At 71.4% G+C, this 57,671-nt stretch carries 48 protein-coding genes, 2 tRNA genes and 1 pseudogene (2 of these 51 only partly in view); 34 read left to right on the top strand and 17 right to left on the bottom strand.

What is annotated here, in order from left to right; translation table 11 throughout:
- Positions 1–1,006 carry the 3' portion of a M23 family metallopeptidase gene (locus HLB15_RS24660; RefSeq protein WP_171102604.1) on the top strand. 287 nt of this gene lie to the left of the window's left edge, so only the last 1,006 of its 1,293 coding nucleotides appear in the window; its start codon lies beyond the left edge, outside the window; it ends in the stop codon at positions 1,004–1,006.
- Positions 1,007–1,173: 167 nt separating this feature from the next.
- Positions 1,174–2,712: an MDR family MFS transporter gene (locus HLB15_RS00535; protein WP_171102602.1), complete on the top strand. Its 1,539-nt coding sequence runs from the start codon at positions 1,174–1,176 to the stop codon at positions 2,710–2,712.
- A 130-nt stretch (positions 2,713–2,842) separates the two neighbouring features.
- Here the strand turns inward: HLB15_RS00535 and HLB15_RS00530 are convergent, their stop codons facing one another.
- Positions 2,843–4,114 (bottom strand): SMI1/KNR4 family protein, encoded by a 1,272-nt coding sequence (locus HLB15_RS00530; RefSeq protein ID WP_171102600.1) that lies wholly within the window; start codon positions 4,112–4,114, stop codon positions 2,843–2,845.
- A gap of 61 nt (positions 4,115–4,175) precedes the next feature.
- Between HLB15_RS00530 and HLB15_RS00525 the strand changes: the two genes are divergently transcribed.
- The gene (locus HLB15_RS00525; protein WP_171102598.1) at positions 4,176–5,150 is read left to right on the top strand and encodes a ribose-phosphate diphosphokinase; all 975 of its coding nucleotides are present in this window, start codon (positions 4,176–4,178) and stop codon (positions 5,148–5,150) included.
- Here HLB15_RS00525 and HLB15_RS00520 read toward each other — a convergent pair.
- Complete coding sequence (locus tag HLB15_RS00520) at positions 5,147–6,586, bottom strand: CCA tRNA nucleotidyltransferase (RefSeq protein WP_171102596.1); 1,440 nt, start codon at positions 6,584–6,586, stop codon at positions 5,147–5,149. The genes HLB15_RS00525 and HLB15_RS00520 overlap by 4 nt on opposite strands.
- A 97-nt stretch (positions 6,587–6,683) precedes the next feature.
- Here HLB15_RS00520 and HLB15_RS00515 point away from each other — a divergent pair, with 97 nt between their 5' ends.
- From HLB15_RS00515 to HLB15_RS00480, 8 genes are all read left to right on the top strand, one after another.
- Positions 6,684–7,310, top strand: a complete 627-nt coding sequence (locus HLB15_RS00515; RefSeq protein WP_171102594.1) for an NUDIX hydrolase — start codon at positions 6,684–6,686, stop codon at positions 7,308–7,310.
- Positions 7,307–9,559 carry a DUF6049 family protein gene (locus tag HLB15_RS00510; protein WP_171102593.1) on the top strand — a complete coding sequence of 751 codons (2,253 nt, stop codon included), beginning with the start codon at positions 7,307–7,309 and terminating at the stop codon, positions 9,557–9,559. Before HLB15_RS00515 ends, HLB15_RS00510 begins: the two co-directional genes overlap by 4 nt.
- A gap of 124 nt (positions 9,560–9,683) precedes the next feature.
- Positions 9,684–11,396 carry a murein biosynthesis integral membrane protein MurJ gene (murJ, locus tag HLB15_RS00505; RefSeq protein WP_229784926.1) on the top strand — a complete coding sequence of 571 codons (1,713 nt, stop codon included), beginning with the start codon at positions 9,684–9,686 and terminating at the stop codon, positions 11,394–11,396.
- A gap of 130 nt (positions 11,397–11,526) precedes the next feature.
- Positions 11,527–13,407, top strand: a complete 1,881-nt coding sequence (locus tag HLB15_RS00500; RefSeq protein ID WP_171102591.1) for a protein kinase family protein — start codon at positions 11,527–11,529, stop codon at positions 13,405–13,407.
- Between the two features lie 219 nt (positions 13,408–13,626).
- Positions 13,627–14,622, top strand: coding sequence for a thioredoxin-disulfide reductase (gene trxB, locus HLB15_RS00495; RefSeq protein ID WP_229784925.1), 996 nt, complete (start codon positions 13,627–13,629; stop codon positions 14,620–14,622).
- 13 nt (positions 14,623–14,635) lie between these two features.
- The gene (gene trxA / locus HLB15_RS00490) at positions 14,636–14,962 is read left to right on the top strand and encodes a thioredoxin (protein ID WP_171102587.1); all 327 of its coding nucleotides are present in this window, start codon (positions 14,636–14,638) and stop codon (positions 14,960–14,962) included.
- 177 nt (positions 14,963–15,139) lie between these two features.
- Complete coding sequence (locus tag HLB15_RS00485; RefSeq protein WP_171102646.1) at positions 15,140–16,441, top strand: aminotransferase-like domain-containing protein; 1,302 nt, start codon at positions 15,140–15,142, stop codon at positions 16,439–16,441.
- A 102-nt stretch (positions 16,442–16,543) separates the two neighbouring features.
- Entirely contained in the window at positions 16,544–17,557 is a 1,014-nt protein-coding gene (locus HLB15_RS00480) for a D-alanine--D-alanine ligase family protein (RefSeq protein WP_171102585.1), read from the top strand.
- A gap of 97 nt (positions 17,558–17,654) precedes the next feature.
- On the opposite strand, the gene HLB15_RS00475 is transcribed toward HLB15_RS00480, so the two are convergent.
- A complete protein-coding gene (locus tag HLB15_RS00475) occupies positions 17,655–18,914 on the bottom strand; it encodes a ParB/RepB/Spo0J family partition protein (RefSeq protein ID WP_171102583.1) in 1,260 nt (419 codons plus the stop codon).
- Positions 18,915–19,011: 97 nt separating this feature from the next.
- On the bottom strand, positions 19,012–21,465 hold the full coding sequence (locus HLB15_RS24655) for an AAA family ATPase (protein ID WP_308424907.1): 2,454 nt from the start codon (positions 21,463–21,465) through the stop codon (positions 19,012–19,014).
- Positions 21,466–21,737: 272 nt separating this feature from the next.
- Between HLB15_RS24655 and HLB15_RS00465 the strand changes: the two genes are divergently transcribed.
- A complete protein-coding gene (locus HLB15_RS00465) occupies positions 21,738–22,235 on the top strand; it encodes a hypothetical protein (RefSeq protein ID WP_212759321.1) in 498 nt (165 codons plus the stop codon).
- A gap of 60 nt (positions 22,236–22,295) precedes the next feature.
- Here the strand turns inward: HLB15_RS00465 and rsmG are convergent, their stop codons facing one another.
- From rsmG to rpmH, 6 genes are all read right to left on the bottom strand, one after another.
- Positions 22,296–22,979, bottom strand: a complete 684-nt coding sequence (gene rsmG / locus HLB15_RS00460; RefSeq protein WP_171102581.1) for a 16S rRNA (guanine(527)-N(7))-methyltransferase RsmG — start codon at positions 22,977–22,979, stop codon at positions 22,296–22,298.
- A 94-nt stretch (positions 22,980–23,073) separates the two neighbouring features.
- A complete protein-coding gene (locus HLB15_RS00455) occupies positions 23,074–23,622 on the bottom strand; it encodes a Jag family protein (RefSeq protein ID WP_171102579.1) in 549 nt (182 codons plus the stop codon).
- Between the two features lie 12 nt (positions 23,623–23,634).
- Positions 23,635–24,807 carry a membrane protein insertase YidC gene (gene yidC, locus HLB15_RS00450; protein WP_171102577.1) on the bottom strand — a complete coding sequence of 391 codons (1,173 nt, stop codon included), beginning with the start codon at positions 24,805–24,807 and terminating at the stop codon, positions 23,635–23,637.
- Positions 24,808–24,884: 77 nt separating this feature from the next.
- Entirely contained in the window at positions 24,885–25,193 is a 309-nt protein-coding gene (gene yidD, locus HLB15_RS00445; RefSeq protein ID WP_171102575.1) for a membrane protein insertion efficiency factor YidD, read from the bottom strand.
- Positions 25,190–25,567 carry a ribonuclease P protein component gene (rnpA, locus tag HLB15_RS00440; protein WP_171102573.1) on the bottom strand — a complete coding sequence of 126 codons (378 nt, stop codon included), beginning with the start codon at positions 25,565–25,567 and terminating at the stop codon, positions 25,190–25,192. Before rnpA ends, yidD begins: the two co-directional genes overlap by 4 nt.
- A gap of 3 nt (positions 25,568–25,570) precedes the next feature.
- Positions 25,571–25,708: a 50S ribosomal protein L34 gene (gene rpmH, locus HLB15_RS00435; protein ID WP_010849920.1), complete on the bottom strand. Its 138-nt coding sequence runs from the start codon at positions 25,706–25,708 to the stop codon at positions 25,571–25,573.
- A 440-nt stretch (positions 25,709–26,148) separates the two neighbouring features.
- On the opposite strand from rpmH, the gene dnaA reads away from it, so the two are divergent.
- The 5 genes from dnaA (at position 26,149) to HLB15_RS00410 (ending at position 32,219) form a co-directional block, all read left to right on the top strand.
- The gene (gene dnaA, locus HLB15_RS00430; RefSeq protein WP_171102571.1) at positions 26,149–27,585 is read left to right on the top strand and encodes a chromosomal replication initiator protein DnaA; all 1,437 of its coding nucleotides are present in this window, start codon (positions 26,149–26,151) and stop codon (positions 27,583–27,585) included.
- A 657-nt stretch (positions 27,586–28,242) separates the two neighbouring features.
- The gene (gene dnaN / locus HLB15_RS00425; RefSeq protein WP_171102569.1) at positions 28,243–29,376 is read left to right on the top strand and encodes a DNA polymerase III subunit beta; all 1,134 of its coding nucleotides are present in this window, start codon (positions 28,243–28,245) and stop codon (positions 29,374–29,376) included.
- A 144-nt stretch (positions 29,377–29,520) separates the two neighbouring features.
- A complete protein-coding gene (gnd, locus tag HLB15_RS00420) occupies positions 29,521–30,417 on the top strand; it encodes a phosphogluconate dehydrogenase (NAD(+)-dependent, decarboxylating) (protein ID WP_171102567.1) in 897 nt (298 codons plus the stop codon).
- 28 nt (positions 30,418–30,445) lie between these two features.
- The gene (gene recF / locus HLB15_RS00415) at positions 30,446–31,684 is read left to right on the top strand and encodes a DNA replication/repair protein RecF (protein WP_171102640.1); all 1,239 of its coding nucleotides are present in this window, start codon (positions 30,446–30,448) and stop codon (positions 31,682–31,684) included.
- Positions 31,677–32,219, top strand: coding sequence for a DciA family protein (locus tag HLB15_RS00410; RefSeq protein ID WP_229784924.1), 543 nt, complete (start codon positions 31,677–31,679; stop codon positions 32,217–32,219). Before recF ends, HLB15_RS00410 begins: the two co-directional genes overlap by 8 nt.
- Before the next feature lie 119 nt (positions 32,220–32,338).
- Here HLB15_RS00410 and HLB15_RS00405 read toward each other — a convergent pair whose 3' ends face one another.
- Positions 32,339–32,962, bottom strand: coding sequence for a hypothetical protein (locus tag HLB15_RS00405; RefSeq protein ID WP_171102565.1), 624 nt, complete (start codon positions 32,960–32,962; stop codon positions 32,339–32,341).
- Between the two features lie 557 nt (positions 32,963–33,519).
- Here HLB15_RS00405 and gyrB point away from each other — a divergent pair.
- The 11 genes and pseudogenes from gyrB to HLB15_RS00350 all read left to right on the top strand — a co-directional run bounded on the left by gyrB (position 33,520) and on the right by HLB15_RS00350 (position 45,193).
- A complete protein-coding gene (gene gyrB / locus HLB15_RS00400) occupies positions 33,520–35,586 on the top strand; it encodes a DNA topoisomerase (ATP-hydrolyzing) subunit B (RefSeq protein WP_171102563.1) in 2,067 nt (688 codons plus the stop codon).
- 88 nt (positions 35,587–35,674) lie between these two features.
- Positions 35,675–38,335 (top strand): DNA gyrase subunit A, encoded by a 2,661-nt coding sequence (gyrA, locus tag HLB15_RS00395; protein ID WP_171102561.1) that lies wholly within the window; start codon positions 35,675–35,677, stop codon positions 38,333–38,335.
- On the top strand, positions 38,335–39,579 hold the full coding sequence (locus tag HLB15_RS24420; RefSeq protein ID WP_268240986.1) for a DUF3566 domain-containing protein: 1,245 nt from the start codon (positions 38,335–38,337) through the stop codon (positions 39,577–39,579). The genes gyrA and HLB15_RS24420 overlap by 1 nt, the downstream gene beginning before the upstream one ends.
- A 151-nt stretch (positions 39,580–39,730) precedes the next feature.
- Positions 39,731–39,804 (top strand) — tRNA-Ile (locus HLB15_RS00385).
- A 35-nt stretch (positions 39,805–39,839) separates the two neighbouring features.
- Entirely contained in the window at positions 39,840–39,959 is a 120-nt protein-coding gene (locus HLB15_RS23690) for a DLW-39 family protein (RefSeq protein ID WP_229784923.1), read from the top strand.
- Positions 39,960–39,971: 12 nt separating this feature from the next.
- Positions 39,972–40,044, top strand: a tRNA-Ala gene (locus tag HLB15_RS00380).
- A 171-nt stretch (positions 40,045–40,215) separates the two neighbouring features.
- A complete protein-coding gene (locus HLB15_RS00375) occupies positions 40,216–40,668 on the top strand; it encodes a hypothetical protein (RefSeq protein WP_171102559.1) in 453 nt (150 codons plus the stop codon).
- Between the two features lie 166 nt (positions 40,669–40,834).
- Positions 40,835–41,371 carry a CLIPPER-2 domain-containing protein gene (locus HLB15_RS00370; protein ID WP_171102557.1) on the top strand — a complete coding sequence of 179 codons (537 nt, stop codon included), beginning with the start codon at positions 40,835–40,837 and terminating at the stop codon, positions 41,369–41,371.
- Positions 41,368–42,036, top strand: a pseudogene (locus HLB15_RS25025) (CLIPPER-2 domain-containing protein); the annotation flags it as partial. The gene HLB15_RS00370 and the pseudogene HLB15_RS25025, both read left to right, overlap by 4 nt.
- A 40-nt stretch (positions 42,037–42,076) precedes the next feature.
- Positions 42,077–43,771, top strand: coding sequence for a CLIPPER-2 domain-containing protein (locus HLB15_RS00355; protein ID WP_229784922.1), 1,695 nt, complete (start codon positions 42,077–42,079; stop codon positions 43,769–43,771).
- 258 nt (positions 43,772–44,029) lie between these two features.
- Positions 44,030–45,193: a beta-1,3-glucanase family protein gene (locus HLB15_RS00350; RefSeq protein WP_171102553.1), complete on the top strand. Its 1,164-nt coding sequence runs from the start codon at positions 44,030–44,032 to the stop codon at positions 45,191–45,193.
- A gap of 79 nt (positions 45,194–45,272) precedes the next feature.
- On the opposite strand, the gene HLB15_RS00345 is transcribed toward HLB15_RS00350, so the two are convergent.
- Complete coding sequence (locus HLB15_RS00345) at positions 45,273–46,337, bottom strand: hypothetical protein (RefSeq protein ID WP_171102552.1); 1,065 nt, start codon at positions 46,335–46,337, stop codon at positions 45,273–45,275.
- A gap of 123 nt (positions 46,338–46,460) precedes the next feature.
- Between HLB15_RS00345 and HLB15_RS00340 the strand changes: the two genes are divergently transcribed.
- The gene (locus HLB15_RS00340) at positions 46,461–47,000 is read left to right on the top strand and encodes a peptidylprolyl isomerase (protein WP_171102550.1); all 540 of its coding nucleotides are present in this window, start codon (positions 46,461–46,463) and stop codon (positions 46,998–47,000) included.
- A gap of 81 nt (positions 47,001–47,081) precedes the next feature.
- Positions 47,082–47,969, top strand: coding sequence for a rhomboid family intramembrane serine protease (locus HLB15_RS00335; RefSeq protein ID WP_171102548.1), 888 nt, complete (start codon positions 47,082–47,084; stop codon positions 47,967–47,969).
- Positions 47,970–48,059: 90 nt separating this feature from the next.
- Here the strand turns inward: HLB15_RS00335 and HLB15_RS00330 are convergent, their stop codons facing one another.
- Positions 48,060–48,332: a cell division protein CrgA gene (locus tag HLB15_RS00330; RefSeq protein ID WP_229784921.1), complete on the bottom strand. Its 273-nt coding sequence runs from the start codon at positions 48,330–48,332 to the stop codon at positions 48,060–48,062.
- A gap of 144 nt (positions 48,333–48,476) precedes the next feature.
- Here HLB15_RS00330 and HLB15_RS00325 point away from each other — a divergent pair, with 144 nt between their 5' ends.
- From HLB15_RS00325 to HLB15_RS00310, 4 genes are read left to right on the top strand one after another with little or no spacing between them, the layout of a single operon-like run.
- Complete coding sequence (locus HLB15_RS00325) at positions 48,477–49,289, top strand: DUF881 domain-containing protein (RefSeq protein ID WP_229784920.1); 813 nt, start codon at positions 48,477–48,479, stop codon at positions 49,287–49,289.
- The gene (locus tag HLB15_RS00320) at positions 49,286–50,116 is read left to right on the top strand and encodes a class E sortase (protein ID WP_171102544.1); all 831 of its coding nucleotides are present in this window, start codon (positions 49,286–49,288) and stop codon (positions 50,114–50,116) included. The genes HLB15_RS00325 and HLB15_RS00320 overlap by 4 nt, the downstream gene beginning before the upstream one ends.
- Positions 50,116–50,274 carry a hypothetical protein gene (locus HLB15_RS00315; RefSeq protein ID WP_171102542.1) on the top strand — a complete coding sequence of 53 codons (159 nt, stop codon included), beginning with the start codon at positions 50,116–50,118 and terminating at the stop codon, positions 50,272–50,274. The genes HLB15_RS00320 and HLB15_RS00315 overlap by 1 nt, the downstream gene beginning before the upstream one ends.
- 9 nt (positions 50,275–50,283) lie before the next feature.
- Positions 50,284–50,943 carry an aminodeoxychorismate/anthranilate synthase component II gene (locus HLB15_RS00310; protein ID WP_171102541.1) on the top strand — a complete coding sequence of 220 codons (660 nt, stop codon included), beginning with the start codon at positions 50,284–50,286 and terminating at the stop codon, positions 50,941–50,943.
- A 43-nt stretch (positions 50,944–50,986) separates the two neighbouring features.
- Here the strand turns inward: HLB15_RS00310 and pknB are convergent, their stop codons facing one another.
- The 4 genes in view from pknB to HLB15_RS00290 are tightly spaced (each overlapping or abutting the next) and all read right to left on the bottom strand, a layout consistent with a single transcriptional unit that may run on beyond the window.
- Complete coding sequence (pknB, locus tag HLB15_RS00305) at positions 50,987–53,029, bottom strand: Stk1 family PASTA domain-containing Ser/Thr kinase (protein WP_171102540.1); 2,043 nt, start codon at positions 53,027–53,029, stop codon at positions 50,987–50,989.
- On the bottom strand, positions 53,030–54,829 hold the full coding sequence (locus HLB15_RS00300) for a serine/threonine-protein kinase (RefSeq protein ID WP_171102539.1): 1,800 nt from the start codon (positions 54,827–54,829) through the stop codon (positions 53,030–53,032). It abuts the gene before it with no gap.
- Positions 54,826–56,355, bottom strand: coding sequence for a peptidoglycan D,D-transpeptidase FtsI family protein (locus HLB15_RS00295; protein ID WP_171102538.1), 1,530 nt, complete (start codon positions 56,353–56,355; stop codon positions 54,826–54,828). Before HLB15_RS00295 ends, HLB15_RS00300 begins: the two co-directional genes overlap by 4 nt.
- Positions 56,352–57,671 carry the 3' portion of an FtsW/RodA/SpoVE family cell cycle protein gene (locus HLB15_RS00290; protein WP_171102537.1) on the bottom strand. The gene runs 168 nt beyond the window's last position, so only the last 1,320 of its 1,488 coding nucleotides appear in the window; its start codon lies off the right edge, out of view; it ends in the stop codon at positions 56,352–56,354. Before HLB15_RS00290 ends, HLB15_RS00295 begins: the two co-directional genes overlap by 4 nt.

Genomic DNA, 57,671 nt, shown 5'->3' with positions numbered 1-57,671 from the left:
GCTGCAGAACGCCTCGGTCATCCTGCAGGTCGGCCAGGAGCGCGGGGTCCCGGGCCGCGCACAGGCGATCGCCGTGATGACCGCGCTGGGCGAGTCCGGCCTGCGCAACCTCGCCTACGGCGACGACCGGTTCGGCGTACGCAACCCGGACGGCACGCTGACCTCGTCGATCGGCATGTTCCAGGAGCAGAAGTGGTACGGCACGGTCGAGGAGCGGCTCGACCCCGTCCAGTCGTCGGGCCGGTTCTACGACCGGCTGCTCGCCGTGACGGGCTGGGAGACGCTCGAGCCGACCATCGCGGCGCACAAGGCGCAGCGCAACGCCGACCCGTACCACTACCAGAAGTACTGGGACCAGGCGCTGCGCGTGATGCAGCTCGTGAGCGGGGCCGACGAGCAGGACCTGGAGGCGCTCTCCCGGTCCGTGCAGGGCGCCGCCGCGGGCGCACCCTGCCTGTCCGGGTCGATCAGCCAGGCCGCCGTCGGCGCGGGCGGCTGGGCGAACCCGGCCGTCGGCACCAAGGCGTCGGGCTACGGACCGCGGAACACCGGCATCGCCGGAGCCTCGACGTACCACCTCGGGCAGGACATCGCCGCGTCGTGCGGCACGCCGGTGTTCGCCGCGGCGGCGGGCCGCGTCGTCATCTCGGGCGCCACAGGCTGGGGCACCGGCAACACGATCCGCGTCGAGCACGGCTCGGGCCTCGACTCGACCTACGGGCACCTGCTCACGGGGACCAACCTCGTCCGGGTGGGCGACGTGGTGCGCGCAGGGCAGCAGATCGCGTCCATGGGCGGCGACTCGCGCATCGACCCGGCGGGCGCCGGCACGTCGTCGGGCTGCCACCTGCACTACGAGGTGCGGATGAACGGCCAGGCCGTCGACCCCGAGCCGTTCATGGCCCAGCAGGGCGTGACGCTCGGCGTGGCCGCGCCGGTCACCGAGTCGGTGGCGCCGCAGGACGCGACGGAGCCTGCCGGACCCGCGGACGCCGCGGGGCGCTGACCCCGCGCGCACCGATGACTTCTGCCCGCCGCGGGCGTCCAAGAAAACAGGTCGCGATCGTCACCGGGAATAACGGACGATGATCCGACGTCGTAGTGACGTAGGTCGCGTGCAAGGACGCTCTCGATCTCGGCCCGCGCGCACCATACCGAGAGGGCATCCACCCCATGAGCACCGACACCATCGACACGTCCGACCACCCGATCGAACCACCGACCGCCCCGGCTGCCGGCAGCGTGCCCGTGGCTGCGGCCGTGGCCGTCCCCGACGAGCCTCCCACCAGGCTGCCCGCCGGAGCCTTCCGCGCCATCGCCCTCCTCATGGCGAGCGCGTTCACGGTCATCCTCAACGAGACCACCATGTCGGTGGCACTGCCGCCGATCATGGACGAGCTGGGCGTGACCCCGACGACCGGGCAGTGGCTGACCACGGCGTTCATGCTCACGATGGCGGTCGTCATCCCGGCGACCGGCTACCTCATCAACCGGCTCGGCACGCGCGGTGCCTACCTCCTGGCCATGTCGCTGTTCACCGCGGGCACGGCGCTCGCGATGATCGCTCCGGGCTTCGGCGTCCTCGTCACGGGCCGCGTCGTCCAGGCCACCGGCACCGCGATCATGATGCCGCTGCTCATGACGACGATCATGACGATCGTGCCGCCGCACATGCGGGGACGGGTCATGGGCAACGTCGGCCTCGTCATCGCCGCGGCGCCCGCCCTGGGCCCGACGCTGTCGGGCGCGGTGCTGGAGCCGCTCGGCTGGCGCGGGGTGTTCGGCGTCGTGCTGCCGATCTCGGTGCTCGCTCTGGTGGCGGGCGTCCTGTGGATCCGGGACGTCTCGGAGAAGGACTCCCAGCACCTCGACCCGCTGTCGCTGGTGCTCACCGTGGTCGCCTTCGGCGGTCTCGTCTGGGGCCTCTCGGGCCTGGGCGAGGGTGCGCACGCCGCGGCGGGCACGCTGAACCCGGCGCTGCCGCTGACCGCGGGCGTCGTGTTCCTCGGCCTGTTCGTGTGGCGGCAGCTCGTGCGCCAGCGCACCGACTCGGCGCTGCTCGACCTGCGCACGTTCCTCGAGCGCAACTTCCGCGTCGCGATCGCGATCATGACCGTCTCGATGCTCGCCATGTTCGGCACCCTGATCGTCCTGCCGCTCGTGCTGCAGGACGCCATGGGTCTCACGCCGCTGCAGTCCGGCCTCACGGTGCTGCCGGGCGGGCTCGCGATGGGCCTCCTGGGCCCCGTCGTGGGCCGCTGGTACGACCGGGTCGGGCCGCGCCCGCTCCTCGTGCCCGGCACGGCGCTCGTGACCGTCGGCATCGGGATGCTCGCGTTCCTGCACCCCGGCACGTCGGTGCTCTACGTGCTGGGCGCGCACATCCTGCTGAGCCTCGGGCTCTCCGCGGTGTTCACGCCGCTGTTCAGCTCGGCGCTCGGCGTGCTCCGGCCGCACCAGTACTCGCACGGCTCCGCCACGATCAACACGGTGCAGCAGGTCGCCGGTGCCGCGGGCACCGCACTGTTCATCGCGATCATGACGCTCCGCTCGGAGAGCCTGGTCGACGACGGCGCCTCGGCCGCCGACGCGATGACCACGGGTGCGGGGCTCGCCTTCGCGGTCGGTGCGGGTGTCATGGCCGTGACCATCGGCCTGGCCACGCTGATCCGCCGCCCCGAGACGGACGGCGAGTTCCACGGCGGCCACTGAGGTGGGCGCCGAGCGCTGATCCCGGTCGGCCGCGCGGTGCGGCCACGGGTCCTCGGTCCCCTGTCACGAGATCGTCCGGTCGTCGGACCGGTCTCGTGACAGGGGACCGTTCTCGTTCCCACCCCGGTCGCTACCTCCCGAAGAGGCGCGCCAGCAGGCCCGTGGCCTCGCCCCGCCGCCCGCCGGCGGCCGGCGTCAGCCGGGTGACCTCGATCGTCGGCAGACCGCGCAGCTCGAGCAGGCGGTCGGCCACGGGCAGGACGTCCGCGAGCGCCGGCGGGTGCTCCCGGTCCGGGACGAGCCCCGCGGCCTTCAGGGTGTCGGGGACGGTGCCCGCGTCGAGGCGCTCGGTCCAGGCAGCGGGGTCGAGTGCGAGGAACTCCGGCTGCTGCGGCGGGACGTCGCCCGGGGCGTCGGCGGGCGGGGCGTCGGCCGTCCGCGCCGGGGCGGGGACCCGGTCGACCAGGAGGGCCGCGAGGCTCTCGGCGCGGAACCGCGCCCCGGCGTGCTCCTCGTGGTCCAGGAACACGACCTGCCCGAGGTGCCCGGCAGGCCCGGGCGCCAGGTCCACCGCCCAGACGTTGCCCGCGCCGTCGGTGCCCACGGGGAACCACAGCGGCGAGCCGACCGCGGGCTGCACCCGGCCCTCGGGGTCCTGGGGTGCCCGGGTCTCCGCGTCCGCCGACCAGGTGCCGAAGCGTCGGGCGGGCAGGAACGCCTCGCGCAGGAAGCTGCCGCTCAGGGGGACGATCTCGAATCCACCGAAGCGGTCGTCGTCACCGAGCCGCAGGGCGCCCGAGGCGGCGACGGAGTACAGCGCGCGCACCTCGTGGGGCAGCTGGGCTCCACCGGGGAGCTGGGCTCGCGCGGCCTCGACCTCGTCGGGCGTCGCGCCCCCAGCCTCCGGCAGGTGCTCGCGCACCACGCGCGCGACCGCCTCCGGGTCGGCCGACGGAGCGGGCGTGGCGTCGGGTCGCGGGGCGAGCGTCGCCCGGTGCGGAGCAGGGAGCGCTCCGGGCTCCAGGACGATCTCGAGGACGGGCAGCCCCGGCCCGGGGACGACAGCGGGCGGGAGGGTGATCAGCTCGACGGCGTCGTCCGCGCCGTCCGCGGTCGCGGTCACGTGGACGAGCTGCTCGCTGTCGGGCAGCTGTGCCGCGACGGCCCGGAGCGCGTCCTCGAGACCGGCCCGCGGTCCGGGCCCGCCCGTGCGCGCGGCCTCGAGCGCGAGCGCGCGGTGGTGCTCGCGCCGGGCGGCGGCGTCGCCGTCGTCGGTGTAGGTCCCCTGCCAGGCGCCCTTGCCCACGGTGCCGACGAACGCGTGCGTCCGCGTGCCCGGCGGGGCGGACCGGCGCAGCGCGTCGACGAACGGGGCCCAGGTCTTCCACGCGGTGACGGTCATGGCGCACATGATGCCGCCTTCAGCCTAGGCGGGCCCGCCCGACGTTCCGTAGACTCCAGGCATGGCCGGGGTGCGGGTCTTCGCAGGTACCGGAGGTCAGCGGTTCGCTCACGCGATGTGCGCCGATCTCGACGTCCCCTTGAGCCCAATCAGGATCCAGCGCTTCGCCAACGACTGCCTCCAGGTGCAGCTCCTCGAGAACTGCCGCGAGCGCGACGTCTACCTCGTGCAGTCGGTGGTCCGCCCGGCGCAGGAGAGCCTCATGGAGCTCCTGCTGATGGTCGACGCGGCCAAGGGGGCGTCCGCCGCGCGCGTCACCGCCGTCATGCCGCACTTCGCCTACGCACGGTCGGACAAGAAGGACGCGCCGCGCATCTCGCTCGGGGGCCGCCTGGTCGCGGACCTCCTGGAGACAGCCGGCGTCGACCGCATCCTCACGATGACGCTGCACGCGCCGCAGGTGCACGCGTTCTTCCGGGTGCCGACGGACCAGCTCAACGCGCTGCGCGAGCTCGCCGCGTACTTCCTGCCGAGCGACCTGTCGAAGGCCACGGTGGTCTCCCCCGACCTGGGCAACGCGAAGAGCGCGTCGGCGTTCGCCAAGATGCTCGGCGTGCCCGTCGCGGCGGCCGCGAAGGAGCGGTTCGACGGCGACCGGGTCGAGATCACGTCCCTCATCGGCGACGTCACGGGCCGCGACATCATCGTGCTGGACGACGAGATCGCCAACGGCTCGACGGTCCTCGCCGTGCTCGACCTGCTGCGGGAGCACGGCGCCCGCAGCGTGCGGATCGCGTGCACCCACGGCATCTTCGCGAACGACGCCGTGCACCGCATCGCCGCCGACCCGGACGTCGTCGAGATCGTCACCACCGACACGGTGCCCACGGCGGGCCTGCTGTCGCACGACAAGCTGACGGTGATCAGCGTGGCGCCGGCGTTCGCGGAGGCGGTGCGACGCATCCACAGCGGCGAGTCCGTGAGCGCGCTGTTCGACCCGGCGTTCGACCCGGCGTCGGACCCGTCACGGGTCTAGCCGCGCTCGGCCCACCACGTCTTCAGCTCCTCGACGGCGGCCTCCTCGCCCAGCGGGCCGCGCTCCATGCGCAGGGCCAGCAGGTGCTTGTAGGCCGCGCCCACGTCACGCGACGGCGGGATGCCGAGGATCTCCATGATCTGCGTGCCGTCGAGGTCGGGGCGGATCGCGTCGATCTCCTCCTGCTGGCGCAGCGCGTCGATGCGGTTCTCGAGGTCGGTGTACGCGTCTGACAGGCGCTTGGCCTTGCGCTTGTTCCGGGTGGTGGAGTCGGCACGGGTGAGCCGGTGCAGGCGCTCGAGCAGCGGCCCGGCGTCCGTGACGTAGCGGCGCACGGCCGAGTCGGTCCACGCGCCGTCGCCGTACCCGTGGAAGCGCAGGTGCAGCTCGACGAGCCGCGCGACGTCCTTGACCACCTGCTTCTCGTACTTCAGCGCACGCAGGCGCTTGGCCGCGAGCTTGGCGCCGACCACCTCGTGGTGGTGGAAGCTCACTCCCCCGCCCTCCTCGAACCGGCGGGTCGCGGGCTTGCCGATGTCGTGCAGCAGGGAGGCCAGGCGGAGCACCAGATCGGGCGCCGGCACGGGGCCGTCCGGACCGGTCTCCTGCGCGATGGCCTGCTCGAGCACCGTGAGCGAGTGCTGGTAGACGTCCTTGTGCCGGTGGTGCTCGTCGATCTCGAGCTGGAGGGCGGGCAGCTCGGGCAGCACCTGCTCGGCGAGGCCGGTGTCGACGAGCACCTCGAGGCCCGCGCGCGGGTTGCCGCTGAGCAGGAGCTTGGTGAGCTCGGCCTGCACGCGCTCGGCCGAGACGATCTCGATCCGCTCGGCCATCGCGACCAGCGCGGCGAGCGTGCCCGGTTCCACGTGGAACGAGAGCTGCGCGGCGAACCGGGCGGCGCGCATCATGCGCAGCGGGTCGTCGTCGAACGAGCGCTCGGGCGCGATGGGCGTGCGCAGCACACCGTTCGCCAGGTCGCGCAGCCCGTCGAAGGGGTCGACGAACGTCAGGTCCGGGACGCGCACCGCCATGGCGTTCACCGTGAAGTCGCGGCGCGACAGGTCCCCGTCGAGCGTGTCGCCGAACTCCACCAGCGGCTTGCGCGACGCCGGGTCGTACCTGTCGGTGCGGTACGTCGTGACCTCGACGACGACGTCGCCCCGTCGCGCGCCGATGGTGCCGAACTCCTTGCCGATGTCCCAGTGGGCGTCACCCCAGCGCGCGAGGAGGCGCTGCGTCTGGTCGGGCGTCGCCGACGTCGCGAAGTCCAGGTCGTTGCTCGTGCGGCCGAGGAACGCGTCCCGCACCGGGCCGCCGACGAGCGAGAGCTCGTGGCCCGCTGCCCGGAACTGCTCGCCCAGCTCGAGCGCGGCGGGTGCCATCTCGGTCAGCACGCCCAGCGCGCGCCGCAACAGGTCCTGCTCAGGGGTAGACACAGCGCATGATTCTCCCAGACCCGGAGCGGGCCCACCCACCGCGCCCGGGAAGCCCCGCCTGACCTGAGCAACGGCCATCGGTCGGTAGTGTTGGGGCATGTCCACCCCTGTTCCGGCGAGCGACCGTCCTGACGGTCGTCCGGAGGTGCCCACGCCGCCCGGCGGGGCCCCGCTGCGGGTGAATCCTGCCCGGCGCGCCGCCGCGCCGGCTCATCTGCCCGTGGTGGACGAGACCTCGGCGGGCGGCCTCGTGCTGCGCCCCGAGCCCGAGGGCCCCGGCGCGTTCAGCGCGGCCGTGCTGCTGCGCCGCAACCGCACCGGCCGGCTCGAGTGGTGCCTGCCCAAGGGCCACCTCGAGGGACGCGAGACGCCGCAGGAGGCGGCCGTCCGCGAGATCCACGAGGAGACCGGCATCCGCGGGTCCATCCAGGCCGAGCTGGGCGTCATCGACTACTGGTTCACCGGTGAGGACCGGCGGGTGCACAAGGTGGTGCACCATTACCTCTTGCGCGCGGAGGGCGGCCGCCTGACCGTGGAGGACGATCCTGACGGCGAAGCCGAGGACGCCCTCTGGGTCAGGGTCGACGAGCTCTCCGAACGCCTGTCGTACCCGAACGAGCAGCGGCTGGCCGCCGTCGCCCTGGACCTCCTCGCGTCGTCGAGCGGGCTCCGGGACGCGCTGCGCGCCGACGCCTTCCCCACGGAGCGCCCCGACCTGCCATGACGCAGCACCCCGACATCCCCAGCAGTCCCGCTCCCCGCCGGGCGGCTCGCCGCGCCCGCTCCGCCGGTGCCGCCCTCCTCGCGGTGGTCGCGCTCGTCGGGTCGGCGGTCCTGCCCGCCGCCGCGGCGCCGACGGCGGACCGCACCCCCGCGAGCGCGCCGTCGGCCGGTGCGCTCCGGGCAGCCGCCGCCGACGGAACGGTCGACGTGTCCGTCACGGAGATCTCCCACCCGGTCGCCCGTCCGGGCGACGAGGTGACGGTCCGGGCGAGCGTCACGAACGGGACGGACGAGGTGCTCGACGGCGCGCAGGCGAGGCTCAGCGTGGACTACCTCGCGCTCACGTCCCGCGTGCAGATCGCCGCGTGGAGCGAGTCCGGGCTGGACGACCCCGTCTACGGCGACGGCGACAGCACCGACGTCCCGCGCCTCGAGCCGGGTGAGTCCGCCACGGTCTCGTTCACCTACGACCCGGCCGCCGCGGCGCCGCAGGGGTTCGGCGCGCGACGGCTCGCCGTGACGGTCGACGGCGCGGCGGGCCGGCTCGGCGTCGCCCGCTCGTTCCTCGTGTACGACGCCGACGCCGCGGAGCGCGTGCCGCTCAAGCTCAGCGTGCTGGCCGCGGTGACGAGCCCGCCGACCGACCCGTCGGACCCGACGGGCGCGGCCCTCGAGCTCGCGCAGCAGACCGCTGACGGTCAGCGCCTCGACGGCGTGCTGGAGGTCGCCGAGAAGAGCCCCGTGTCGCTCGCCGTCGACCCGGATCTCATGGGCTCCGCCGCGGAGTCCGACGACCCCGAGCTGCAGGAGTGGTACGAGCGGATGCTCGCCGCCGCGGGCACGACGACCACGTTCACGCTGCCCGACCACGACCCGGACCTCGCGGCGCTCGCGCACGGGGGCCGGGTGGCCACCGGCTCGCACAGCTTCCTGCGCGCGCCGCGCGCAGGCGGCTGGAGCGTCCCCGACACGTGGCGCACCGACCTGGCGTGGCCCGCCGACGGCGTGGTGCCCGACCTGGAGACGTTCGCCCTGGCCACGAAGGTCGGCCGCAGCAACGTCGTGGTCGGCGCAGGCGGGCTGGCCTACGACGGGTCCGGCACCGTGACGGGCCGGGCGAACGTGCGGACGCCGTCGGGCCTGGCGCGCGCCGTGGTGACGGACGAGACGCTCACGCAGGCCTTCCTCTCGGCGACCGACCTCGCTCCGACGGCCGCGACGACGGCGGCCCAGGTGTCGCAGGAGGGTGGACCGGGCGCCGAGGCGGGTTCCGGCACGACGGCGACGACGGCGGCCGAGGGCGCGCAGCGCCTGCTCGCCGAGACGGCCGCGATCGTCAGCCAGGCGCCGTTCGACCCGCCGTCCCTGTCGATCGTGGCGCCCCGGAGCTGGACCCCGGACGCGGACGCGGCGAACGCGATCCTCGACACGCTCGGCCAGGTGGACTGGATCTCCCCCACTACGCTCGACGCCCTGCTGGCGCAGGACCCGCCCGCCGTCGGGCGGACGCCGCTGCCCGAGCACGCCCCGGCGAAGGCCGAGCTGTCCCCGCAGAGCGTCAACGAGCTGGAGCGTGCCCGCGACGCCGTCGTGACGTTCTCGTCCGTCGCCGGCGCGCAGGACGACCTCGTCTGGCAGCCGGGCGTGGCCCGGCTGATCGCACCGCTCGCCGTCGCGCGCCGCGCCGACCCGGGCCTGCGCGAGCAGGTCCGGCGGCAGGTGCTCGACGAGTCGAACGCCGTGGTGCGGGGTTCCCTCACCGTGGTGCCCCGCCAGGACATCAACTTCATCACCGACGTCGGGAACATCCCGGTGCGGGTGCGCAACGGGCTCGACGTCGACGCGACCGTCACCGTGGTGCTGCGCCCCGACCACCCGCGGCTCACCATCGACGAGCGGGCGACCGAGACCGTCCCGGCGGGCCAGGAGCTGGACGTGCAGGTGCCCGTGCGCGCGATCGGGTCGGGCGACGTCGAGGTCACCGCCCAGGTGCTCACGCCGACGGGTGCACGCATCAACGACGACTCGAGCTTCCAGGTGCGGGTGCGGGCGGGCTGGGAGGAGGTCGGCACGTGGATCGCCGCCGGGCTCGTCGCCCTCCTGTTCCTCGCGGGCATCTGGCGCACCGTCCGCCGCGGGCGCTCGCCGAACCGGGCGACCCGCGAGGACGTGGAGGAGGCGCTCGGTGGCGTCCCCGCGGCCGAGCCGACCTCCACGGCCACCTCGACGACCGCGCCGACCACGTCATGAGCGCACGTGCGTGCTCTCGCCCGCTGCCGGGCGGAGTAGTGTTTCGGCCGCCGCACCCGTCGGCCGAGACACCGCAGGGCACACCCCAGACCCCGGGAGCAGTCGCTTGACCCAGGAGAACACCGTGACCGCAGCAGCCGACCCCGCGCCGGAACCCGAGCAGGGCCCGGCGGCGTCGGCCACCCCGGCGCGCAGCCTCGGCCGCAACTCGATCGTCATGGCGGCGGGAACTGCCGCGTCCCGCCTCGGTGGGCTCGTGCGCAACATGATGCTGGTCGCGGCCATCGGGTCGGTCGGCAGCGTCGCCGTCACCTTCGACGTCGCGAACAAGCTGCCGAACGTGATGTTCGCGATCCTCGCGGGCGGCGCGCTCAACGCCGTCCTCGTGCCGCAGATCGTCAAGGCGTTCCGCGCGCACAACGCGCAGGAGCGGATCGACAAGCTCCTCACCGTGTCGGCGCTCGGCATCCTCGTGCTCACGACCGTACTGACCGCCGCGGCGTCGTGGGTCGTCCTGGCGTACACGCACGGCCTGAGCGCCGAGGAGCTCGCGCTGGGGACGATCTTCGCCTACTGGTGCATCCCCCAGCTCTTCTTCTACGGCCTCTACACGCTGCTCGGGCAGGTGCTGAACGCGCGCGAGCAGTTCGGGCCGTTCATGTGGGCGCCCGTGGCCAACAACGTCGTGTCCGTCATCGGCTTCGGCGTCTTCCTGCTCGTCTTCGGCGGCGCGCCCGACCTCGGCATCAACGACCTAGACGGGTGGGACACGCCGCGCACCGTGGTGCTCGCCGGGACGGCGACCCTCGGCATCGTCGCGCAGGCGCTCGTGCTGCTCGTCCCGCTGCTGCGCTCCGGCTTCCGTTGGCACCTGCGCCTGGGGCTGCGCGGCATCGGGCTGCGCTCCGCGGGCTCCGTGGCGATCTGGTCGCTCGCCGCCGTGGTGCTCGAGCAGGCGGGCATCCTCTACCTGACCCGCGTCGCGTCGGCGGCCGGCGCCCTGAGCTCGGACGAGCACGCCATCGCGGGCAACGGGTCGTACACCCAGGCGCTCCTCATCTACCTGCTGCCGCACTCGCTCGTGACCGTGTCGATCGCGACCGCGCTGTTCACCGGGATCAGCAAGGCGGCGCAGGACGGCGACACCGCGCGCGTCCGCGGCGACCTCTCCCTCGGCCTGCGCACCATCGGGGTCTTCACCGTGTTCGCGACGGCCGCGCTCACGGTGCTGGCGGCCCCCGCGACGGCGTTCATCGTGCCGACGGCGGGCCGCGAGGGCACCGCGCTCATCGCGCCCGTGCTGGTGGCGCTCTCCTTCGGCCTGGTCCCGCTGGGCGGCATGGCCCTCATGAAGTGGGTCTACTACGCCTACGAGGACGGCCGGTCCGTCTTCTGGATCACGGTGCCCGCGACGACGTCGCTCGTCCTCGGGCTCGTGGCGGCGCAGCGCTGGCTGCCGGTCGAGACATGGGTGATCGCGGCAGGCGCGAGCTACGCGCTCTCGAACTGGATCACCGTGCTGCTCCGCACGCGCGGCCTGCGCACCAAGCTCGACGGCCGGCTCGACGGCGGCCGCATCCTCGCCCTGCACCTCAAGACGCTCCTCGCCGCGGTCGTGTCCGGCGGCGCCGGTTGGGCCGTCTACCAGCTCGTCGGCGGGTTCGATGCCCTGGTGTTCGGCCGGGGCTGGGTGCTCACCATGGTCAGCGGCCTCTGGGTCTCGGCGCTCTGCGGCGTCGTGATGGTGCTCGTCTACGTGGGCCTGCTCCGCCTGCTGCGCGTCCAGGAGCTCGACGGGCTGCTGCGACCGCTGGTGGCCCGGGTGCGGCGCCGCTGACGACACCGGCCGCCGTCGCGTCCCGGGAGAACTCCCCGGTCCGTGGCGGGTTCCGCGTAGCATGGCGACGGTGTGCGGCGTCCCGGGGCCGCACGTGCCGGTTGTCCCCCGAGCGAGCGAGGAGGTCCGCGTGAGCACCGTCGAGCCAGGCAGCGTGCTGGTCGAGAGGTATCGGCTCGACCGGCCGGCCACGACCGACCTCGCCGCGGCCACCGCCTGGGTGGCCCGTGACCTCATCCTGGACCGGGAGGTCCGCGTCACGCTCGTGACCGGCCCCTACGCGGGCGACGCCCTCGACTCGGCGCGGCGTGCCGCGCTCGTCACCGACCCCCGGCTCGTCCGGGTGCTCGACGCGGGCACGGACCCCGAGGAACGGCGGTACGTCGTGACGGAGCCGTACACGGGCACCACGCTCACCGAGATCGTCTCGAGCGGGCTGGTGGACGAGCAGCAGGCGCGCGCCGTCGTCGGCGAGGCGGCGTCCGCGCTCGCCGTCGCGCACGCGCGCGGCGTCCCCCACACCGCGCTGCGCCCGGAGGCCGTCCGCGTCGACGGTCACCAGGTCCGCGTCACCGGTCTGGGTCTCGACGGCGGCCTGGCGTCGGGCGACACGCTCAACGGTCGGCCCGCGCAGCTCGACGCCCAGGGCCTCGTCGCCCTCCTCTACTACGCGATGACGGCCCGCTGGCCGGGCCTCGACCTCGAGGCGGGCTGGATCGCGAAGGACACCCTGATCCCGCTGCCCGCGCAGCTCGACGCATCCGGCGCCGTGGCGCCGCTGTCCACGCTGGTTCCCCATGTGGACCCCGACATCGACGGCCTCGTGGCCCGGACGTTCGACGCGTCCGGCGGCTCCGGCGGTCCGATGAACCCCGACGACGTGACCACGGCCCTGGCGCCGTGGGGAGAGGTTTCCGTAGTGGCATCGCTGCCTGGATTCGTTCAGCCCGAGCCGGAGGGTCCGCGACGCCAGTCCATCGCCGACGCCTTCGGCGGCGAGGGGACACCGCCCGTCCGTCGCCCGGTCTCCGGCCGGATCGCACGGTCGGACGAGACGGTGGCGGACGTGGGCGCCATGCCCGCCGGCTACCCCGAGCCGCAGAACGACTACACCTACGAACCGCAGGCGTACGGCCAGCAGCACGCACCCGTGCCGCCCCCGCCCGACGCCACGCAGGCGTACGACCAGCTCGGCCGGCCCGTGGCCCCCGGGCAGCCGGGGTACGACCAGGCCGGGTACGCGGCGCCCGGCGCACCGCAGCAGCAGTACCCGCCGCAGTTCGCCCCTGCCGGGTACCCGCCGGAAGGCGGTGGCTACGAGGGCTACTACGAGCAGCAGCCGTCCGGCGGCTTCGCCACCCAGCCGGCCCCCAAGCGCGGCGGCGTGAACCCCACGCCCATCGTGCTCGGACTCGTGGGCGTCGCGGTGGTCGCGGGCCTCATCTGGGCGGTCAACGCGGTGCTCGCACCCGGCGAGGAGGTCATCGCCGACGCCTCGCCGACGCCGGCGGTGTCCACGCCGGCCGGTGGCGGCGAGACCGAGGGGGGCGAGGCGAGCACCGAGCCCTCGGCCCCGACCGAGACCGACGCCCGCCCCGTCATCGACTCGGCGGCGCTCCTGGGCACCCTCGACTGGGAGGGTCAGACGCTCGACCACCCCGAGGCCGTCGAGCGCGCGTACGACGCCGACCCGCAGTCGTTCTACTACACGACGACCTACCAGCGGGCCGCCTTCGGCAACTTCAAGGAGTACCTGGGTATGGAACTCAAGCTCCGGGAGCCCGCCTCCGTGACGAAGATCGAGCTGCTGACCAACACGCCCGGCGGCAAGGTGCAGATCCTGCGCGGCGGCGAGGGCGGTGAGGTGATCGCGGAGGGCTCCTTCGACAACACCACGACGTTCGACCTGGCCGAGCCTGTCGTCAGCGACTCGTTCACCATCTGGGTCACCGAGCTGCCGCAGGTCTCCGACGGGTTCCGGCTGGAGCTCAACGAGGTCGTGCTGAGCTGACCGCGCCCGCCGTCGTCGGCGGACCACGGACCGGGACGGCCCCGGGCGGACTCCCCCTCCTCGGGGGAGACTGTCCGGGGCCGTCCGCGTGTCCGCACGCGGGGGCCCTTCTATCCATCGAAATCTGTCGATATCGTGGCGAGACTCACGTCCGCGACGCCGCCGCGCGCGACGTCGGCTGGAACACTGGGGAGCGCTCACGTGTTGACGCGTGTGCCCATGGAACTCGAGGAGACCACCTTGACCGATCAGACCACCGCACCGGCCACCGCGACCACGGAGGCACCTGTGCACGACGTCGTCATCGTGGGGTCCGGCCCCGCGGGGTACACCGCGGCGATCTACGCGGCGCGTGCCGGCTTCGCGCCTGTCGTCGTCGCCGGTTCGGTCACCGCGGGCGGCGCCCTGATGAACACCACCGAGGTGGAGAACTTCCCCGGCTTCCCGTCCGGCATCCAGGGTCCCGACCTCATGGAGGCCATGCGCGAGCAGGCCGAGAAGTTCGGCGCCCAGGTGGTCTGGGACGACGCCGAGCAGGTCGAGCTCACCAGTGACGTCAAGACCATCGTGACCGGCGGCGGCGAGACCTACCGCGCCCGCACGGTCATCCTCTCCACCGGCTCCGCGTACCGCGAGCTGGGCCTGCCCGACGAGAAGCGCCTCTCCGGCCGCGGCGTCTCGTGGTGCGCCACGTGCGACGGGTTCTTCTTCCGCGACCAGGAGATCGCCGTCGTCGGCGGCGGCGACTCCGCCATGGAGGAGGCGACGTTCCTCACCCGGTTCGCCTCGAAGGTGACCGTGGTGCACCGCCGCGACTCGCTGCGCGCCTCGAAGATCATGGCCGAGCGCGCCACCGCGGACCCGAAGATCGAGTTCGCGTGGAACAGCGAGATCGCGGGCATCAGCGGTGACGACAAAGTCGCGGGCGTGAGCCTGCGCGACACCGTCACCGGCGAGGTGCGCGACCTGGACGCGACGGGCCTGTTCGTCGCGATCGGCCACGAGCCGCGCACCGACCTGGTCAAGGGCCAGGTCGATCTGGACGACAACGGCTACATCCTCGTCGAGGGCCGCAGCACGCGCACCAACCTCCCCGGCGTCTTCGCGTGCGGCGACGCCGTGGACCACACCTACCGCCAGGCGATCACCGCGGCCGGCTCGGGCTGCTCGGCCGCGCTCGACGCCCAGGCCTACCTCGACTCGCTGAACGACTGACAAGGAGATACGGATGAGCACCATCAAGGTCACCGACGACACCTTCAAGGCGGAGGTCCTCGACTCCGACATCCCGGTCTTCGTCGACTTCTGGGCCACCTGGTGCGGTCCGTGCCGCATGGTCGCACCCATCCTCGAGGAGCTGTCCGAGGAGTACGACGGCAAGATCAAGATCGTCAAGGTCGACACGGACGAGAACCGGCAGACCGCCGCGGAGTACGGCATCGTGTCGATCCCGACGCTCAACGTCTACAAGAACGGCGAGGTCGTGAAGTCGATCATCGGTGCCCGCCCCAAGCGCGCGCTCACCGAGGAGATCGACGAGGTCCTGGCGGGCTGACCGCCCCCTCCCGCCGAGGTAGTCACGTGGCGAGGTAGTCACCCGGCGTCGGCTGGGTGACTACCTCGCTGCATGTCTACCTCGCCACGTGACTACCTCGGCGGGGGTTCACCGTTTCGCCACGAACGGCCCTGGGTCTCCCGACCGCCGCGTGCCAGACTGGCAGACGTGAACGAGATGCCAGAGACCGCCGGAAATCGCCTCGACCCGTGGTTCGGATCGTACGCGGCGCGAGCGCACGGGATGCGCGCGTCGGAGATCCGAGCGCTCTTCGCGGTCGCGAACCGGCCGGAGGTCGTCTCGCTCGCCGGTGGCATGCCCTACCTCGAGGGACTGCCGCTCGAGGTCATCGCCGAGACCATGCAGCGGCTCATCGCCACCAAGGGCACGACGGCCCTGCAGTACGGCTCCGGGCAGGGCGAGGAGTCGCTGCGCGAGCACATCACCCAGGTCGTCGCTCTGGAGGGCGTGACGGCCCACCCGGATGACGTCGTGGTCACGACCGGCTCGCAGTCCGCGCTCGACCTTGTGACCCGCATCTTCGTCGACCCGGGCGACGTGGTGCTGACCGAGGCGCCGTCCTACGTGGGCGCGCTCGGCGTCTTCCGCTCCTACCAGGCCGACGTCGTCCAGGTGCCGCTCGACGCCGACGGGCTCGTCCCCGCCGAGCTCGAGGCGACCCTGACCCGTCTGACCGCGGAGGGCCGGCGGGTGAAGTTCCTGTACACCGTGCCCACCTTCCAGAACCCCGCCGGCGTCACCCTGACCACCGAGCGGCGCCCGCAGGTCCTGGAGATCTGCCGCCGGCACGGCGTCCTCGTCGTCGAGGACAACCCGTACGGCCTGCTCGGGTTCGACGACGAGCCGCTGCCCGCCCTGCGCTCGTACGACCCCGAAGGCGTGCTCTACCTCGGGTCGTTCTCCAAGACGTTCGCGCCCGGGTACCGCGTCGGCTTCGTCATCGCCCCGCACGCGGTGCGCGACAAGCTCGTGCTGGCGAGCGAGTCGGCGGTGCTCTCGCCCGCGAACGCGTCCCAGCTCGCCGTCGCGACCTACCTCGAGACGTGCGACTGGAAGGCGCAGATCAAGGACTACCGGGAGATGTACCGGGACCGGCGTGACGCGCTCGTCGCCGCGCTCGCCGAGCACCTCCCGGCCGCCACCTGGAACGTGCCGCGCGGCGGGTTCTTCGTCTGGGTGCGTCTTCCCGACGGCCTCGACGCGCGCGCGATGCTGCCGCGCGCGGTCACCGCGCGCGTCGCCTACGTGCCCGGCACGGCGTTCTACTACGACGGCAGCGGTGCCGACCACATGCGGCTGTCGTTCTGCTTCCCGACGCCGGAGCGCATCCGCGAGGGTGTGCGGCGGCTCGCCGGCGTGGTGAACAGCGAGGCCGAGCTGGTGCAGATCTTCGGGACGTCCGCGCAGCCCGACCCGGACGCCGAGGATGTCGAGGGCCCGGCGCCTGACCTCGCCTGATGCGCCTGGCTTGACGCACACGCCGGACGCCCGAGCCACCAGAACGGCCCGGGCGTCTGGCACGATGACTGCTTCCCGTTGTCCCCGACCGAGTGAGCTTCGATGACCCGTGCAACCCCCGTCCCCGGCGCGTCGGCGCCCGTCACCCGCTCCGGCGCCGACGGCCTCGGCCGCAGCCCGCTCGTCGTGGTTCTTGCGGGCGGCCTCTCGCACGAGCGCGACGTGTCGATCCGCTCGGGCCGGCGCGTCGCCGAGGCCCTGCGCTCGACCGGTCTGGACGTGGTGGTGCACGACGTCGACGCCGATCTCCTCGCCTTCCTGCGCACCACACGGCCCGACGTCGTCTGGCCGTTGCTGCACGGCGCCTCGGGCGAGGACGGCTCGGTGCGCGACGTGCTCGACATGGCGGGCGTGCCCTACGTCGGCACGGGACCACGCGCGAGCCGGACCGTCTGGAACAAGCCGATCGCGAAGGCTGCACTGCTCGAGGCTGGACTCGCGACGCCGGACTACGTCACGCTCCCCCAGAGCCTGTTCCGGGACCTCGGTGCGCAGCCGGTGCTCGACACGATCGTCGCGCACCTCGGGCTGCCGCTCGTGGTGAAGCCGACCGAGGGCGGCTCGGCGCTCGGCGTGAGCGTGGTGTCCCGTGCGGAGGACCTGCCACGCGCGATGGTCGGGTGCTTCGCGTACGGAGAGACGGCGCTCATCGAACGAGCGGTGGACGGCGTCGAGCTGGCGGTGAGCGTGATCGACGGGCCGGACGGCCCGGAGGCGCTGCCCGCCGTGGAGATCGTCGCCGAGAACGGCTACGACTACGGCGCGCGCTACGTGCCGGGCGAGACGGAGTTCTTCACCCCGGCCCGCCTGACGGCAGAGCAGGCGGCCCACGTCGCGGACGTCGCGGTGCGCGCACACGCGGCCCTGCGGTTGCGGCACCTCTCGCGCACCGACCTCATCCTGGACGCGGACGGGACGGCGTACGTCCTCGAGGTGAACGTCGCGCCGGGGATGACGGAGATGTCGCTGCTCCCCCAGGCCGTGGTCGCGAGCGGGCGCGACCTGCCGGGCCTGTACCGGTCTCTCGTGGAAACGGCGGTGCACGCTGTGCGCTGAGCGCCGGTGACGCCACGCACGGCCGAGGGCCGGCATCCTCTCCGGGATGCCGGCCCTCGTCGTCTGTTCTCTTCGTGCCCGACCGGGCACGTGGTGCTCAGTCCGCCGACGACGACTTGAGGAGCCCCTGCTCTTCGGGCGCCATGACCTGCAGGATTCGGTTGAGATCCTCGACGGACGCGAACTCCACCGTCATCCGACCCTTGGTCTTGCCGAGCGACACCTTGACCCGGGTCTCGAACCGGTCGGAGAGCCGCGTGGCCAGCTCGTCGACCGCCTCGCTCCGGGTGCCGGCACGCGGCGACTTCCGTGGCTTCGTGGAGCCGCCCTCCGACTCGGTGAGCATCACGATCTCCTCGGTGGCGCGCACCGAGAGCCCCTCGGAGACGATGCGCTGCGCGAGCCGCTCGATCTCCGCACCATCGCTCAGACCGAGCAGGGCGCGAGCGTGACCTGCCGAGAGCACGCCCGCAGCGACGCGGCGCTGTACCAGCGGAGGCAGGCGCAGGAGCCGCAGCGTGTTCGAGATCTGGGGCCGGCTGCGCGCGATGCGCGTCGCGAGCTCCTCGTGCGTGCAACCGAAGTCGTCGAGGAGCTGTCGGTAGGCGGCCGCCTCCTCGAGGGGGTTCAGGTCGGAGCGGTGCAGGTTCTCCAGCAGCGCGTCACGCAGCATGTCACCGTCATCGGTGTCCCGGACGATCGCCGGGATCGTCTCGAGCTCGGCCGCCTGCGTCGCGCGCCAGCGCCGCTCGCCCATGATGAGCTCGTACTCGCCCGGAGCGTCCTTGTCCGGACGCACGACGATCGGCTGCAGCACACCGATCTCCTTGATGGAGTCGATGAGCTCGTCGAGATCCCCCTCGTCGAACACCGTGCGCGGCTGCCAGGTGTTCGGGCGGATCGCCGAGACCGGGAGCTCAGCGAAGCGGGCACCAGGGACGGGAACCAGGTCGTCGGCCGTTTCACGTGAAACGGAAGCAGGGTCCTCCTGGTCGCGACCGAAGAATGCGTTGTCGAGCGCCGAGGCGCCCCCCTCCGCCGCGTCGTTCGCGACAGACAGGCGACCGCTCGCGATCGCCGAGTCCCACTTCACCGTGCTCGGCCGCGGACCAGAGCTCTTCGCCGGCTTCCGCTCCGCCGGGGCGTCCGACGGCGTCGTCGCGGTGTCGGTGTCGGCAGCCTGCCGCTCCGGGTCCGCCGGACGTTCCTCGACCACGGTCGCGACCGTGCCGCCCAGACCGGTGCTCGCGTCGTCGGGCTCACCGCGCCCCGCCCCGGGCGCCTGCTCGTCCAGCTCAGGACCCGTCGGGATCAGGGCACCCAGGCCCCGCCCGAGCCCGCGTCGCTTCGCACTCATCGTGTCTCCTCGTCGGTTCCGGTCCGGCGCCGCGCACGGACAGGGGTGGTCTCCATCGTCACGGTGCGCCGCGCGCCCCGTTCGTCACTGCCGAGCATCAGTCCTGCGCTCCGACGGTCTCCGCCTTCATCGCGCGTCGAGGGCTCGATCCTCCCTGACCCCGCTCAGCCAGCTCGCGAGACGCCTGGAGGTACGCCAGCGCTCCGGTCGACGTCGCATCGTAGGTCATGACCGTCTGGCCGTAGCTCGGTGCCTCGGAGATGCGCACCGACCGCGGGATGGTCGTCTTGAAGGTCTCCGCCGGGAAGTGCGAGCGCACCTCGCCGGCGACCTGCTGTGCGAGGTTGGTGCGCCCGTCGTACATCGTCAGGAGGATCGACGAGACGCGCAGCTCCGGGTTGAGGTGGGAGCGGATCAGGTCGATCGTCTTGAGCAGCTGGCTCAGACCCTCGAGTGCGTAATACTCGCACTGGATCGGGATGAACACCTCGCGGCCCGCGACGAACGCGTTCACGGTGAGCAGACCCAGGCTCGGCGGGCAGTCGATGAGTACGTAGTCGATCCGCTCCTCGCCAGCGGCCACACGGTCGGCGAGATACTTGTCGATCGCCTTGCGGAGCCGGGTTTCACGTGAAACGAGCGAGACGAGCTCGATCTCCGAGCCCGAGAGGTCGATCGTCGCCGGGACGCCCCACAGGTTGGGGATGTCGGGGCACGCCTGAACGGTACTGGCCAGGGACTCGCCTTCGACGAGGATCTCGTAGACGGACGGCGTCCCGGCGCGGTGCTCGATGCCGAGAGCCGTGGAGGCGTTCCCCTGCGGGTCGTTGTCGATCACCAGGACGTTGAGGCCGGACTGCGCCAGGCCGGCCGCGATGTTGACCGTGGTCGTCGTCTTACCGACGCCGCCCTTCTGGTTGGCCACGGTGATGATGCGAGTCTTCGGCGGTCGCGGGAACTTGCGACCCTGAAGCTCGATGCGTCGGCGAGCGTCCATGGCGAGCTCGGCGGCGACAGGAGTCGTGTCGTCAACGGCAGGGACGGTGGCGATGAGGGCGGACCTCCGCTCGTCATCGCTACCGTGCGGGCCGCCTGTGGGCTGCTGCGTGCCGTGGGCCGTCGGCGCAGGCCCGGACGTTTCACGTGAAACACCGGGAGCGGAGAGGCTCTGCACAGGAATCGGATCCGTCACGCGGACACTGTAATCGCTGGCCACACCATCTGGCTCGGCCTCCGCCGCGGTTTCAGTGTCGGAATGTGTGAATTCCCCGTCCACGTACGCCACCACCTCGTCGTCATCCATCTCGTCCGCCGTCGCCACCGGCCCGAGAACGGCGGGTGCGGCGTTCACCGCGGCGTCGAGCGCCTCGCTCGCGCGCCGGATCGCGTCCTCCGGGACCGGCCTGTTCGACGGCGCCTCCATGAGGTCCGGGTCGTCCGGGTCGACCGCCATCGTCGGCCACGCCTCGTCCGTGGCGTCCGGTGTGGGCGTCTCCTCCGGCGCGGAGGTCGCAGTGGTGGGCATCGCATCGCTCTCTGTCGTCTCTGCCGCCGTTGTCTCGACGACCGTGTCTGCACGGGGGCTCGCGGAGCCTTCCCCGCCCGCGAGCTCATCCACGTCGGTCGCGCCCTCTTCCGTGCCGGCGATTCCGCTGGTCGCACCGGTGCCCTGCGGGCCGATCGGTTCGCGAGGTTCCTCTGATCCTTCGCCAGGCCGAGCCCCGTCGGGGCGACCACCGTCGGCACCCGCGTGCTCCAGCGCGCTCCTGGTCTCGGCGTCGCCGCCCTCGGTGTCCTGTTCGCCGCCTGCGTCCGAGTCCGACGGCCGCGTCACCGCGTCGATCAGCTCGCTGAGCACCGCCGCGCTCTTGCCGTCGGCGCCGTCCTGACCCCAGACAGCGTCCCGAGGCGCACCCGGCGCCGGGGGCTGCTGCGGCGGCGCCATGTCCGCCGACGACACCACACCTTCTTCTGCCAGGACAGACCCCGGTGCACCCACCTGCTCGGCATCCCTCAGGGTCCCCGGCGCGCTCGACCCGTCCTCGCCACCCGTCCCAGTGACACGGACCGGCGCCTCGACGACATCGGCATCCTTCAAAGGCTCGGTCGTCGCCGCGTCCTCGTCCTCTGCCTCCCGGGGGTCGGGGGCGGAGTCGGCGGACTCCTGCGCTGCCTCGTGCCGCTGAGGATCGTCACCGCCCGGACCGCCTGAGAGCAGCTCCACGTCGAAGGACGTGATGCCGCCCTCCCCCTCCCTGGATCCGTCGGCCGCGGAAGAAGGCCGCACCTCGGTCAGGACGCCCCTTTCCGAAGCGGTCGTTCCGTGACCCACGGCCACGTCCGCCGAGACAGCCGGCGGCGCCACGCTCGACGTCGCGACTGCGGAACCGACCGTCACTTCCGACTCAGACGACGGACCGGACCGCGCGTCGGGCGCGAGCTCGCTCGCGGCGGGCGCGGGTAGGGACGAATCGGTCGTCGCTACCGGCGCAGTGGCGGCCGCTGCGGCCGCCGCGGCCTTTCGCTTGGACTTTCGTCTGAAGAAGCACACGCGTGCAACGCTACGGTCGCCGCCCTGCTCAGGCGTGTCGAAACGCCGACCCAAGGGCGATCAGTTCCGGCCGGGGGCGACTTCCGCCGGGTGCCGGCAGGCGCTGCCCCGTTTCACGTGAAACGAGCGCACCCCGGCCGAGGTCCGCGATCTCGACCCCTGGCTCGTTTCACGTGAAACGAGTGGCGGTATGACAGACCGGTATGACCTGCCGAGCACCTTTCACCCCTATCCTCGGTAGGCCCGTGTCCGCCCGATCCGCAGGAGGCGCCTTGTTCCGACACATCACCCGAGCGGTCTCACTTCTCACGGCGTTCACCGCTGCACTGGTGCTCGGTATCGCCGCACCAGCCAACGCCGCGACATTCCTCACGCATGCCCAAGCGACCAGCCAGCTCAGCGCCGCCGGCATCTCGTGGACCTCGAGCGGAGGGTGCAGCGACCGCAATGTCGCGACGTGCACCTCCTTCGACCAGGTCCGGCAGACCACGATCGACGGCATCAAGACACTCCGCAGTGCCACCGGGTGCGCCATCACGATCACCGGCGGCACGGAGACCGGCCATTCGAGCGGCACGTACTCGCACTGGAACGGCTACAAGCTCGACATCCGGCACAGCACGTGCCTCGACAGCTACATCACCTCGACGTTCACGTACGTCGGCTACATCTCAGGATGGGGCCACCAGTACCGGTCCGCGTCAGGCAACCTGTACACCGACGAGGGCAACCACTGGGACATCCTCTACTACAACTGCGGCGGCTGCTGAGGCCGACATGAAACGGGGCGGTCACCGCGTGGTGGCCGCCCCGTTTCACGTGAAACCGCACTACTTCGTCCGTCGCGCCCGGAGGATCGTCGTCGCCTCGACGCCGTCCACCGTCCGCCCCTCGAGAATCTCGGGGTCGGTCGCGCCGTACCGGCGGAGCACCTTCCGGGCCGGGTCGACCTCCTGCGCCACGTTCCGGCCCTTGAGGATCACCATCTCGCCGCCGACCCGTACCAGGGGAAGGCTCATCCTCGCGAGCTTCGACAGCGCAGCGACCGCGCGTGACGTGACGGCGTCGACCTCGAAGGCCTCGTGGTACTCCTCCGCGCGTCCCCGCTTGATCTCCGTGTTCGTCAGACCGAGCTCCGAGACGACCTCGCCGAGCCAGGTCGTCCGACGCTCCATCGGCTCGACCAGCAGCACCTCGAGATCCGGGCGCATCGCCGCGATCACGATGCCCGGGAGGCCGGCCCCGGAGCCGATGTCCGCAACGGCTCCGGACGTGGGCAGGTACGGCACCACAGCCGCAGAGTTGAGGATGTGCCGCTCCCAGATGCGCGTCACCTCCCTGGGACCGATCAGCCCTCGCAGCTCACCCTGCTCACGGAGCAGCTCGGCGTACCGCACCACCTGCTCGTACGAGTCGCCGAAGTACGTGCGCACCGCCTCGCTCGTCCCGAGCGTCTCGCTGTCGGGCGCCTCGTCAGCAGGGGTCTCCGCCCGTCCCGTGTCCGGACCGTTCACGTCCAGTCCTCTCCCTCGTCATCCGTCGAAGCCAAGCACACGAAAGGCCGGCGCGCGTCCCGCGACGCGCACCGGCCCTCGTCGTCCCGTCAGGTCAGTCAGCCGTCGCCGGCTCCTGTGCCGGCTGGACCACGACGTACCGCTCCGGCTCGACGCCCCGGGAGTCGCTCACCAGACCGGCAGCGGCGACAGCGTCGTGCACCACCTTGCGCTCGAAGGCGTTGAGCGGCTCGAGCTCGACCTCCTCGCCCGAGGCCCGCACCCGCTCGACGGCCTCGGTGGCGAGTCGCGTGAGCTCCACGCGGCGCCCCGCGCGGTAGCCGGCGATGTCCAGCATCAGCCGGCTTCGCTCCCCCGTCCGCGTCTGCACGGCCAGCCGGGTCAGCTCCTGCATCGCGTCGAGCACCTCGCCGTCCCGGCCCACGAGGTGGGCGAGCGACTCCGCGTCGTCCGCCACGATCTCGACGGCCGCCCGGTCGTGCTTGATGTCGAGGTCGATGTCGCCGTCCAGGTCGGCGATGTCGAGGAGCTCCTCGAGGTAGTCCGCCGCGACCTCGCCCTCCTCCTCGAGGCGCTTGATCCGGTCCGAGTCGACCGCGGGCGCCGCGGGGTCCGGCGCGGTCGTGCCTGTGCTCGCGTTCATCGCGTCCGCCTCCTACTTCTTCTGCTTGCTCTTGCCGGACGACGCCGAGGTCGTCCCGGGCGTACCCGATGCCTTGGGCTTCGAGCCGGGCTGCCGGCTCGGCGCGCTGCCCGACGGGGACGGCTTGCCGGACGGCTTGGTGCCGGGAGTGCCCTGCTGCGTGCTCGTGCCCTCGGGCTTGTCCACCGGCTCCGGCGCCGACTGCGCCACCGCGGGACGGGCGGGAGCGGCCGACCCCTTCTGCCGGTTCTTGCGCTTCGGCTGGACCCGCTGGCCGCTGCTCTTCGGCTGCTCGACCACGGGCGTCGCGTCCTCGATGACCTCGCCGCGCTTCTCGGCGCGCTTCGCCGCCTTGGCCGCCTGCCGCTCCTTGAGCTGCTTCTCGGCGAGCGATCCCGGCGTCGGCATCCGCTTGATCGTGTAGTACTGCTGACCCATCGACCACAGGTTGGTCACCGTCCAGTAGATGAGGACACCCACCGGGAAGTTGACGCCCGAGATCGCGAACACGATCGGCAGCATGTACAGCATCAGCTTCTGCGTCTGCGCCATCGGGCCCTCGAGGGCCGACGGCGGCATGTTCTTCATCGTCAGCTGGCGCTGCGTGGTGAACGTGGTGACGCTCATCGCGACGATCAGCGCGATCACCACGATGCGGGACACCATGGAGTCGGTCTGCAGGAACACGTCGCTCAGCTGGGCGCCGAACAGGGTGGACGACTCGATGTCGCCGGCGACGTCACGCGTGATGGGGCCGATCGGGTCGGCATTGCCCTCCGAGATCGCCTTGAGGCTGTTCAGCACGCGGAACAGCGCGAAGAAGATCGGCGACTGGAGCAGGATCGGCATGCAGGACGCGAACGGGTTCGTCCCGTGCTTGCGGTAGAGCTCCATCGTCTCCCGCGTCATGTTCTCGCGGGAGGCCGGGTCGGTCTTGCCCTTGTACTTCTTCTGGATCGCCTGCAGCTCGGGCTGGATCATCTGCATCCCGCGCGAGGCCTTGATCTGCTTGAAGAACAGCGGGATGAGCGCGATACGGATGACGATCACCAGGGCGACGATCGACAGGACCCACGCGGTGCCGGGACCTGAGGCGAGGCCCAGGCTGGTGAAGAGCCAGTGCGATCCGTAGATGATCCAGGAGACCACCCATTCGATCGGCCAGAGGAATGCGAAGAAGTCCATCGGTCAGAAAGCTCCAGAGTCGGTGACGCGAAGTCTGCGGGGTGCGGTGTCGTGTCGGCGACGCGCGCCGGGGCAGATCAGCCCTCGGCGTGGGTGTGCGCGCCGCGCACGGGCGGCACGTCGTCGACGCCGCCGAGACTCCACGGGTTGCACCGCAGCAGGCGCCACAGCGCGAGTCCCAGCCCACGCAGCGCACCGTGGCGCCGGAGGGCGATCACGGCGTACTGCGAGCAGGACGGGTAGTACTTACAGCTCGGGGGGCTCATCGGGCTGATGAACGCCTGGTAGAACCGGACCATCCCGACCAGAAAGGTCACCGGGAGCCGACCGATCAGCGAGGGCTCTCGCGGCGGTGCCTCACCCTCGGGCACGGGGACGGTGGTCATCTCGCCGCGTCTCCTGTCGCACGCGCGACAGCGCGCCGCAGGCACGAGTCGAGGTCACGGTCGAGGTCGCCGTAGCTCGCCCCCGCCGACGGCGGCAGCGCGCGCACGACGGCGCGTGCGGAGTCCGGGAGCATGCCGAGACGCCCCGCGGCGGCGGCACGGAGCCGACGCTTCACGAGGTTGCGCTGCACGGAGTTGCCCACAGCCTTGGAAACGACAAAACCGACCTGTGGAGTTCCCGCTCCGGCGTCCGAGACGTTCTCGTCCGGAACCAGGAGGTGAACCACCACGGTCGATCGACCTGCACGCGTGCCGCGACGCACCGTCCGCTCGAAGTCGACGGAACGGCGCAGACGGTGCGCCGCGGGCAACATGGCTCAGGCAGAGAGCTCGGCGCGACCCTTGCGACGGCGGGCCGCGAGGATCGCGCGGCCGGCGCGGGTGCGCATGCGCAGCCGGAAGCCGTGGGTCTTGGCACGACGCCGGTTGTTCGGCTGGAAGGTCCGCTTGCTCACGAGGTACTCCAAGAACGTCGGGGGAGGCACACCGTCTGTCCTCGACGATGCAGTGAAAGGTGGCCGCTCTGTACGACGATCGGCCTCGCCGACCCGGGGCCCGGCCCACTGGTCGCGGCCGACGTCAGAACGTGGCGCGCGTCCCCTGCGTGGGCGCGCAGAAGTACCTGGAACGGCTGTCTGACGTTACGCCGCCGAGGCCCTCCTGGTCAAACCAGAACGGCAGGATCCCGCGTGTCGTGCGCGCCACACCGGCGGCTTCGGCAGGCCCGTCCGAGCCCGTGGAAACATGACGCGGCGCAGGCGCCTGTACCACTGATTCCGGGGTGATCCGCGCAATCCACAACCTGTGGACAACTGTGTGGACGGTGCTTCATCATGGCAGACTCCAAGACACCCCCAGCGCGCGCTCCACCCACGCACGAGACGAAGGAAAGCCAGTGGCCAACCCGGACGAGAACATCGGCGACGTCTGGGCACAGACCCTGACGGCGCTCGAGGCCCGGCCCGACATGAGCCCACGGCAGCTCGCCTTCATCCGCCTGGCCAAGCCGATGGCCGTCCTGGACGACATGGTCTTCATCGCCGTCCCGCACGAGCAGACCCGGACCTATTTGGAGACCGCCGTCCGGGACGACCTGGTCTCCGCGATGTCGTCGGTGCTCGGGCGTGATGTCCGCTTCGGGATCACCGTAGACCCTGAGCTGAGCAGCAGCACGTTGGCAGGTCCGTCGCAGATCTCCGGGCCCGCGACCCTCTCCCTGGAGCAGGAGCCCCCGGAGCCGGAGCAGGCACAGATGCCCGTCGCTCCGCAGCCGGCCCCGAAGCCGTCCGCCGAACCGACCCGGCTGAACCCCAAGTACATCTTCGAGACGTTCGTCATCGGCTCGTCCAACCGCTTCGCCCACGCGGCCGCCGTCGCGGTGGCCGAGGCGCCGGCCAAGGCGTACAATCCGCTGTTCATCTACGGCGACTCGGGACTGGGCAAGACCCACCTGCTGCACGCCATCGGGCACTACGTCCACAACCTGTACCCCCACATCCGCGTGCGGTACGTGAACTCCGAGGAGTTCACCAACGACTTCATCAACAGCATCGGCGAGGGCAAGGCCGGCGCGTTCCAGCGCCGCTACCGCGACGTCGACGTCCTCCTCATCGACGACATCCAGTTCCTGCAGGGCAAGGAGCAGACGATGGAGGAGTTCTTCCACACCTTCAACGCGCTGCACAACGCGAACAAGCAGGTCGTCATCACGTCCGACGTCCCGCCCAAGCAGCTCAACGGTTTCGAGGACCGGCTGCGGTCGCGCTTCGAGTGGGGACTGATCACCGACGTCCAGCCACCCGACCTCGAGACGCGCATCGCCATCATGCGGAAGAAGGCGGCCAGCGAGCACCTCGACGTGCCGGCGGACGTCCTCTCCTACATCGGCTCACGCATCTCGACCAACATCCGCGAGCTCGAGGGTGCGCTCATCCGGGTGACGGCGTTCGCGAACCTCAACCGGCAGCAGGTCGATCTGGCACTCGCCGAGATAGTCCTCAAGGACCTCATCACCGACGACGACGACACGGCGGAGATCACCCCCGCGGTCGTGATCGCCCAGACCGCCGCGTACTTCGGCCTCACCATCGAGGACCTGTGCGGCTCGTCACGGTCACGTGTGCTCGTCACCGCGCGTCAGATCGCCATGTACCTCTGCCGGGAGCTGACCGACCTCTCGCTGCCGAAGATCGGCCAACAGTTCGGCGGCCGCGACCACACCACGGTGATGCACGCGAACAAGAAGATCGCCGGCCAGATGGCCGAGCGACGCTCGACCTACAACCAGGTCACCGAGCTCACGAGCCGGATCAAGCAGCAGCAGCGCGGCTGACCCCTCACCCGCGCACCGCGCCCGCGCACGGCCGCCGGCCCGGCAAAATCACCCGAATCACCTGTATCCACAGTTCATCAACAGCCCTGTGCACAGCCGCGACGCGCACAGGGCTGTTGCGTATCCGCACCTCCACAACGCTTTCCACATGCGGGTCCCCGGAACCAGGCGGTTCACCCCCGCCTGTCCCCAGCCATGTGGACACACTCTGTGCAGAAACTAGGGCGACAGCCGACGAGGGCGTTCCTGGCCTGGGGACGAGCCTGTGGACGGGTGTGGATGACGGCCCAATTTCTGTGGGCGACGACACCCAGATCGGTGGACGGCCTGTGGGTACAGAATCGCTCTCCACAGGGGCCCCTAGTTACTGCACAGCTGCGCCCACAACTCCTCCACAGGAGAAAACAGCCTCTGACCTGCGAAAAGACCGGATATCCCCAGTTTCCACAACACCTACTACTACGACGACATCTATCTCTCAGAGGGAAGTCGAGCGCCTTCATCAGGCGGTGCGACGCGCTGCTTCAACCCGGTTCGAACACTAGTACGAGTGCCTCGGAGTTGTCCATCCACACCCCCTGCTCTCGAGTGCCACCAGGCCCCCGACTCGCGTAGGGTTTCTCTCGACAACCCAGGAACAAGAGGAGATGCAACGGCATGAAGTTCAGGGTCGAGCGCGACGTCCTCGCCGATGCCGTCACATGGACCGCTCGCACGCTCCCCACGCGTCCGCCGGCTCCCGTCCTCGCAGGCGTCCGGATCGAGGCCGACGCCCAGGGTGTGATCAACCTCGCGAGCTTCGACTACGAGACCTCGGCGCGGTCCGAGATCCCCGCAGAGGTCGCCGAGCCTGGCACGGTGCTCGTCTCGGGCCGCCTGCTGGCCGAGATCTCCCGCGCGCTGCCCAACAAGCCGGTCGACGTGGTGCTCGAGGGCAGCAAGGTCGTCGTCACGTGCGGCGCCAGCCGGTTCACGCTCCTCACCATGCCTGTGGACGAGTACCCCGCACTGCCCGGTCTCCCCGAGGTGAGCGGCACGGTCTCCGGGGACGCCTTCACGCACGCCGTCGCGCAGGTGACCGTCGCGGCCAGCCGTGACGACACCCTGCCGCTCCTCACCGGCGTCCGGGTCGAGATCGAGGGCGAGCGCATCACGCTCCTGTCCACCGACCGCTACCGCCTCGCACTGCGCGAGCTCACCTGGACCCCGGCCACGCCGGGCTACTCCGCCGTGGCCCTCATCCGCGCGCGCACGCTCAACGACGTGGCCAAGTCGCTGGGGTCGGGCGGCGGTCTCGTGAACGTCGGGTTGTCCACAGGCCAGGGCCTCGACCTTGTGGGTTTCGAGGCAGGCGGACGCCAGACCACGTCGCAGCTCGTCGAGGGTGACTACCCCGCCGTGCGCCGGCTGTTCCCTGACAGCACCCCGATCCACGCCGTCGTCGCCACCGCGCCGCTGATCGAGGCGGCCAAGCGCGTGAGCCTCGTCGCCGAGCGCAACACCCCGATCCGGCTCTCGTTCAGCGACGGCCAGGTCGTGCTCGACGCCGGGCACGGGGACGACGCCCAGGCGTCCGAGGCCCTGGAGGCCGTGCTGGTCGGTGAGGACATCGCCGTGGCGTTCAACCCGCAGTTCCTGCTCGACGGCCTCGGCGCCCTGGGGACCGACTTCGTCCGGCTGTCGTTCACGCACCCCAACAAGCCCGTCGAGTTCACCGGCCAGGGCAGCCTGGACGGCGAGGACGACTCGTCGTACCGGTACCTGCTGGTCCCCATCCGGTTCACCGGCTGACGGCTCGGTCCCGCCGCCCGGCGGGCCCGGAATGGACGGCTTCGGACGCAGGTTGCACCGGTTGATCAGCCTGTGACGATCAGCCTGCATCGAGGACGACCGCCACGAGCGACGTCGTTCGATCGACCTGGGAGGAAGCAACACATGGTCACCCACATCGGCCTCGTCGGCCTGGGGAAGATGGGCAACAACATGCGGTCCCGTCTGCGCAAGGGCGGGATCGAGGTCACGGGGTACGACCCTCGGCCCGAGGTGACGGACGTGCCGTCGCTGGCGGACCTCGCCGCGGCGCTGCCGCAGGAGAAGCGGGTCGTCTGGGTCATGGTGCCTGCGGGCGAGCCGACTCGCGGCGTGCTGGCCGAGCTGCGCGAGATCCTCACCGAGGGCGACATCGTCATCGAGGGCGGGAACTCGCACTACGTCGAGGACCAGGAGCGGGCCGCCGAGTTCGCCGAGAAGGGCGTCGGCTACCTGGACGTCGGCGTGAGCGGCGGTGTGTGGGGCCTGGAGAACGGCTACGGCCTCATGGTGGGCGGGTCGGCCGCGGACGTCGAGGCGGTCATGCCGGTCTTCGACGCGCTCCGGCCCGAGGGTCCCCGCGAGGAGGGCTTCGTGCACGCCGGCGGCGTCGGTGCCGGCCACTACGCCAAGATGGTGCACAACGGTATCGAGTACGGCCTGATGCAGGCGTACGCCGAGGGCTACGAGCTGCTCGCCGCGAAGTCGGACCTCATCGACGACGTGCACGGCACCGTGCAGGCCTGGAGCCGCGGTACCGTCGTGCGGTCCTGGCTCCTCGACCTCATGGTCAAGGCGCTGGCCGACGACCCGAAGCTCGCGATGCTGGACGACTGGGTCGACGACTCCGGCGAGGGCCGGTGGACGGTGGACGAGGGCATCGACCTCGCCGTGCCGCTGCCGGTGATCTCCGCGGCGCTGTTCGCGCGGTTCGCGTCCCGCCAGGAGCAGTCGCCGGCGATGAAGGCCGTCGCGGCCCTGCGTCAGCAGTTCGGCGGCCACGCGGTGAAGAAGGCGGACTGACCTCGGGGGCACGTACGATCACCTGTTGATGTACGTCTCCCACCTCTCGCTGCTCGACTTCAGGTCGTACGCGGCCGCCGACCTCGAGCTCGAACCCGGTGTGAACGCGTTCGTCGGGCGGAACGGCCGCGGCAAGACGAACCTCGTCGAGGCTATCGGCTACGTCGCGACGCTCGGGTCGCACCGGGTGGCGACGGACGCCCCGCTCATCCGGGCAGGCACCGAGCGAGCGGTGGTGCGGACGCGCATCGTGCGCGGCGACCGGGCCAGCACCGTCGAGCTCGAGATCACGCAGGGCCGCGCGAACCGTGCCCGGATCAACCGTGGTCAGCAGGTCCGGGCGCGCGACGTGCTGGGGATCCTGCGGACGGTGCTCTTCGCGCCGGAGGACCTCGCGCTCGTCAAGGGCGACCCGGACGGGCGCAGGCGGTTCATGGACCAGCTCCTCGTGCTCATGATGCCGCGCGTGTCCGCGATGCTCTCCGACTACGACCGCGTCCTGCGTCAGCGTTCTGCGCTGCTGAAGTCGGCCAGAGCGGTGCGCCGGTCGGGCGGTTCGGGTCGGACCGAGAGCGCGGCGGCCGCGGAGCTCGCGACGCTCGACGTGTGGGACGCACGGCTCGCCGAGCTGGGCGCGGAGATCCTGTCGCTGCGCCTCCAGCTCGTCGACGCGCTCCGCCCGGCGGTCGCCGCGGCGTACGCGCAGGTGAGTGACGCCGACGGGGACGCCGAGATCGACTACCGGTCGTCCCTGCCCGCGCTCCAGGATGCTCGTCCACCGGAGTTGTCCACAGGTTCTGGGGATAACTCCGTCTCTGTGGAACACCTCCGCGACCTGCTGCTCGAGGCGCTCGGAGAGGTCCGTCCCCAGGAGTTGGAGCGGGGCGTGAGCCTCGTCGGGCCGCATCGCGACGACCTCGTGCTGACCCTCGGCGGGCTGCCGGCCAAGGGGTACGCCAGTCACGGCGAGTCCTGGTCGTTCGCGCTCGCCCTGCGGCTCGCGTCCTTCCGTCTTCTGGGGGGAGATCCGCAGAATTCAGCCGATTCACCCGCCTTTTGGGACCCCGACCTCGGCACGGACGCCGACCCGGTCCTCATCCTGGACGACGTGTTCGCCGAGCTCGACGTGCGACGGAGGGAACGGCTCGCCGACCTGGTGCTCCCCGCCCGGCAGGTGCTGGTGACCGCGGCAGTCCCGGAGGACGTGCCCGCAGTGCTCGACGGGGTACGGTTTCACGTGGAACCCGGGACGGTGACCCGTGACTGACGACTCTCCACAGCCGCCTGTGGATAACTCCGAGCCCGCGCTGACGCCGCCGTCGGAGGTCGCGCGGGCGGCGCTCAACCGCGCGAAGGCGGCCGCGCGCGCCCGCGGCCTGCGCCCGGGATCGCCCGCCCGTCGCTCACCGCTCGCGGAGCCCCGGACGAGCGGTGCCGGGCCGGGCGCCCGCGATCCCCAGCTCCTCGGTGCGCTCGTCGGACGGCTCCTGCGTGAGAAGGGGTGGACGGAGGACGTCTCGGTCGGCGGCGTCATGGGCCGGTGGCGCGAGGTCGTGGGGGCGGAGATCGCCGACCACTGCGCCCCCGAGACGTTCGAGGACAAGGTGCTCGTCGTGCGCGCCGACTCCACCGCCTGGGCCACGCAGCTCCGGCTGCTCGTGCCGACGCTCCTGCGGCGCATGGCGGAGGAGATCGGCGAGGGCGTCGTCGACGAGGTCACCGTGCTCGGCCCGGCGGGCCCGGGCTTCCGGAGGGGCCCCCGGGCCGTGCGCGGTCCGGGCCCGCGCGACACCTGGGGCTGAGCGACACCTGCAGCCGAGCGGGGCGCCGCGCCCCCGCACCCGCGGTACGACGAAGGGCCCCCGGCCGAAGCCGGGGGCCCTTCTCAGCTCACCCGCGCCTCAGCGCGGGGAGGAGCTGCTCAGGCGCTCTGCTGCATCCGCTTGCGGGCCCACACCAGGGCGACACCACCGGCGGCGAGGAGCGCGGCGAACGCCACGGCACCGCCCACGGTCGCACCGGTCGCGGCGAGCACCGGGGGCTCCTCGGCGACGGGGCTGGGCGACTCCGACGGCTCGGCCGGGGGCACCGCGGCCTCCTCGGACGGGGCGACGGACGGCTCGTCCGAGGGCTCCGGCTCGGGCTCCGTGGCGGGCGGCTCGCTCGGCTCGGGCTCGGCGGGGACGCTCGGCGAGGGCTCGGGGGCCGGCTCGACGCAGGGGTCGATCTGGCCGGAGTCCTCCCAGTCGTACTGGGTGCCGTCGTAGCCGTCGTAGGCGTCGACGGTGACGGTCCAGTCGTGGGTGACGTCCTGCGCGAGGCCCTCGAACTTCTTGGAGAAGCCGCTCTGGAACTCCTCCTCGTGCGCGACCGCGCCGTCGATGGTCACGGTGACCGTGGCACCCCGGTACGCCTGGAGGTTCACCTCGAGCCAGCCGCAGTCGGCGGCGACCTTGGGGGTGTGCGCGGAGGCCGTGGCGGCGCCGGCGAGGACGCCACCGAACGTCAGGACGGCGAGAGTTCCGCCGGCAAGAAGCTTCTTCACTCTGTTGCCCTTCGAAGAGAGAGACGGTGCGCGAAGCGAGGTCGCGCTGTTGACCGGTCGGCGCTATTAGAGCAGAAAACGGTAAATCAACGAAATGTCTGCTTCGATCGGGAATTCGCCTGACCTTCTGCAGACGGACGCATGGTTCGTCGGTCACCAACGGATGCCTCGGAGCGGGTCCGCCGAACGTCTGTACGACCGTCCGGGCGACCCGCGCCGGAGGGTGCCGGGCAGCGCTGTCAGCGCGCGCGGGGAACCTCGCGGAACCCGGTCAGGACCTCAGAAATCACCCTGTGGAGAAAGGTTGTGGAGGACTGGGTGCAAACGGCCCAGGATCCCGGGTTTTCGCCGCTCAGACGGTAGTATGGAGGGGTCAACCGCGCCGGGTCCCCAGGACCGTCCTGAGGGCCCGGAACGCTGAGCACCGACGAACCGTCGGACAATGCACCGGACACCGAGCTCGGTCGGTCCCCCAGACCCCCCGCCGCTCGTGCTGCCGCTGGTACGTCCGCCGTCGTGCGCATCGTGTGCCTGAAAGACGAGGAGCAACCCCGCCCGTGACAGAGCGAATCGACGGCGGCTACGACGCCGGGAACATCACCGTCCTGGAAGGTCTCGAGGCCGTTCGTAAGCGACCGGGCATGTATATCGGGTCGACCGGCGAACGCGGGCTCCACCACCTTGTGTACGAGATTGTGGATAACGCTGTGGACGAGGCCCTCGCGGGCCACGCCACCGAGATCGACGTGCGCCTGCTGCCCGACGGCGGCGTGCGCGTCACCGACGACGGCCGCGGCATCCCGGTCGCGATGCACCCGACCGAGGGCAAGCCCACCCTCGAGGTCGTCATGACGATCCTGCACGCCGGCGGAAAGTTCGGTGGCGGCGGTTACGCCGTCTCGGGCGGTCTGCACGGCGTCGGCATGTCCGTGGTGAACGCGCTGAGCACGCGCTTCGTGTCCGAGGTGCGGCGCGACGGCTACCACTGGCGCCAGGAGTACACCGATGGTGGCAACCCCGTCACGGAGGTCGAGCGCCTCGAGCCGCTCGCCGAGGGCGAGGGTACCGGCACGACCCAGACGTTCTGGGCCGACGGCTCGATCTTCGAGACCACGGAGTACGACTTCGAGACGCTCCGCGCCCGGTTCCAGCAGTACGCGTTCCTCAACAAGGGCCTGAAGATCACGCTCACCGACGAGCGGGCGGGCCACGCCACCGCGACCGACGAGGTCACCGGGGCCGACTCCGAGGCGGCGGCCGACGGCGTCGAGAGCCCGGGGGCCGCCGAGGGAGCCGACGAGGCGGCGGAGTCCACCGGCCTGCGCACCGTCACGTACAAGTACGACGACGGGCTCATGGACTACGTGCACCACCTCAACTCGGCGAAGCGCGTCGACCTCATCCACCCCGACGTCATCTCGTTCGAGAGCGAGGACGCGGAGCGGAAGATCGCCGTCGAGATCGCGCTCCAGTGGACCAGCGCGTACAGCGAGTCGGTGCACACCTTCGCGAACACCATCTCGACCACCGAGGGCGGCACGCACGAGGAGGGCTTCCGTGCGGCGATGACCTCGCTGGTCAACACGTACGCCCGCGACAAGGGCATCATCAAGGAGAAGGACGAGAACCTCACGGGTGACGACATCCGCGAGGGCCTGACCGCCGTCATCTCGGTGAAGCTCGGCGAGCCGCAGTTCGAGGGTCAGACCAAGACCAAGCTCGGCAACACGGAGGCGAAGACCTTCGTGCAGCGCGTGGTGCGCGAGCAGCTCACCGACTGGTTCGACGCCCACCCGAACGAGGGGCGCGACGTCATCCGCAAGGCGATGCAGGCCTCGCAGGCCCGGATCGCGGCGCGCAAGGCGCGGGAGGCCACCCGGCGCAAGGGTGTGCTGAACGGTGCCGCGATGCCGGGCAAGCTCAAGGACTGCCAGTCGCGGTTCCCGGACGAGTGCGAGATCTACATCGTCGAGGGTGACTCGGCCGGTGGTTCCGCGGTGCGTGGTCGCAACCCGCACAACCAGGCGATCCTGCCGCTGCGCGGGAAGATCCTGAACGTCGAGCGGGCGCGCCTGGACAAGGCCCTGTCCAACGCCGAGGTCCAGGCGCTCATCACGGCCTTCGGCACCGGCATCGGCGAGGACTTCGACATCTCGAAGCTGCGCTACCACAAGATCGTGCTCATGGCCGACGCCGACGTCGACGGCCAGCACATCTGCACCCTGCTGCTCACGCTGCTGTTCCGGTACATGCGCCCGCTCATCGAGCACGGCCACGTGTACCTGGCGCAGCCGCCGCTCTACCGGATCAAGTGGACCAACGCCCCCCACGACTACGTCTACTCGGACCGGGAGCGCGACGCGTTCCTCGAGGCCGGTGCGGCACAGGGCAAGCGGGTCCCCAAGGAGAACGGCATCCAGCGCTACAAGGGCCTGGGCGAGATGGACTACTCCGAGCTGTGGGACACCACCATGGACCCGGACCACCGGACGCTGCTGCAGGTGACGATGGACGACGCGGCCGCCGCGGACGAGATCTTCTCCGTCCTCATGGGCGAGGACGTCGAGTCCCGGCGCACCTTCATCCAGCGCAACGCCAAGGACGTGCGGTTCCTCGACATCTGACGCGACGTGGCGCGGGGCGCACCGCCCCGGACGATGTCGACGTGCGACGAAGTGACACGCCCAGCGGCGTGGAAAGGAAGTACAGACGGTGACGGACGAGACCCCCGGCGTGGACGGCCCCGACGACGGCATGCCTGCAGAGGAGGCGCGCGTCGCGGTGCAGCACGGCCGCGTCGAGCAGGTCGACCTGCAGCTGGAGATGCAGCGCTCCTACCTCGACTACGCGATGAGCGTGATCGTGGGCCGCGCGCTGCCCGACGTGCGGGACGGCCTCAAGCCGGTGCACCGCCGCGTGATCTACGCGATGTACGACGGCGGGTACCGGCCCGACCGCGCGTTCTCCAAGTGCTCGCGTGTGGTGGGCGACGTGATGGGTAAGTACCACCCGCACGGCGACACCGCGATCTACGACACCCTGGTGCGCCTGGTGCAGGACTGGGTGCTGCGGTACCCGCTGGTCGCGGGCCAGGGCAACTTCGGCGCGCCCGGTAACGACCCCGCGGCCGCCCCGCGGTACACCGAGTGCAAGATGGCCCCGCTCGCGCTGGAGATGGTGCGCGACATCGAGCGGGGCACCGTCGACTTCCGGCCCAACTACGACGGCCGCACGCAGGAGCCCGTCGTCCTGCCGTCCCGCATCCCGAACCTGCTGATCAACGGCTCCGCGGGCATCGCGGTCGGCATGGCGACCAACATCCCGCCGCACAACCTGCGCGAGGTCGCCGAGGGCGTGCGCTGGCACCTGGCCCACCCCGACGCGACGCGCGAGGAGCTGCTCGAGGCGCTGCTGCAGCGCATCAAGGGCCCGGACTTCCCGACCGGCGCGCAGATCCTCGGGCACAAGGGCATCGAGGACGCGTACCGCACGGGCCGCGGCTCGATCACCATGCGCGCCGTCGTCAACGTCGAGGAGATCCAGAACCGGATCTGCCTGGTCGTCACCGAGCTGCCCTACATGGTCAACCCGGACAACCTGGCCTCCAAGATCGCGGACCTCGTCAACGACAACCGCATCCAGGGCATCGCCGACATCCGTGACGAGTCCTCGGGCCGTACGGGCCAGCGCCTCGTCATCGTGCTCAAGCGCGACGCCGTCGCGAAGGTCGTGCTGAACAACCTCTACAAGCACACGCAGCTGCAGGAGAACTTCAGCGCGAACATGCTCGCGCTGGTCGACGACGTGCCCCGCACGCTCAGCATCGACGCGTTCGTCCGGCACTGGACGACGCACCAGATCGAGGTCGTCCGCCGGCGCACCGAGTACCTGCTCGCCGAGGCCCAGGGCCAGATCCACATCTACGACGGCTACCTCAAGGCGCTCGACGCGCTCGACGAGGTCATCGCCCTGATCCGCCGCTCCCCCGACGCCGACCAGGCGCGGACGGGCCTCATGGAGCTGCTCGACATCGACGAGCAGCAGGCCAACGCGATCCTGGCGCTCCAGCTGCGCCGGCTCGCGGCCCTCGAGCGGCAGAAGATCCTCGACGACCACGCGCGCCTGCAGGCCGAGATCGACGACTACCAGGACATCCTGGCGCGCCCCGAGCGGCAGCGGACGATCGTCGGCGACGAGCTCGACGACGTCACCGAGCGCTGGGGCGACGAGCGCCGGACGACGATCCTCCCCTACGACGGCGACATGTCGATGGAGGACCTCATCCCCGAGGAGGACGTCGTCGTCACGATCACGCGCGGCGGCTACGCCAAGCGGACGCGGACGGACAACTACCGCTCCCAGCGGCGCGGCGGCAAGGGCGTGCGCGGCGCGCAGCTGCGCGAGGACGACATCGTCGACCACTTCTTCACGACGACGACGCACCACTGGATGCTGTTCTTCACCAACCTCGGCCGCGTGTACCGGGCCAAGGGCTACGAGCTCCCCGAGGGCGGCCGGGACGCCAAGGGGCAGCACGTCGCCAACCTGCTCGCGTTCCAGCCGGGCGAGAAGATCGCCCAGGTGCTCGACATCCGAGACTACGACGCCGCGGACTACCTGGTGCTCGCGACCCGCAGGGGCCTGGTCAAGAAGACGCGCCTGGGCGAGTACAACTCGCCGCGGTCCGGTGGACTCATCGCGATCAACCTGCGCGAGGACGCCGACGGCAACACCGACGAGGTCGTCTCGGCCCGCCTGGTGAACGCGGACGACGACCTCATCCTCGTCTCGCGCAAGGGCCAGTCGATCCGCTTCCACGCCGACGACGAGTCGATCCGACCGCTGGGCCGCGCCACCTCCGGGGTCACCGGCATGAAGTTCCGGGAGGACGACGAGCTGCTCGCCGCCGACGTCGTGGAGGACGACGCCGACCTGTTCGTCGTGACCGAGGGCGGCTTCGCGAAGCGCACGCGGATCTCTGAGTACCGCATCCAGGGTCGCGGTGGGCTCGGCATCAAGGTGGCGAACCTGGTCGAGGCTCGGGGTGATCTTGTGGGGGCTCTCGTCACCCACACCGATGACGAAGTCCTTGTGATCATGGAGCGCGGCAAGATCGTGCGGTCCGCGGTCGCCGGGGTCAACCTCACCGGGCGGAACACACAGGGGGTAACCTTCGCAAAGCCGGACAAGGGCGACAGGATCATCGCCGTCGCGCGGAACGCGGAGCGCGAGGACTCCAGCGAGACCGCGATCGCTGCCGACGAGAACTCCGGCGGTGAGCCCACCGACCGGGTTACCGTGGAAGAGATCCCGACCCCAGACGAAGTTCCGAGCAGCCCTGAGCAGGACAGCACCGGACGCGAGGACAGCTGATGACGAGTGACAAGAGCGGGCCCGTGCGTACGGCGTCGCCCGACCTCGACGAGGACCTGGACGACACGAGGGTCCGCAAGGACGTGCCGCGCCCCCAGGCCTCGGAGCCCACCCCGGAGCCGCAGGAGTCGGACACGGCTGCGCCGGAGTCGTCCGACGGTGCGAGCGCGCCGGCTGAGCCGGCCACCGTCGAGGGTGCATCGTCGAAGGGCGGGTCGGCCCCCGCTGCCAAGGCGCCCGCTGACAGCAAGCCGGCGTCCCCGGGCAAGCCTGCGGCGCCCGCACCGTCGGCCCCGGCCGCGCCGGCCTCCCCGGGCAAGCCCGCCGCCCCGACCGCTGCCAAGGGCACCGCCTCCCCGCCGCCGGCCCCGCCGGAGCCGGGTTCTGCCGTCCCCACCACCGGGGGCGTCTGGCGGGCCGCCTACGACGCGGGCCGCACCGACGTGTCCACCGCGACGCCGAGCGGCGCGAGCTCCACTCCCGCGTCGGCGCAGTCCGCGGCTGCCGCATCCCCGCAGAACGCGTCTGCCGAGCCCGCGGGCACCACGTCGTGGAACCGGGTCCAGGCGCCTGACGCGCCGCCCGCTCCCCCCGCTCCCGCCGAAGGCACGGACGGTGTCCGCTCCGGCGCGATGAAGGCGGCCCAGGCCGCCCTCGACGCGGCACGCAGCGCGGCGCGGAAGGTGTCGTCCATCGGGACGGACGAGACGCCGGCGACCCCGTCGAACGCCGCGGACGCGACCAACCCGCGGCCGGAGATGCACTACACGGCCGCCGGCGTCCGCGGTACCGCCACCCCGGCCCCTGCCGCCGCGGGCACGACGGCGGGCCCCCGCCCGGCGTCCGTGCCGACGCCCCAGGTGCCGCCGCCCGCGCCCGCCGGCCCGCGCCGCGTCCGCCTCGCGATCTCGCGGGTCGACCCGTGGTCGGTCATGAAGCTCGCGTTCCTGCTCGCGGTCGCCGTCGCGATCATGACGGTCGTGGCCACGGCGGTCTTCTGGTCCGTGCTCGACGGTTTCGGCGTGTTCACCACGGTGCAGGGCTTCGTGGAGGACGCCGTCGGCCCGCAGAGCAACGTGAACCTCACGCAGTTCGTGGAGTTCCCCCGCGTCATCTCGCTCGCGACGCTGATCAGCATCTGCAACATCGTGCTGCTCACCGCGATCGCGACGATCATGGCGTTCCTGTACAACATCACGGCAGCGCTGGTGGGCGGCGTCCACCTGACGCTCACCGACGACTGACCAGCACGTCCACGCACCACCCGCGAGCGTTCGTGTGCGCTGTCACGCACAGGTCGACGCATGTCACACCGCAGACCGCCATTTCGGTTTGGGACATCGTCCCGACCTGGGGTAATCTCCAGTGTCGCGACAGCGTGCACAACGCTCGCGCGGGGCTATAGCTCAGACGGTTAGAGCGCTTCCCTGATAAGGAAGAGGTCGGAGGTTCAAGTCCTCCTAGCCCCACTCCCCGGCCCGCAGAGGCTCCTCAGGAGGAACCCGTGAAGAAGCTGCTCGTACTGCTGCTCGCTGCCGGTGCCGGCTACGTCCTCTGGCGCAAGCTGAACGAGGACGCCTCGGGACGCGATCTCTGGTCCGAGGTCACCGACTCCATCGACTGAGCCCCCCGCAGCGGGGCCATGGCGCAATTGGTAGCGCACCTGCTTTGCAAGCAGGGGGTTGCGGGTTCGAGTCCCGCTGGCTCCACCCCGTGAAGGCCGTTGAACCCGCAGTATGCGGTTCAACGGCCTTCGGCATTTTCCGGTAGCAACCGGGCAACACGGTGACGATTCCCGTGGTTCCGCTCGCCGCCTCGAATCCGTTCCCTCAAAATGAGGCCAGCCCCCAGGGGCGGTCCACGAAAGCAGGGGGAAGAGCGTGGGAACGTACCAGCAGCGTGCCCGTCGGAGCCGCGCGGCCGGAGCCGTGCTGGTCACGGCGGCGCTCCTCACGTCCGTCGTCCCGTACCTCTCGTCGGCCCGGCCCGCCGCCGCGGCGACGGACACGAGCTGTTCCACGGCGGACGAGAGCTCCGGGCGGTACGCGTCGACGCTGTGCTGGTTCGACTTCACGGGGTACGACCCGGCCCAGGCCACGAGCCCGGGCGGCCAGCCGATGTCGGTCGCCCTACCGGGAGGGTCCACGCTGACGTTCGACCTCGTCGCCTCCGGCGGTTCCGTGAGCGGGGCGACCTTCCCCACCTATTCGGCGGCCTACCTCGGCAACGGCTCCTACACGGGCGTGAGCGGGCGGCCCGCGCTCTACCAGTCGGGCAGCGGGACGATCACCGAGCTCGAGCGACCCGCTCTACTCGCTCACCGCCGACGGTGACGACGCCGGGATCGGCAACGCGTGCGCAGGCGGCTTCACCGGGCTCGGCACGCGGAGCGTCACGTGCGCGGGCGCGGGCAGCGCCCGCAAGACCGGGACCGCGATCGTCGCCAGCCAGGCGCCGGCCACGTTCAGCCAGCGCATGGTGGGTGGTGGGCGCCAGGCGGTGGCGTTCGGAGTGCTGCTCTCCCGCGTCGAGCTGACCAAGGAGGTCGCGTCCCGGTTCACCGGGGACGCCTTCGAGGTAGCCGTCCACGACGAGGCGGGCACCCGTCTCTTCGCCGCGGCCACGGGACCCACCGGCACCTCGGCGACGACCGGCCGGCAGACCGTCCTCGCGACGGACCGCGGCGCGACCTTCCGGTTCTCCGAGCGGGCGACCAGCGGCAGCCTCGACCGGTACGACTCGTCCTGGGCGTGCACCCGCAACGGCGAGACCGACCCGACGCTGCCCAGCGGTCTCGGCGTCGGCCCCGCGGCGGACGTGCACGTGGGCATCGGTGACCTCGTCTCGTGCACGGTCACGAACACCGCGAAGCCCACCAGCCTCCTGCTGCTCAAGCGTGCGGGAAGCCCGGAGGACGTGAACGTCAACGGCCTGCCCGACGCCGGTGACCAGATCCGGTACACGTTCGACGTCACCAACACGGGCGAGCTGCCCGTCGTGGACGTCGCCGTCGACGATCCGCTCGTCGGGGTGTGACGTGCCCGGCGGGGACGCTGGCGCCGGGCGAGACGGTGACGTGCACCGCCGACGATCCCTACACGGTGACCGCCGAGGACCTGGCGAACGGCGTGGTCGCCAACACCGCGACGGCGTCCGGCGTCACCGAGGGCACCGTCGACCCGGTGACGTCCGACCCGTCGTCCACGTCGACGCTGCTCACCGCACCCGCGCCCGGCATCTCCCTGGCGAAGGTGGCCACCCCGAACGACGAGGCGTCCTTCGTGCTGGGCCAGGAGATCACCTACGACTTCGTCGGGACCAACACCGGCAACGTGCCGCTCGACGACGTGGCCGTCGAGGAGACGGCCTTCTCGGGGTCGGGCGACCTGTCCCCGATCGACTGCCCGGACGAGCAGCTGGAGGCCGGGCGCTCGATGACCTGCACCGCCACCTACACGCTGACCCAGGAGGACGTCGATGCGACACGGGTCACGAACGCGGCCGTCGCGACGGGCACCCCGGTCGGTGGTGGCGACCCCGTCAGCGCCGAGCACGACGCCGAGATCCCGGGGGTCGCCGAACCCGCGATCGGCCTCGAGAAGTCGGTCGAGCCCGAGACCGTGGTGAACGCCGGCGACTCCGTCGAGTACACGTTCCACCTGACGAACCAGGGCAACGTCACGCTGACGGACCCGCAGGTGACGGAGACGGCGTTCACCGGCACGGGCGGGACCCCCCGAGGTGAGCTGCCCCGCCGGCCCTCTCGCGCCCGGGGACGCCGTCGACTGCACCGCGAGCTACACGCTCACGCAGGCCGACGTCGACGCGGGCCTGGTGGACAACGCCGCGACCGCGACCGCGACGCCGCGGGTGGGTGTCCCCACGACGTCCGAGGAGTCGACGGCGCGCGTGACGATCCCGGAGACGGCCGCCGGCCTCACGCTCGTGAAGTCCGCGAGCACCGAGACGTACTCCGCGGTCGGTCAGGAGGTCACCTACGCGTTCGAGGTCACCAACACCGGGAACCGGTCGCTGGGCGACGTCGTGGTCGACGAGACCCTGTTCACCGGCAGCGGTGACCTCTCCGCCGTCGACTGTCCCGCGACCACCCTCGCCGGTGGTGAGTCGATGACCTGCACGGCGACCTACACGACCACGCAGGCCGACCTCGATGCCGGGGCCGTCGACAACGCGGCCACCGCGTCGGGGACGCCTGCGGGCGCGACCGACCCGCTCTCGACGGCGCCGAGCGACGCCACCCTCACCGCCGAGCAGCGACCCGCCCTCGGCCTCGTGAAGTCGGCCGACCCGACCGAGGCCTCGGCGGGCGACGAGATCCGGTACGCCTTCCGCGTGACGAACGAGGGCAACGTGACGGTCGTGAACCCGCTCGTCGACGAGGTGGAGTTCTCCGGGAGCGGCGAGCTCAGCGACGTCGTGTGCCCCACGGGGCCGCTGGCGCCGGGCGACGCCGTCGACTGCGTGGCGGCCTACACCGTCACCGCGGCCGACCGCGCGGCACGGGTCGTCGACAACACCGCCGTGGCGACGGCGCAGCCGCCGGCAGGCGTCGAGCCGGTCCGCTCGGCGGAGTCGTCGGCGACCGTGCGGGTCCTCGACCCGGCGATCACTCTGGTCAAGACCGCCGACCGTGCGGGCCTGACGGTCGGGGACACCGTCACGTACTCCTTCGAGGTCACCAACACCGGCACCGTGCCGCTCGTCGACGTGACCGTCACCGAGACGGGCTTCACCGGCGCCGGTGCTCTCTCCGCGGTGACCTGCCCCGGCGCACCGGTGGTGCTCGAGCCGGACGCGTCCGTCACGTGCACGGCGACGTACGAGGTGACCCAGGACGACGTGGACGCGGGATCGGTCGAGAACACGGCCGTCGCCACCGGCACCGACCCGGCGGGCGACCCGGTGGGTTCGGACCCGTCCACGGTGGAGATCACCGAGGCGCCGGTGGCGGGGCTGAGCCTCGCCAAGACGGCTGACGTCGACCGCGTCACGCGCCCGGGCGAGGTCGTCACGTACTCCTTCGTCCTGACGAACACCGGCCGCGTGACCCTGACGAACCCGACCGTCGAGGAGCAGGACTTCTCCGGGCGCGGCACGCTCTCCCCCGTGACCTGCCCCGAGGACGTGCGCCTGCTCCCCGGCGAGGAGGTGACGTGCACCGCGACGTACGAGGTCGTGGCCGCCGACCTGACGGGCGAGCCGCTGACGAACGTCGCGACGGCGGCCGCCGTCGACCCGGACGACGACACCACGCGGTCCGACTCCTCGCGCTCGGACGTCTCGACGACGGAGCGTGACGACGACCTGGCCGCCACCGGCTTCGACGGTCGCTCCACGGCCCTCGTAGCCGCGGCCGCCGTCGTGCTCGGGCTCGTCCTGGTGAGGGGTTCGCGGTGGCGCCGGAACGCCCGGTGATCCTGGCTGGGAGCGTTCCCACGGCTCCCGGGCGGTGGAAGGTCCGGGAGACCACGTAGCTCCGGGTCGTGGCGACCACGTATCTTTGCCCGCTCATGGCCGTTCTCGCCTCCGATCAGGGGGTGAAAACTGACACGGCAGGACCCCTTCCATATCGTCGAGAGCGAGGGGCAAGCACCACCCACCTGACCGGCCCCTCGTCGTCTCGAGGAGGACCGAGTGTCCCTGACCAGGAAAATCATCGGCAGTGTCGCCGTCATGACCGCAGCCGTCTCGGCCGCCGTGGTCGCCACCCCGTCCGCCACCGCCGTCCCTGCCACCATCCCGCTCACGATCAGCAACGACTCGGGCCGCAGCGACGAGGTCTTCGTGTACGTGCTCGGCGAGCAGGGCGGCGAGCTCGGGTACGCGGACGCGGCGGGCACGTTCCACCCGTGGCCGGACGCGGGCAGCGTGCCGGAGCCCGCGCCCGACGCGTCGATCGCGGGCCCCGCCGCCGGGCAGGACCTGACCATCCAGATGCCCAAGCTCTCCGGACGGGTCTACTTCTCCTACGGCAGCAAGCTCGACTTCAAGATCGTCAACGACGGTCAGCTCGTCCAGCCGGCCGTGCAGAACCCCGACGACCCCAACCGGGACATCCTGTTCAACTGGACGGAGTACACGCTCAACGACTCCGGCCTCTGGATCAACAGCACGCAGGTCGACTTCTTCTCCGCGCCGTACCAGACGGGCCTGCGCACCGCGGGTGGCGAGCTGCGGCACACCGGCATGCTCAAGCCCGACGGGTGGGACAACGTCGTCTCGGCGCTCTCGCAGCAGGACGGCTGGGACGGGCTCGCCCAGACCGGTCCGGACGGGAACGTCCTGCGCGTCCTGTCCCCCGGCCACGCCGTGGGGACCGGCCAGATCGGCGCCGACGTGCTGTCCGACTACGTCGACCGGGTGTGGGCGAAGTACTCGAGCGAGACGCTCACGGTCGTGCCCTACGCCCACGAGCCGGAGACGAAGTTCTTCGGCACGGTCGCGGGCGACACGATGACCTTCACGGACACGTCCGGCGCCGTCGTGGCGACGTTCCCCAGGCCGTCGGGCGAGTCGATCTTCGGCTGCGCGGGTGACCTCGCGGCGCCCAACGACGACGTCGGCGCGATCGCGCGCACCCTGTGCGCCGGGTTCAACCGGTCGTCGCTGCTCGACAGCGCCACCCAGCCGACGGACGACCCGGCCGGCTTCTACCAGGATGCCGTGACGAACTACTACGCCAAGTTCATCCACGAGCAGATGGCGGACGGCAAGGCGTACGCCTTCGCGTTCGACGACGTCGTCAACCAGGAGTCGCTCGTGCACGACGGCGACCCGGCCGAGGCGTTCATCCAGCTCGACCCGTTCAGCGGGGCGGCGACGCCGATCGGCGGCTGAGCACCGACCGGGACGACAGCGCGCCCGCCCGGCCGGCACTCGAGGTGCCGGCCGGGCGGGCGCTGCGCTGCCTGCGGTCTCAGCCCTGCTTGCCGCCGGTGCCCTTCGGCTTCGACGCGTCCGCCGCGGCGTCGGCCACCTCGTCGGCGATCGGCGTCTCGGCGGACCGGCTCTTCCCGCCCGGCTTCTTCGTGCCGGCGGCGGTGGACGCACCGGACGCGTCGGCAGGTGCAGCCGTACCGGCGGCGTTGACGGCGGGCTCACCCGTCGTGGACGCCCCGGACTCACCGGCGAGGTCGGCGGACCCCGCCGTCGCGTCGCCCGGCTTCTGCACCCGGGCCTTGGCCGCGTCGATGACCGGCGCGGCCTTCTCCTTGGCGGCGTCGAGGACCGGCCCCGCCTTCTCCTTGGCCGCCTCGAACGCAGGGCCCGCGGCGGAGTAGGCGCGCGCGCCGAGGTCCTTGGCCGTCTGCGCGGCCTTCGCCCCGGCCTCGCGGCCCTTGGCGACGGCGGAGCCCGCCGCCGCGCCGACCCCGGAGGCCCGCGCCGTGCCGTTGGAGTAGTCGGCTCCGGCCGCCTGCTCCCAGGGCTCGGCCCACGGGTCGGTCTGGGGCTGAGCGCGCTTCCAGAACACGTAGCCCGCCACGGCGGCACCGCCCGCGACCAGCGCGACGACCCAACCCTTGCGCGAACCCTTGCGGTGGGCCTTCTCCGCCGCGTCGGTGACACTCTCGGCGAGGGAGGCCTTGCCCTGTGCCGCCGCCGCGTTGGCCGCCGCGACGTTGAACGCAGCGACCATCTTGGGGAGCACGTCCTCGACGAGCTTGTCGTGTGCCGTGTCGATGAGCGGTGCCGCCTTGGTCGCTGCCTTCTCGACCTGCGGCGCCGCCGCCTGGAGGCTGTCCTGCCAGGCCTTCTCGGCACGGGGTGTGAGCCAGGCGACGAAGTCGTTCACGCGCGGCTGGGCCCAGTCCCGCGCGTACGTGGCGCGGTCCTTGGCCTGTGCGGCGAGCGTTCCGGCCTGCGTCGCGGCCCTGGAGCTGACGTCGGAGAGCAGGGCCGTGGCCTCGGCGGCCTTCTCCTTGACCTTCTCGGTGTCGATCTTGCTGGTGTCCACGTGGTCGGTCACCTTCTTGCGGGTCATGAAGCTTCCCCCGAACTGTTCAAGAACTCCTCGAGGTGCCACTCTGCCACCGTCCCCGCTTGCTTGCGAGGCCGGACGGCGGCGGTGCAGCACCAGCGGGCCGCTCCGTGGGAGGATTGATACATGTTCGCAATCCTGCACACCACCTCCGGTGACATCCGCATCGAGCTCTTCCCGAACCACGCGCCCAAGACGGTCGAGAACTTCGTCGGGCTCGCGATGGGTGAGAAGGCCTGGACGGACCCGCGGACAGGTGAGGAGCGCAAGGACCCGTTCTACGACGGCCTCATCTTCCACCGCGTGATCGACGACTTCATGATCCAGGGCGGCTGCCCGCTGGGGACGGGGACCGGCGGTCCGGGCTACACGTTCAACGACGAGATCCACCCGGAGCTGCAGTTCTCCGAGAAGTACCTGCTCGCGATGGCCAACGCCGGCAAGCGCCGGAACCCGGTCACCGGCGAGGTCGAGGGCACCAACGGCTCGCAGTTCTTCCTCACCACGGCCGAGACGCCGTGGCTGAACGGCAAGCACACCATCTTCGGCAAGGTCGCGGACGACGCGTCGCGCCAGGTCGTCGACACCATCGGCACGACGCGCACCCGTCCGGGCGACCGTCCGGTCGAGGACATCACGATCACGTCGGTCACGATCGAGCGCTGAGCGCCGGTGCACCGGGCCCACGGCCCGGGACCACCGACGAAGCCCGACCCTGAGTGACGAGGGGACTGAGGACGTATCGCGATGAACGACCCGGCCGCCGAGGAGCCGACCGAGGCCGCTCCACCGGTCTGCCCGCGCCATCCTGACCGTGTCGCCTATGTGCGCTGCCAACGCTGCGGGCGGCCTGCCTGCCCGGAGTGCCAGCGGCCGGCGGCCGTCGGCGTGCAGTGCGTCGACTGCGTGCGCGAGTCGCGCCGCACCGCACCCCGCGCCCGCACGGTGTTCGGCGGGGTCGTGGGCGGCACGACGACGGCCGCACGGCCGGTCGTCACGTTCACCATCATCGGGATCTGCGTGGTGAGCTGGATCCTGCAGCTCGTGACGGGCGGCCGGTGGACGGAGCTGCTCTGGTTCTGGCCCTGGGGCGGAGCGGTCGAGCCATGGCGGTTCCTCACGGCGTCGTTCCTGCACTCGACGTCGCCGCTGCACATCCTGTTCAACATGTACGCCCTGTGGATCACCGGCCAGTTCCTCGAGCCCCTGCTCGGCCGGCTGCGGTTCACCGTGCTCTGCCTGCTCGCGGCGGTCGGCGGTCAGGTGGCCGTGCTGCTGCTCGCCGGCGACCCGTACACGTCGTCGGCCTGGGTGACGCCGGTGGTGGGCGCGTCAGGGATGGTGTTCGGCCTGTTCGGGGCGATGCTCCCGGTGCTCCGCCGGCTCGGCCGCAGCCTGGGCCAGGTGCTCGTGCTGCTCGCGATCAACGGGGCGATCGGGTTCTTCGTGCCGCGGATCTCGTGGCAGGCGCACCTCGGCGGCCTGGTCGTCGGGGCGCTCGTCGCGGTCGCGTACGCGTACGCGCCGCGGGAGCGTCGCGCCCTCGTCGCGTGGCTCGTCCCGGTGGTGGGCGTCGCGGTGCTGGTCGCGCTGGCGGTGGGACGCTACTCGTCCCTGGGTGTCCTGGGGATGTGACACCGTCCTCTTTTCCCCAGCTTTACCCACAGCTGTGGATAAATGGGGACACAGCTCCGCGGCCGCCGCTGTGCGGCCGCGGAGCCGCCGTCACTTCCAGCGCGTGGTGAGGCCGAAACCCACGATGATCAGCCCGAAGCCCACGGCGAGGTTCCACTGCCCGATCTGCGGGATCGGCAGCTGGAGGTCCGAGCTCGTGAGGTAGAAGGTCACGATCCAGGCGAGGCCGAGGATCATCAGGCCGAGCATCACCGGCGCCAGCCAGCGCGGGTTCACGGACTCGCCGGGCATCAGCGCCTTTGCCTCGGACTTGTCCGTCCGGGGGGCGGCCTTCTTCTTGTTGCGGGACTTCGACTCGGGCACGAGACGCGCTCCTGTCCTGGTGATGGCCCCGCCAAGGGTGTGCCGGGCCGACGTCTGCATCTTCGTGGACTAGCGTAGTGGTCCACAGGCCTTGTGCGTGACCGGACGTGTCCGCAGGTTTGACGATCGTGGCAGGAGGGGCACGTGAGCGGAGGCGAGCCGACGCAGGGGTCGTCGGCACGCGGGGCGCGACGCTTCTTCCGCGCGTCCCTCGACGCCGGCTGGCGCTCGTGGGTCAGCGTGGGCGGCGTGGCCGTGCTGGCGGGCCTCATGTTCAGTGCCAGCGCCCGCCTGGCCGACGGCGGCGGCGCCGGCACGCGGGACCCGCAGGACCTCGCCCAGCTCGTGGACACCGAGACGGCACGCGTCGCGGAGCTCAGCGAGCGCTCGGAGCGGCTCGACCAGGAGATCGAGACGCTCTCCGCCCGGACGGGCACCACCGTGCCCACCCCCGACCCCGCCCTCGTGGAGCGCGAGGGCGTCATCTCGGGGTCGCTCCCCGTCTCCGGCCCCGGCCTCACCGTGACGCTCGACGACGCGCCGTCCACGGCGGTCGGCGCGGGACCGGGCGGTGTCGAGCCGCAGCCCGACGACCTGGTCGTGCACCAGCAGGACCTCCAGCACGTCATCAACGCCCTGTGGGCGGGCGGTGCCGAGGCGATGACGCTCCAGGGCGAGCGCGTCACGTCGACGTCGGCGTTCCGGTGCTCCGGGAACATCCTCCTGCTGCACGGAAAGGTGTTCTCACCCCCCTACGAGGTGACGGCGGTGGGTGACCCGGCGAAGATGGAGGCGTCGCTCGACCGGTCGAAGGGTGTGCGGACGTACCTCGAGTACGTCGAGTGGGTGCACCTCGGCTGGGACGTGCGGCGCAGCGACCACCTGGACCTCCCCGCGTACGACGGTGGAGGTCTGCAGCACGCGACGGTTCCCGAGGGTACGGAGGTCTTTGGATGACCCACGCGCAGGCAGGCCACGACGTGCCCCTGCCCCAGGAGGTGTTCCCCATCGCGTACCGGCGGGGACCGTCCGGGATGGGTCCCCGCAACGCGCGCAGACCGCAGGGCGGTGCGACCCCGATGCGGCCGGTCGCCTGGCTGATCGGCGTGCTCGGCGAGCTGCTCGTGACGGCGGGTATCGTCCTCGGCCTCTTCGTCGTGTGGCAGCTGTGGTGGACGGACGTCGAGGGCGCCCGTGCGCAGAACGAGATCATCGCGGAGATGGACTGGGAGAACGCCCCGACCGGGCCGGCGACGGTCACGGAGCACCGGGACGCGCCGCCCGTCATGGAGGAGCCCGGCGTCGGCACCCTGTTCGCGCAGATGTACATCCCCCGCTTCGGCGACGACTACGTCAAGCCCGTCGCCGAGGGCACCGACAAGGCGACCGTGCTGGACACCATCGGCATCGGCCACTACGTCGGCACCGCGATGCCGGGTGACCTCGGCAACTTCGCGGTCGCCGCGCACCGCACCACGTACGGCAAGCCGTTCAACAAGATCGCCGAGCTCAAGCCGGACGACGCCGTCGTGGTCCGCACCGAGGACACCTGGTACGTCTACAAGGTGACCGAGTCGAAGATCGTCTACCCGCAGAACGTCGAGGTGATCGCACCGGTGCCCGGCGTCACCGCGGACCAGGAGATGCCCGAGCTCACGCAGCGGTTCATCACGCTGACCTCGTGCCACCCGATGTTCTCCGCGACCGAGCGGTACATCGTGCACGGCGAGCTCGACTACTGGGCGCCCGTGGACGAGGGCATGCCGAAGGAGCTGGTGAGCTGATGTACGGGCTGCTGTGGCGGGCCATCCCCGGCCCGGGGTGGTTCAAGGCGTTCGTGTGCCTCGTGCTCGCGTTCGGGGTGATCGCCGTGTGCTTCACGGAGTTCTTCCCCTGGCTCAGCGAGTACATGCCGTTCAACGACACGACGGTCGGCGCGTAGCATGCCTGCATGACGCGCATCCTCGTCGTCGACAACTACGACTCGTTCGTCTACACGATCGTCGGCTACCTCGACCAGATCGGCGCCGAGACGGTCGTCGTCCGCAACGACGCCGTGCCGGCTCCGGACGCCGACGGCCGTTACCGCTACGACGACGACGGCACCTCCGTGCCCTACGACGGCGTGCTCGTCTCCCCCGGGCCCGGCACACCGGCCGACGCCGGGGCCTCGGAGGACGTCATCCGAGCGTGCGCGCGCAGCCGGACGCCGATGCTCGGCGTCTGCCTGGGGCACCAGGCGCTCGCCGAGGTCTACGGTGCGACCGTCACCCACGCGCCCGAGCTCATGCACGGCAAGACGAGCCTCGTGGAGCACGAGGGGCACGGTGTGCTCAGCGGCCTCCCGGACCCGTTCACCGCGACGCGCTACCACTCCCTCGCCGTGACGCCGGAGAGCGTCCCGGACGAGCTCGAGGTCACGGGCACGACGGCGTCGGGCATCGTGATGGGGCTGCAGCACCGGGAGCTGCCGCTGCACGGCGTGCAGTTCCACCCCGAGTCGGTGCTCACGGAGGGCGGCCACCGGCTGCTCGCCAACTGGCTGGAGGTCTGCGGCCTCGAGGGTGCTGTCGAGCGGGCGACGGGAATGGCGCCGCTGGTCACCTCGTGACCTGCGACGCCATCACCCTGCTGCGGACCTGAGCCGGACGGGGCTACGGGAAGATGTCCCCGCCGTCACCCTCGCCCTCGCCGCCACCTTCGCCGCCACCGCCGTTCGCGGGACCCGACGACACGACGAGGTTGACGTAGGAGCCCACCTCGACCTGCGACCCGGGCGCGGGGTCGGAGCGGATGACCGTGCCGGGCTCCGGGAAGACGTCCGACGGCTCCTCCGAGGCCTGCTGGCAGCTGATCTGCGCGCCGGTGCAGGCGAGCTGCGCCTCCTCGAGGGACTTGCCGACGAGGTCGACCGGCACCGTGGTCTCCTGCTTCTGCGGCGCCTTCGCGAGGAAGACCGTGACGTAGGAGCGCTGGTCGACGTCGCCCGTGGGGTCGGTGCGGACCACCAGGCCCTCGTTGACGTCCTCGGTCTCCTCGTCCTTGAACTGGAAGTTCAGGCCGAGCGACTTGAGCTGCTGCTCGGCGGCCTCGCGCGTCTGCCCCGCGAGGTCGGGGACGGTCACCTGGCCGGTCGAGAGGTAGAGCACCACGTCGGAGCCCTCCTGCACCGTCTGCCCGCCACCCGGCTCGGTCTTGGTGACCATGCCCTCGGCGACGTCGGGGCTGTTCTCCGTCTGGCTCTCACCGACGTTGAGCTTGAGCTCCTCGAGCTTCGCCCGCGCGTCGGCCTCGCTGAGGTTCTTCAGGTCGGGCAGCGTCACCTGGCCGGGGGCACCGGCCACGTAGACGGTGACGGTCGAGCTCGGTGCGACCTCCTCGCCGGCCGCAGGGTCCGTGCGGCCGGTCGTCCGGCCCTCCTCGAGGTCGGAGTCCTTATCGATGGCCTGCTCGAACGTCAGGCCCGCCGCCTCGATCTGCTGCCGTGCCTCGTCCGCGGTGAGGTTCTCCGCGATCGTCGGCACAGGCACGGTCTGCGGTGCGTTGTCCTGCCCGTTGACGATCATCGCGATGACGATCGCCGCCACGGCCGCCAGGGCGATGCCGAGCAGCCACCACATGAGCGCCCGGCTCTTCTTCTCGGGCTGGCGCTGGTCGGGGCGCGCACCCGGCCCCGGGTACCCGCTGCCCGGCGTGACCGGGCTCTGCTGGGCGGTGGCCGGGCCCCACGCGTTCGGCGTCGGCGCCATGACCTGCGTGGCGCCGTAGGCGGGCTGGCCGGCCACCTGGGTCGCGCCCATCATGGCGCCCGCACCGACCATGGGTGCGGTGACCTGACCGCCGCGCATCGCGGCCTCCAGGTCGCGGCGGAACTCCGCCGCCGTGCTGTACCGCTGGTCGCGGTCCTTCGTCAGCGCCTTGAGCGTGATGCGGTCGAGCACCTCCGGCACGTCGGTGGCGATCTCCGAGGGGCGCTGCGGCTCCTGGCCCACGTGCTGGTAGGCGACGGCGACCGGCGAGTCGCCCTGGAACGGCGGCCGCCCCGTGAGCAGCTCGAACAGCATGCAGCCGGTCGAGTACAGGTCGGAGCGGGTGTCCACCTGCTCGCCGCGCGCCTGCTCCGGCGAGAGGTACTGCGCGGTGCCGATGACGGCGTGGGTCTGGGTCATCGTCGCGGCGGAGTCGGCCATCGCGCGCGCGATGCCGAAGTCCATCACCTTGACCGCACCCGTCGGCGTGATCATCACGTTGGCGGGCTTGATGTCGCGGTGCACGATGCCGGCGTGGTGCGAGTACTCGAGCGCGCTGAGCACGCCGACGGTGATCTCGACGGCCTCCTCGATCGGCACCGCGGCGCCGTCGGTGAGGATGTCACGGACGGTGTGGCCCTCCACGTACTCCATGACGATGAACGGCACGTGCACGTCCTCGCCCTGGGCGTTCTGGTGCACGTCCTCGCCCGTGTCGTAGACGGCCACGACCGCGGGGTGGTTCAGCGCGGCGGCGGACTGCGCCTCGCGCCGGAACCGAGTGAGGAAGGACGGGTCACGGGCCAGGTCGGAACGCAGCACCTTGATCGCCACCGTGCGACCGAGGCGGGTGTCGTGGCCGATGTGCACCTCGGCCATACCGCCGCGGCCGACCAGCTCACCGACCTCGTAGCGGCCGGCGAGTACGCGGGGCGTGTTGTCCACCACTCATACGTCCTTTGATGTCGTGGCCGTCGGCCCGGAGGCAAACGGCTCGGTGAAGAGCATCATCCCAGAAACGGCGGGAACGGCCGCTGCTGAGGACCTCAGCGTTTCGGCGGAGATTTGGGAGGAACCCCACGGCTCCGACGCGGTGTCGTCCCCACCACCCGTCACCAGCGTGATGATGAGGACGGCGAGGAGCAAGGCCACCAGCGCGACGAGCGGCCAGGACACCCGGACGCCGAACCGGTCCTCGAGCTCGCCCACCCACCGTTGGATGTCCGACGACAGGCTGCGCCCTTTCCCGGGGTGCCCGCCTGAGCGGCTCTGCTGCGGGCCACGACGCCCGTCCTGGCGGCTCGAGTGCAGGTCGCGGCGGGACGGGTAGGCGCGGGCGCCGTTCGCGGAGCCGCCCGACGGCGGGGGGACGTACCCGCCGGCACCGTGCGGCTGTCCGTGCGTGTCCGAGCCGTGCGCACCCGACGTCGTGCCGTAGCCGGCCGAGTCGGTCCCGTAGCCGCCCGACGCCGCACCCGACGTCGGGCTGAACGGGTTCGGGCTGCCCGCGGGGTTGCCGGGCGCCGGGGAGTACGGCCGCCCGTAGGCGTCCGTCCCGTACGTACCCGACGACGTGCCGTACCCGCCGGAGGTCGTGCCGTAGCCGTTCGACGACGACCCGTTCGCCGTACCGTCCGACCCGTAGCCGCCCGCGGGCGTGCCGCTGCCGTACCCGCCGGCCGGTGTGCCGGACCCGGAGCCCCCCGGTGTCCCCTGGTCGGGGCCTGCCGGAGCGGACTGCGCGCTCGCCACGGTGGTGTGCCGCCCGTTGCCGCCGCCACCGAACGGCGACTGCCGCCGGGCGTGCGAGGGGCCGGGCTGAGCCGCCGCGGCCCGGCCGCCGCTCCGCCCGCCCGCGCGCTGGGTCGCGCCCTGGCCTTCGCGTCGCGACCGCCGCGCGTAGCGCGAGCTGCCGAACGGGTCCTCCGCGATCTCCGCGGCGAGCTGGTCGAGGTGCCGTGCGAGCTGGTCGGCCGACGAGATGCGCTGGGCCGGGTCCTTCTCCAGCATCTTCGTGATCGTCTCGGCCAGGCCCGGGTGCACCGACGTCGGCAGCAGGGGGACAGGCGCGTTGACGTGCGCGATGGCGATGTCGACCGGCGTCCGGCCGGTGAACGGGCGACGCCCGGTGGTCGCCTCGTAGGCGACCACGCCGAGTGCGTAGATGTCGGAGGCCCCGGTGGCCGACTGGCCGACGGCCTGCTCGGGCGAGAGGTACTGCGCCGTGCCCATGACCATGCCCGTCGCGGTCATGGGTACCTGGTTCTGCGCGACGGAGACGCCGAAGTCGGTGATCTTCACCGTGCCGGTGTGCTCCAGCAGGATGTTGCCCGGCTTCACGTCGCGGTGCACCACGCCGGCGACGTGGGCGGCGTGCAGGCCGCGCGCCGTCTGCGCCAGGATCGGCAGCAGGCGGGCCGGCTGCAGCACCGGCTCGCGCTCGAGCAGGTCGGCGAGGGGCTCACCGAGCACGAGCTCCATGACGAGGTACCCGGCGCCGCGCTCCTCGCCGTAGTCGAACATCTGCGCGATGTTGGGGTGGACGAGGGTCGACGAGTTCCGTGCCTCCGTGCGCAGGCGACGGAGGAAGTCCTCGTTGCCCGTGTACTCCTCGCGGAGCACCTTCACGGCGATGTCGCGCGCGAGCTTCTCGTCGCGCGCGACCCACACTTCGCCCATGCCGCCCATGGCGATGCGCCGCACCAGCGTGTAGCGCCCACCGAGCGTCAGACCCTCGACCGGTCTCATTGGCCGACCGCCGCCTTGAAGATCTCGCCGGCGACCGGCGCGGCGATCGAGCCGGCCGAGGACTCGAGGGTCGACTCACCCTCGTTCTCCAGCACGATCGCGATCGCGACCTGCGGGTCGTCCGCCGGCGCGAACCCGGTGAACCAGAGCGTGGGCGACCGCGGGTCGTCCTGGGCCGTGCCCGTCTTGCCCGCGACCTGCACGCCCGGCACCTGCGCGGCCGTGCCGGACCCGCTGTTGACCACCGCGAGCATCATCTCGGTGAGCGCGTCGGCGGTCGACGACGAGAACGGGCTCCGGTACCGGCTCGGCTTCGTCTGGCTGACCAGCTCGAGGTCGCTGTCCCGGACGCTCTGGATGAGATACGGCTCCATGAGCTCGCCGTCGTTCGCCACGGCGGCGGACATCATGGCGACCTGGAGCGGCGTCATCCGCACGCTGCCCTGGCCGATGCCCGAGAGCGCGATGCGCGCGTCGGAGTCGTCGTCGTTGTCGCCGCCGATGAGGCCCGGGTAGGCGCCGACCGACGTCGTCATCGGGACCTCGAGGGACTCGGTGAAGCCGAAGTCCTCGAACATCTTCTGCATGCCGTCCCGGCCCACGTCCGTGGCGAGCTTGAGGTAGGCGGTGTTGCAGGAGTTCTCCAGCGCCTCGAGGAGCGACATCCGCTGCGTCGGCGAGCACGCGTAGCCGCCGAAGTTGCCCACGTCGGTGCTCGTGCCCGGCAGCGTGTAGGAGTTCGGCGCGTCGACCTGGGCGCCGGGCGTGAGGCCCTCGTACTCGATCGCGGCGGCCGACGTCAGGATCTTGAACGTCGAGCCGGGCGGGAACGTCGCGTTGATCGTGCGGTTGATCATCGGGCCGTAGACGCTGCGCCGCTCCTCGCCGTCGGTGCTCCCGACGACGGGCCGCTCGTTGATGAGCGCGGTCGCCGCGTCCGCCGCGGCCTGGGAGTCATGGCTCGAGACCACGTTCGGGTCGAACGACGGCTTCGACACCATCGCGAGGATCGCCCCGGTCTTCGGGTCGAGCACGACGGCGGCGCCGTTCCGGTCACCGAGCGCGTCCCAGGCGGCCTGCTGCAGCTTCGGGTCGATCGTGAGCTCGACCGACGAGCCCTGCGCCTCCTCGCCGGTGATGAGGTTCTGCAGCCGGTCCAGCCACAGCGAGTCGTCCTCGCCCGCGAGGTAGTCGTTGGCGTAGCGCTCGATGCCCGTCACGGTGCCGTTGACCGAGAAGTACCCGGTCACGGGCGCGTAGAGCGACGCGGGCCCCGCCTCGCCGTCGGAGTAGGTGCGCTGGTACTTGTAGTTGTCCTCGACCGGCACCGAGGTGGCGATCTGCTCGCCGCCCTTGACGACGATGGGCCCGCGGTCGCGCCCGAGTGTGCTGTAGATGGCGCGGGAGTTGCGCTCGTGGTCGTTGAGCTCGCCCGCGGCCACGAACTGGATCCAGGTCGTGGAGATCATGAGCGCCATGAACATCGTCATCACGACGACCGACAGCTTGCGCAGCGTGGAGTTCACCGGTCCACCCCCCGGACGATCTGGGTCGCGTCGTCGGGCGTGACGCCACGTCCCGCGCCCGCCTCGGTCCCGGCCTGGACGGGCCGGCCGCCCCCGACCTCGATGGCGCCGCTCGTGGGGCCGCCCACCACGGCGGGCGCGGGCTCGGCGAGCGCGCCCCGGGTGGGCAGCGGGGAGGGGCGCCGTGCGGCGTCGGAGATGCGCAGCATGAGGGCGATGACGATCCAGTTGGCGACGAGCGACGAGCCACCCTGGGCCATGAACGGCAGGGTCAGACCGGTGAGCGGGATGATCCGCGTGATGCCGCCCACGACGACGAAGAGCTGGAGGGCCATGACGAACGCGAGGCCGCCGGCGAGCAGCTTGCCGAAGCCGTCGCGCACGCCGATCGCGTGGCGCAGGCCGCGCTGCACGATGACGAGGTAGACGAGCAGGATCGCGAGCAGACCGGTCAGGCCGAGCTCCTCGCCGATGGCCGCGTAGATGAAGTCGGAGTAGGCGAACGGCACGAAGCTCGGGTACCCCCCGCCCCAGCCCGCGCCGAACATGCCGCCGTACGCCATCGCGAACAGGCCCTGCACGAGCTGGAACGACGGACCCTCGACGAGCTCGGGGTTGAAGGCGTCGAGCCAGATGTTCACGCGGAGCTGCACGTGGCTGAAGATCGACCACGCGACGACGGCGCCGCCCGCGAACATGATCAGGCCGATCACGATCCAGCCGACCCGGTCGGTCGCGAGGTAGAGCATGCCGACGAACAGGCCGAAGAACAGCAGCGACGTCCCGAGGTCCTTCTCGCCGATGAGCACGGCGAGGGACACGGCCCACACGATGAGGATCGGCCCCAGGTCCCGCAGGCGGGGGAGCTGCAGGCCGAGCACCTTGCGGCCGGCCAGCGCGAGGGTGTCGCGGTTGGCGACCAGGTAGCCGGCGAAGAACACGGCGAACGCGATCTTCGCGAACTCGGCCGGCTGGACCGACGAGCTGCCGATGTAGATCCAGATCCGCGCGCCGTTCACCTCGCGGCCGAGGCCGGGGATCAGCGGGAGGATGACCAGCACGATGCCGACCACCATCGCGGTGTAGGTCAGCTTGCGCAGGCTCCTGTGGTCACGGATGACGAAGAGCACCACGCAGGCCACGGCCATGCCGAGCGCGCTCCACATGAGGTGGCGCGACGCGTCGGCGTCCCTCACGACACCGGTCTGCCGCAGGATCGTCGCCATGCTCAGGCAGTTGAGGAGCACGACGGCGGGCAGGATCACCTGGTCGGCGTAGGGCGCGCGCAGGCGGAGCACGATGTGCGTGGTGAAGGC

The sequence above is a fragment of the Promicromonospora citrea genome, from assembly GCF_013004695.1.
In the GTDB taxonomy this organism is placed as follows: domain Bacteria; phylum Actinomycetota; class Actinomycetes; order Actinomycetales; family Cellulomonadaceae; genus Promicromonospora; species Promicromonospora citrea.
Note: the sequence above shows the minus strand (reverse complement) of the source record. Positions and strands in the feature narration are given on the sequence as shown.

Excerpts from the sequence above, each read along its gene's own strand:
- HLB15_RS00310 (WP_171102541.1), top strand. The coding sequence starts at position 50,284 with ATGACGCGCATCCTCGTCGTCGACAACTACGACTCGTTCGTCTACACG.
- HLB15_RS00510 (WP_171102593.1), top strand. The coding sequence starts at position 7,307 with ATGACGCAGCACCCCGACATCCCCAGCAGTCCCGCTCCCCGCCGGGCG.
- gnd (WP_171102567.1), top strand. The coding sequence starts at position 29,521 with ATGGTCACCCACATCGGCCTCGTCGGCCTGGGGAAGATGGGCAACAAC.
- HLB15_RS00320 (WP_171102544.1), top strand. The coding sequence starts at position 49,286 with ATGACCCACGCGCAGGCAGGCCACGACGTGCCCCTGCCCCAGGAGGTG.
- rnpA (WP_171102573.1), bottom strand. The coding sequence starts at position 25,567 with ATGTTGCCCGCGGCGCACCGTCTGCGCCGTTCCGTCGACTTCGAGCGG.
- HLB15_RS00530 (WP_171102600.1), bottom strand. The coding sequence starts at position 4,114 with ATGACCGTCACCGCGTGGAAGACCTGGGCCCCGTTCGTCGACGCGCTG.
- yidD (WP_171102575.1), bottom strand. The coding sequence starts at position 25,193 with ATGACCACCGTCCCCGTGCCCGAGGGTGAGGCACCGCCGCGAGAGCCC.
- dnaN (WP_171102569.1), top strand. The coding sequence starts at position 28,243 with ATGAAGTTCAGGGTCGAGCGCGACGTCCTCGCCGATGCCGTCACATGG.
- recF (WP_171102640.1), top strand. The coding sequence starts at position 30,446 with ATGTACGTCTCCCACCTCTCGCTGCTCGACTTCAGGTCGTACGCGGCC.
- HLB15_RS00525 (WP_171102598.1), top strand. The coding sequence starts at position 4,176 with ATGGCCGGGGTGCGGGTCTTCGCAGGTACCGGAGGTCAGCGGTTCGCT.
- HLB15_RS00340 (WP_171102550.1), top strand. The coding sequence starts at position 46,461 with ATGTTCGCAATCCTGCACACCACCTCCGGTGACATCCGCATCGAGCTC.
- HLB15_RS24420 (WP_268240986.1), top strand. The coding sequence starts at position 38,335 with ATGACGAGTGACAAGAGCGGGCCCGTGCGTACGGCGTCGCCCGACCTC.
- HLB15_RS00350 (WP_171102553.1), top strand. The coding sequence starts at position 44,030 with ATGACCGCAGCCGTCTCGGCCGCCGTGGTCGCCACCCCGTCCGCCACC.
- trxA (WP_171102587.1), top strand. The coding sequence starts at position 14,636 with ATGAGCACCATCAAGGTCACCGACGACACCTTCAAGGCGGAGGTCCTC.
- HLB15_RS00455 (WP_171102579.1), bottom strand. The coding sequence starts at position 23,622 with ATGAACGCGAGCACAGGCACGACCGCGCCGGACCCCGCGGCGCCCGCG.
- HLB15_RS00335 (WP_171102548.1), top strand. The coding sequence starts at position 47,082 with ATGAACGACCCGGCCGCCGAGGAGCCGACCGAGGCCGCTCCACCGGTC.
- HLB15_RS00485 (WP_171102646.1), top strand. The coding sequence starts at position 15,140 with ATGCCAGAGACCGCCGGAAATCGCCTCGACCCGTGGTTCGGATCGTAC.
- yidC (WP_171102577.1), bottom strand. The coding sequence starts at position 24,807 with ATGGACTTCTTCGCATTCCTCTGGCCGATCGAATGGGTGGTCTCCTGG.
- HLB15_RS00300 (WP_171102539.1), bottom strand. The coding sequence starts at position 54,829 with ATGAGACCGGTCGAGGGTCTGACGCTCGGTGGGCGCTACACGCTGGTG.
- HLB15_RS00480 (WP_171102585.1), top strand. The coding sequence starts at position 16,544 with ATGACCCGTGCAACCCCCGTCCCCGGCGCGTCGGCGCCCGTCACCCGC.
- HLB15_RS00515 (WP_171102594.1), top strand. The coding sequence starts at position 6,684 with ATGTCCACCCCTGTTCCGGCGAGCGACCGTCCTGACGGTCGTCCGGAG.
- HLB15_RS00315 (WP_171102542.1), top strand. The coding sequence starts at position 50,116 with ATGTACGGGCTGCTGTGGCGGGCCATCCCCGGCCCGGGGTGGTTCAAG.
- HLB15_RS00535 (WP_171102602.1), top strand. The coding sequence starts at position 1,174 with ATGAGCACCGACACCATCGACACGTCCGACCACCCGATCGAACCACCG.
- HLB15_RS00345 (WP_171102552.1), bottom strand. The coding sequence starts at position 46,337 with ATGACCCGCAAGAAGGTGACCGACCACGTGGACACCAGCAAGATCGAC.
- trxB (WP_229784925.1), top strand. The coding sequence starts at position 13,627 with ATGGAACTCGAGGAGACCACCTTGACCGATCAGACCACCGCACCGGCC.
- HLB15_RS00475 (WP_171102583.1), bottom strand. The coding sequence starts at position 18,914 with ATGAGTGCGAAGCGACGCGGGCTCGGGCGGGGCCTGGGTGCCCTGATC.